The sequence below is a fragment of the Tahibacter sp. genome (assembly GCF_032229445.1).
In the GTDB taxonomy this organism is placed as follows: Bacteria; Pseudomonadota; Gammaproteobacteria; order Xanthomonadales; family Rhodanobacteraceae; genus Tahibacter.
In genome coordinates, this window is record NZ_JAVTWC010000028.1 from 1 (window position 1) to 55,462 (window position 55,462).

Below are 55,462 nucleotides of genomic sequence, written 5' to 3' on the forward strand. Positions count from 1 at the left end.
GCCCAATGGCGGCGGCGAACCCGGCGGCAAGCTCGGCGACGCGATCAACGAGGCGTTCGGTTCTTTCGCTGCATTCAAGGAACAGTTCACCAGTACCGCGCTGACCACGTTTGGCTCGGGCTGGGCCTGGCTGGTACAGCGTCCGGACGGTTCGCTGGCCCTGGTCAGCACGTCCAATGCAGCCACGCCGCTGACCGGTCCGGACAAGGCGCTGCTGACCTGCGACGTCTGGGAGCACGCCTACTACATCGACTACCGCAATGCGCGTGCGAAGTACGTCGAGGGATTCTGGAACCTGGTCAACTGGGATTTCGTTGCCGAACAGATGGCCTGACGCCGCTGCAAGCCAGACCAAAAAGCCGCCTTCGGGCGGCTTTTTGTTTCGTCAGCCGGCCAGCGCTCTGAGCACCGGTTCGGCCTGTCCTTCCCGTCCCAGTGCCCAGGCCACCCGCGCGAGTCGGTCGCGCATTTCCTCGGCGGTGAATGCGCATACGGTGGCATGACCGACCTTGCGCCCGGGACGCGGCTCCTTGCCGTAGTCGTGCCAGTGCGCACGCGGTTCGGCCAGCACCGGTGCGGATTCGGGCAACTCGCCGATCCAGTTGAACATGACATTGACGCCGAGCGAACTGGTATCGCCCAGCGGCAGGCCGAGCACCGCGCGGACGTGGTTCTCGAACTGGCTGCAGGGGGCGCCCTCGATCGTCCAATGACCGGAGTTGTGCACGCGCGGCGCCATTTCATTGCCGAGCAGCCGCCCCTCGTGCACGAACAGCTCCAGCGCGAAAGTCCCGACATAGTCGAGCGTTTCGGCAACGCGCCGTGCCAGTGCAGTGGCCTGTTCGGCGAGTTCGGCCGAATCCGGGGCCGGCGCAAGGCTCATCGACAGGATTCCGTCCGCATGCCAGTTCTGCGTCAGCGGGTAGCTGCGGAACTCACCCTCGCGCGAACGCACGGCGACGACCGACAGCTCGCGTTCGAAAGGTACGAAGGCTTCAAGGATCAGCGGCGCCGGACCCAGCGCGGCCCAGGCCGCCTCGACATCGGCAGGGCTCTTGAGGCGGAACTGGCCCTTGCCGTCATAACCGAGGCGACGCGTCTTGAGCACGGCCGGACAGCCGATGTCGGCGAGCGCGAGTTCGAGATCGGCCTTGCTGTCGACAGGCGCGAACGCAGGAGTCGCCAAGCCTATCTCGCGAAACAGGTTCTTCTCCGCCAGGCGGTCCTGCGCCAACGCCAGCGCGCGCGGGTTCGGGTAGACCGCTGTGTGCTCGGTCAACCATTGTGCGGTTTCTGCCGGCACGTTCTCGAAGTCAAACGTCGCGACATCGATGCGAGCGGCAAATCCTTCCAGCGCGGCAAAATCGCGCCAGTCCGCCTGCAGCAGCGGCGCGACCTGACTGGCGCAGGCATCGGCAAGACTGTCGACGATGAGAAAGCGCACGCCGAGCGGAGCCCCGGCGAGCGCAAGCATGCGGGCAAGCTGGCCGCCGCCCAGAACGCCTACGGTCGTCATGGCAGTCGCGGATCCGCGTTAGCGAGGACGGTCCGGGTCTGGTCGGCGCGGTAATCGGCCAGCGCCTGGCCTATCGCGGGGTGAGTAGCCTGCAACAGCGCGGCGGCGAACAGAGCGGTATTGGTAGCACCGGCCTTGCCGATCGCGAACGTGGCCACGGGAATGCCGGCTGGCATCTGCACGATGGAGAGCAACGAGTCCATGCCATTGAGCGCGTGCGACTGCACCGGAACGCCGAGCACGGGAACACTGGTCTTCGCGGCCAGCATACCGGGCAGATGCGCGGCACCGCCGGCGCCAGCGATGATCGCGCGCAAGCCGCGCGCGGCCGCCTGTTCGGCGTACTGGAACAACAGATCAGGCGTACGGTGCGCCGAGACGACACGCACCTCATGCGGCACACCCAGGCGGGTCAAGGTTTCGGCGGCGTGCTGCATCGTCTCCCAATCCGAACGCGAACCCATCACCACGCCTATCAGAGGCTCGCTGCCGCTCGCCATGCTCATTGGTCCGCCTTGGGCAAAAACGGTATTGTAGGGGCAAATCCTCACAGGGACGCGCGCCATGGACAAGCGCCTGCTCGACATCCTTTGCTGCCCGGTCAGCAAATCCCCGGTACGCCTGCTAAGCCGTGCACAACTCGACGCGATCAACGCTGCGATACGCGGCGGCGCCGTCGAGACAGTCGCCGGCGCTGCCGTCGGCACGGCTCTTGCTGCCGGTTTGGTGACCGAGGATGGTAAGGTCATCTACCGGATAGAAGACGACATACCAGTAATGCTCGCCGACGAAGCCATAGGCACGACGCAACTGGCCACGTTTCCTGACTGATCGTAAACCGCGACATTGTTCACAGCTGTCTTGTGATGCATTCCTGATTTTCGCCGAATCGCCGAGCCTGTATTTCCATGCGGCCTATGAGCGCTAACGACAACAACCCGAAAGTAGTCGATCTGAACCAGCGCAGCGCAGCCGCGACCTTAGGCGAGAAGCCCGCGGAAGCCTTGTCGCAGATGCGCGCGCATGCGCTCAAGCGGCTGACGGCGCTCGCCACGACGTTGTTCGAGAACGCCGATGACGCCCTGTTCGATCTGGCGAGCAAGGCCGACAACAACGCGGTGCAGGCGCAGTATTTCGACGGCATGCGCGAAGTTCGCAAGAAGCGTCAGCAGATCGAGGCGCGTTTCCAGGAACAGCTCGCACGTCAGTTCGTGGACTTCCTCGCCGGACGCGGTATCGCAGCCAAGCCGGAAAACAGCAATGGCGAAATGTCATTGTCCCTGGTCGAAAATACCGAACTCGAAGAATCGCTGGCCGTAGCCAGCATGGTGGCGAAGACCGAGAACCGGCTACAGCGCGTGCTGTTCGCGATCAACCAGCGCGTGTCGCACATCAGTAACCAGCGTGTGGAGGACACCAACAGTCCGGTCGGTCCCGCCGCGGTCGGCCAGGCTTTTCGCCTCGCCAGTAGCGAACTCGAAGTCGAGTTGCCGGTGCGGCTCATCATCTACAAATTGTTCGACCGCTATGTAATGGGCGGGCTCGACCAGTTCTATGACGAACTCAATGCCCTGCTCGTTCATGCGGGCGTCTTGCCGCAGATGCGCGCCACCGTCGCGCGTCGTCCCGGCAGCCCAATGCCTGCTGCGCCCCTGCGTCCGGGCGAAACGGCACCCGCGAACATCCCGGGGCTGGAACAGACCGAGACCGCCGCCGGCTATCTTCCCGTGGACGCGGCGGCGGCCGAGCTGCAGGCGAACCTGTACAGCTCGCTGCGCGCGTTGCTGTCGACGCGACGCGGCGATGGCAGCGACGGCGGCGGCGCCGGCAACTACGCACCGGCCACCTACAACCCGAACGTGGTGCCGCTCAACGCAGGCGAACTCCTGTCAGCACTGTCCATCCTCCAGAACCAGTCGCTGAGCGTGCAGAGCGCTGCGGAGTCGGCCCAGGTCGCGCTGCGGATCAAGGAGGAACTGCTCGGACAGGCCGGAAAGCTGCGTGGCGAAAACGGCGCGAACGTGTCCGGAGCCGACGAAGACACCATCGATCTCGTCGGCATGCTGTTCGAATACATCCTGCAGGATCGCAACCTGCCGGCGCAGATGCAGGCCATGCTGGGCCGTCTGCAGATTCCGTTCCTCAAGGTGGCCCTGCTCGACAAGCACCTGTTCGCGCGCCGAACGCATCCGGCCCGCGTTCTGCTGGACAGTCTCGCCCAGGCCTGTGTGGGCTGGTCCGAGGACTCGGATCGCGACCACCGCCTCTACGGCAAGGTCAAGGAAATCGTCGAGTCACTGCTCAAGGACTTCGAGGATGATCTGGGCATATTCGATCGCCTGAGAGTGGATTTCGAAGCCTTCGCCGACACCAACAAGCGCCGTGCCGATCTGGCCGAGCAGCGGGCGGGCGAAGCGACGCGCGGCCGCGAAAAGCTGCTTGATGCGCGCCGCACGGCGGCGCGCGAGATCATGCTGCGGATCGAGAGCCGGACCATGCCGGAGATGATCCGCAACCTGCTCTCTCGCCCCTGGGCCAACTACCTCGTGCTGGTGCTGCTGCGCCAGGGTGACAGCTCCGACGAATGGCGCCATGCGCTGCGCTTCGCCGACGAACTGGTCTGGAGCGTGCAGCCCAAGCAGAACGGTGCCGAACGCGAGCGCCTGGCCGCGGTACTGCCGCAGCTCGAGAAAACGTTGCGCCACGGCCTTGCCACGGTCGCCTTCGACGAAACCGACGTGCGCCGGCTGATGCAGCAGCTCAATGTGCTGTACCAGTCGCTGCTGCAGCCAGCTGCGCCGACTGCGGTGACCGAAGCGCCCGAGCTGGAACTCACCGACCCCCTGCCTGCTGCCAGCCAGGAAGTCGGCGATTCGGTCATGAGTGTGATCGCCGAGGAAGAGCCGGCAGCTGCGCCACTGGATTCGGTGGAGGAACGTTGGATCGCCGCGGTACGTGAACTCAAGGTTGGCACCTGGATCGAGTTCCTCGATGAACAGGGGGCGAAAGAGCGTGCCAAACTTTCGTGGATCAGCCCGATCAGTTCCAAATACCTGTTCGTGAATCGCAAAGGGCTCAAAGTTGCCGATCGCACGCTGGTGCAGCTCGCCAGCGATCTCGCCGAAGCACGCGTCACGGTGCTCGAAGAGGTTCCGCTGTTCGACCGCGCGCTCGACGCGATCGTCGAGCGGCTCAAGAGCACGCACGCGGCGAAGATGGCGCCCGCCGCTGCTGCAGCGAATGCCATCGTCGCAACACCTCATTGACCGCGGGATACCGCAGGACGCGCACATGCGATTCGACCCGCCGGATGCGGCGCTGATTCTGGCCGACGTGCGTCGTGCCTTGGCCGAAGACCTGGGTCCGGGCGATGCAACCGCTGATCTGCTGCCGGCCGAATCGATGGCACAGGCTTACGTGATCACGCGCGAAGCCGCCGTGCTTTGCGGTCAGGGTTGGTTCGAGGCCTGCTTTCGCGAGCTCGATCCCGACATGGTCATCACCTGGCACGCAGCAGATGGCGACCGTCTCGATCCCGGCCAGATCTTCGTGGAAATGCGCGGCAATGCGCGCGCATTGGTTTCGGCCGAACGCTGCGCGCTGAACTTCGTGCAGACGCTATCGGCCACGGCGACGGTCACCGCGGCGCATGTCGCCGCCGTCAGGGCTACGCGCACCCGCATCCTCGATACACGCAAGACGCTGCCGGGCTTGCGCATCGCGCAGAAGTACGCCGTGCGCTGCGGCGGCGGCAGCAATCATCGAATCGGCCTGTTCGACGCGATGCTGATCAAGGAAAACCATATCGCCGCGGCCGGCTCACTGTCCGCGGCAGTGCGCACGGCACGTGCCTACCACCCGCAACTGCTGCTCGAAGTGGAAGTCGAGAATTTCGCCGAGCTGGACGAAGCGCTGATCGCCGGCGTGGACCGCGTCATGCTCGACGAATTCTCCGACGCCGATCTCGGCCGCGCCGTGGCGCATGTGGATGGGCGTGCGGAAATCGAGGTGTCTGGCGGCGTGGACCTGTCGCGCCTCAAGACCATTGCCGCCAGCGGTGTCGATTTCATCTCGGTCGGCGCGCTGACCAAGCACGTTCGCGCGATCGATCTGTCGATGCGAGTGAAGCTGAAAACGTCGTGACGTTTCGGTGCGGTCGTGGCCACGAAGCCCACGCATCGAGCGGACGACACCGGCGCTACGATTAACACAACGGTGTTGGCGGAACGGCCGGCGGCGGCAGCGCGGCACGAGCCTGCGCCGCCGCGTCCGATCAGAACAGACCGGCCAGCTTCGCCGCCCCGGCCGCGATGACAATGACGACCACCGCGATTGCGATCCAGACTCCCGCTCCGGGACCGCTCCTGGCCGGCGCCGCGGCTGGCGCTGGCGTTGCCGCGGGCTTGCTCGTATCCATGCCGGGCGACATCAGCAGAAAACGCACCGTGTCCAGGCGCAATTCCTCGCCGGGCTTGAGCACGCCGCTGTGCACGCGCTTGTCATTGATGAAGGTGCCGTTGGCCGAGCCCATGTCCTCGACCATGACGCCGTCGGGCAGCACCTGCACGCGCGCGTGGTGGCGCGAGATTTCATCACCGGGCAGGCTGATGTCGCAGTCCTGCTGGCGGCCGATGGTCATCGTGCCGACCAGCGCGTAGGTCTTGCCGAAGGTCGAACCGGATACCCCACGCAGCATGAACTTCGGCAGCGCCTGGCGGATGCGTGTGCGGCCGTCGTTCTCGTCGCTCACCGCGGGCTTGGCGGCAGGAGGCGGCGCAGCTTTTTCCGGCGCAGCCATGACCTGACAGCCGATCTTGGCAAAGAGCAGCAGGTCGCCGGGCTTCAGCGCGGTATCGGACGTGACCTGGCGTCCATTCAGCACGACGACGTTGCGCGGATCCGGTACGCGTACCAGCGCCTGCCCGTTGCGCAGGTGCACTTCCGCGTGCCGCAGCGCGATGCCCGGCGCCGCCAGGACGACCGGACATTCCGCCGCCGTACCAATGGCGGTGATGCCTTCGCCCAGGGTAACCGGCTCATGCTCGCCGTTCGGAAAAATCAGCTTCATTCGATCCTGCCCCTTGATCGTAGTGAGTACCCGCCCTGCTCCCCAGGGCGCGCTATCGCCGACAGCTTAGGCGGCGCCCGTGACCCCGCGCAAGCGATGCAACAAATCCCGAAATTACCGAAAAAACCGCCTTCGCGGTCGAAAGGGACAAGCCCGCTTCCAGCGGCCGTCGCCCCGACGCGCCTTGCGACACGGCCGGTGTGAAAACGCCGCCTCACTTCGGATCGACTTCGCGCACGACACGAAGGCCGAGACTGTTCAGCGATACGTCTGCGCCGACACTTTCGGTAGCATCCACGCCTTCCTTGTCCGTCGGCGAGAGCCAGGCGCGGCCGCGGCCGCGGCGCTCGGCCACCCATTCGCGTACGTTGCCGTCGATGTCGTAGACACCGGATGCGCTGGCGCCGAAGCGACCGACCGGCGCTGTGCCGGCAAAACCGTCGTCGCAAGACGCGCCGGCGCGCGAATCGAACGCCTTGTTGAATGCCTGGTCAGCGAGATTGGCCGACGAGCAGCCGCCGCCGTTGGCCTCGCGCGCGAGACTGTCGAACTCGGCCGACGTCATCAGGCGGTAGGTCTTCCCGCTGCGTTGCGACAGCCAGCGTACGTAACCCTGGGCCTGGTCGAAGCTGACACAGACCGCCGGATGCGCATCATCCTGCTCGATGTCCGGGTTCTGCCAGCCGCGCTTCCTGGAACTGCGAAACACCGATTCGCGATCACGACAGGACACTTCCTTCGCGCCTTTGGCGCCGCCGGCGCTCCAGTAGCGGCGGAATTCGGCGCGCGTGACCTCATAGCGGCCGACCGCAACGCGGTTGCCCGGCAGCACGATCAGCTCCGGGCCCTGGCCGCCGTCGTCGAGCTTGTCGCGGAACACGAACCCGGCGCTACCTATCGACGGCAGCTTACGCAGGCCTTCCTGCGCGACGGCATTGTTCGGGTCGATCAGCAGAGCCTTGTCGTAGGCCGCCTTGGCGGCCACCTTGTCCCATTCAGCGGCGGCCTTGCGCGCATCCTCGAGCAGCGGGCCGGCAAGGCTGCTGCGGCGCTGGCGGACTTCGTCCACTACCGGCCTGCCTTCGGCCGGCACGAGCGCTGCGAGTTCGAGCGCCTTGTCGAAATTGGTCTTCATGCCGGCAAGATCGCCGAGCGACTGCGCCTTGTTGCCGAGCGTGATGTAGGCCTTGGCAGTGTCGACCAGGCCCTGCTTCGCCCCCTTGTCGCGCGCATCGATGCGCAGCGCGAGCTTGAAGCGATCCACCGCGTTCTGGTTCGGTGGCGTCGAATAGCGCTGCGCGGCAAGGTCCCCGCGGCCGAGACGCACGAGTTTCAATACCGGATCCTCGACCGTCGGCACTTGGGCGAGGTTGCCCGGCGTGCCGTCGTCCATGAGCAGCGGCGTCGGGCCGGTCTGCGCCTCCAGATCACCCGGTACGGCGAGATCGTCAGCGCCCGGCAGCGTTTCCGGCGGGACCGACGCGAGCGCGTCGATTGCGGTATCCGCACCGCTGGCAACTGCCGGCGTTTCGCTGCTCGCCACGGGCGCAGGCGTTTCCACCACCAGCGGCGGCACAGACGTCGGCGGCGGCACGGCCGGCGGCGGCGGCGGCGTAGTTGCCGGCGTGCTGACTGCCACGTTGGCCGGCACGACAGGTGACGGCGACTTCGAGGTAAACCAGACATAGCCGCCGAGCGCGGCAGCACCGACCACGCCGACGGCGGCTATGCCCAGCCATAGCCCACCACCGCTGCGCCCGGCCGGGCCGGCCGCTGTCGCAGCGGGTGGCTTCGCCGCGGGTGGCTTGGGCGGCGCGGGCTTCGCAGCCGGTGCCGGTTTCGTCGGTGCGATCCTGACCCCGTCCGGGCGCGTCAGCGCGACCGTGGCCGCCGCCGGCTTCGACGCCACCGGTTCAGCCGGCCGCACAGCGCTGTCACCGTTTCTGGCGCGTGCGGCCACCGGCACAGCGTCGATTGCTGCAAGGGCTCCGCTCGCGTCGGCATAGCGGTCCTTCGGATCCTTGGCCAGGCAGTGGTCAATGAAATCCTGCCAGTGCGCCTGCTCGGCCGGCAGGCGCGGGATCGGCTCGAACACGTGCGCGTAGGCCACGGCAAACCCGTCATTGCCGTCGAATGGCGGCTTTCCGGCCAAGCCGTACCAGCACAGCACGCCGAGGCTGTAGAGATCCGAGCGCGCGTCGATTTCGCCGCCGCGCGCCTGTTCCGGACTCATGTAGTGACTGGTGCCGACCGAAAAGCCGGTACTGGTGATGCGCGCAGACTGGCTTGCCGCCAGCGCGATGCCGAAATCGGTCAGGACCGGATTGTCGGCAGAATCGAACAGGATGTTGCCGGGCGCGACATCGCGATGCACGTAACCTCGCTCGTGCGCATAGGTCAGAGCCTTCGCCACCCCGACCAGCACGCGCTTGAGCTCGGCCTCATCCAGCCCACGCTGCACGCGGGCGACGAAATCACCGCCGGGCAGGTACTGCATCGAGAAATAATGCAGCTGATTCGGCGTCACTCCGACATCGAACACCTGCACGATATTGGCGTGCGCGAGCGAGGCCAACGTGCGCGCTTCCTGCAGGAAGCGGCGCGTGAACGTGGGATCGGTGGCCAGCGCGGACGACATCACCTTGAGTGCGACCTGGCGCTCCAACGAGGTCTGCACCGCCAGGTGGACGCTGGCCATACCACCCTGGCCGATCTCTCGTTTAATCTGATATCCGGGTATTTCGATCACGGCCTTCGCACTCCCCTGTACTTGGCGAATCCAGCTGCGCCGACATTGTAAGGACTGTGGCCCCGGCGTGGACGTGTCCTGCTACGCACGCCGACCGCGATGAGCTCGGCACACCGGGGGATGTTGAGATTCCCCGGCGGCGGCACCACACTGGCGCGATGATCGAAGCCATGCTGTTACTTGTCATCGTCGGCACCTGCGCGCTGCTGTGGCAGGCGGCCCTGCGCGCCCGCGACCGTGCCGTAAGCGCCAGCCGCGAACTGTGCGCCCGCGCCGGTGTTCAGTTCCTGGATCAGTCCGTCAATTTGCGCCGTCTGGCTCTGGTGCGCCTGCGTTCCGGCGGCCTGGGGCTACGCCGGCACTATAGTTTCGAGGTCAGCACGGACGGCACGAACCGGCATCCCGGTAGCCTGCAGTTCGACGGCGAACGGCTGGAAAATTTCAGCCTGCCGCTGCGCCGCGAAGATGTCGCCCTTGCCGGGGTCGAGCGCCTGCATTGAGGCGTTGTTCAATGCTTCATCATTGGCCGGTGTCACGCCACGCACGCCTATTTGATGACGCGCAGATGGCCGCCCTTCTTGGTCGGCGCCTCGGATTCGCTGTTGGCCGGTGGTGGCGCGCTGGGCGTGTCCTCGGCGGGGAACATCATTCCCTGGCCGTTTTCCTGCGCGTAGATCGCCAACACCGCACCGAGCGGAACTTCCACGCGATAGCTGACGCCGCCGAAGCGCGCGTTGAAGCTGATCCAGTCCTTGCCGATATCGAGTCCGGCTACCGCACGCGGCGCGATGTTCAACACGACGCGACCATCCTTGGCCGCTTGCGGCGGGACGATCACGCCAGGCCAGGCCGCGTCGACGAGCAGGTAAGGCGTAAGGCTGTTGTCGCCGATCCACTCGTGGATCGCGCGCACCAGATATGGGCGGTTCGAAGTCATGCCGGCCGTGCCGGCGTCGTTATCAGTCACGCAACAATTTCTCGTCTGGGGTCAGGCTGCGGGTAAAGCCCGGATTGCGGAAAATGCGATCGCCGTAGTCATGAATCGCCTGCGCTTCTCGCGGGAGACTCACGCCCAGGCTCTGCAAACGCCAGATCAGCGGCGCCAGCGCACAATCAGCCAAGCTCATTTCCGGATTGAGGAAGAATTTCGCTGCCTTGAACAGCGGCAGCGAACCCATGAGTGCTTCGCGCAACCGTTTGCGCGCAGCCTCGGAGTTCTTGCCGCTCCCTGCGCATTGTTCGGCCAGCGGCAACCAGTCGCGCTCCATCCGCACAATCGCCAGACGCAGGCGGGCGCGTGACAGCGGGTCGATCGGCATCAGCGGTGGATGCGGATAACGTTCGTCCAGGTACTCGGCGACCACCGACGTTTCGTAGAGCACCAGGTCGCGGTCGACCAGGGTCGGCAGGCTCTGCGTCGGATTCAGGTCAATCAGATCTTCCGGCGGCTTGGCCGGATCGACCAGGACCAGATCGTAGCTGACGCCTTTGGCTGCCAGGATCAGGCGGATGCGATGGCAATGAACGCTATCGCGGGCCGAATACAAGGTTAGGATCGTGCGCGAACGGGTGCTCAAGGCCATGCCTCTCCCCTGACACGGTGCGGCGACCGCCCCTGGCCGCCTGCCCCGAATCTACTACGCGCCCGGGAATTCGCCTAGCTGCCAGAGAACCGCCGGCACCGCGGGCAGGCCCGCCGTGCCGCGATACTCAATGCACGTCCTTCCAGTACTCTTTCTTCAGCAGCCAGGCCAGGAAGGTGAAGAAGGCCAGATACAACACGACCCAGGCGCCGAGTTTCTGACGCTGGAGCGCGGCCGGCTCAGCTGCGTACTGCAGGAACACGGTCAGGTCGCGCACGGTCTCGTCGAATTGCTGCGCGTTCTGCGTGCCCGGCGTGGCGACTTCGAGATGCACCAGACACTTGCCGTCGATCTCGGTCGTTCCCGCCTTGCAATGCTCGACCACATGAACGCCGTTCTTGCAGCCGCCGGTATCGCCGCTGCAGCTTTCCTGCTTCTTTTCCTTGGGCTCGAAGGTCGCGTGCGAAAGACCTTGCATTTCCCACAGCACATTCGGCATCGACGCGCCCGGGAACAGGGTGTTGTTCCAGCCCAGCGGACGCGAATGATCGACGTAGAACGACTTCAGATAGTTGTAGATCCAGTCCGGGCCCTTGGAGCGGCCTTCCAGCGACAGGTCCGGCGGCGCCTTGCCGAACCAGGCCTGCGCATCGGCGGCCGGCATCGACGAGACCACCGTGTCACCGATCTTGCCCCCGGTGAAGGAGGCGAGGTTCTGCACGACCTGATCTTCGGTCAGCCCCAGATCTTCAGAAAGACGCGAATAGCGCACGAACTGCAGCGAATGGCAGCCTACGCAGTAGTTGAAGAACAGCTTTGCGCCGCGCTGCACGGACGCAATGTTGTCCACACGGGTACCCGCTGGCGGCAGCTTGTCGCCGCCGCTGCTGGCTACGGCTGCTGGCGCGATCGAGGTCAACGCAACGGCCAGCGACAGACCCAGCTTGGTCATGGCGTTCTTAATCATGCGCGGGCACCCGCTCCGGTACAGGCTTGGTGGAATCGATCTTCGACCATATCGGCATGGTGATGAAGAACGCGAAGTAGATGAAGGTCAGCACGCGGCCGACATAGGTTTCGATCTGGTCCGTGCCGGGGCCGGCGCCGATCTTGCCGAGCCACACGAACGACAGCGCGAACAGGCCGAGCGCAATCTTCGAGATCCAGCCGCGGTAGCGGTAGGACCTGACCCGGCTGCGATCCAGCCACGGCACGAAGAACAGCACGATGATCGCGCCGAACATCACGAGCACGCCGAGCAGCTTGTCCGGCACCACGCGCAACATGGCGTAGTACGGCGTGTAGTACCACACGGGTTTGATGTGCGCGGGCGTGACCAGCTTGTCGGCCGCGATGAAGTTGTCGTGTTCGAGGAACCAGCCGCCGAAGGTCGGCTCGAAGAACAGCACGAATGCGCAGATGGTCAGGAAGAAGCCGGCGCCGAACAGGTCCTTCACGGTGTAGTACGGATGGAAGGCGATGCCGTCGAGCGGCTTGCCGCTGGCATCCTTGTGCTTCTTGATGTCGATCCCTTCGGGATTGTTGGAACCGACTTCATGCAGCGCAGCCAGGTGCAGCACCACGAGCAGCAGCAACACCAGCGGAAGTGCGATGACGTGCAGCGCGAAGAATCGATTGAGCGTGGCATCGGCCGGCAGGTAGTCACCCATGATCCACTCGACCAGCGAGTCGCCGATCATGGGAATCGCACCGAACAGCGAGATGATGACCTTGGCGCCCCAGAACGACATCTGGCCCCAGGGCAGCACGTAGCCCATGAAGGCTTCCGCCATCAGAACGAGGTAGATCAGCATGCCGAGCAGCCACACGAGTTCGCGCGGCTTCTGCGCCGAACCGTAGAGCAGGCCGCGGAACATGTGCAGGTAAACCACGATGAAGAACGCCGACGCACCAGTGGAGTGCATGTAGCGGATCAGCCAGCCCCACTCGACGTCGCGCATGATGGTCAGTTCGACCGACGCGAACGCCTGCGAGATGCCCGGTGCGAATTCCGCGGCGCTGGGCTTGAAGTGCATGGTCAGGAAGATGCCGGTCAGGATCTGGTTGACCAGCACGAGCAGCGCGAGAGAGCCGAAGTAGTACCAGATGTTGAAGTTCTTCGGCGCCCAGTATTCCGACATGTGCTTGCGGTACATCGGACCGAAAGCCGCGGCGCGGTAGTTGAACCATTCCTGGACGCCTGTCACGGCGCGATTGATGCGGTCGGGCAACATTACGCGGCTCCTTCCGGCTTGATGCCGATGACCAGCGTTTTGTCGTCAGCGAAGTGGTAGTCGGGCACCTTGAGGTTGGTCGGCGCCGGCACACCTTCGAACACGCGCCCGGCCATATCGAAACGCGACTTGTGGCAGGGGCAGAAGAAGCCGCCCTTCCAGTCCGCGTCGAACGGTTCTGGCTTGATCTCGCCATGGAATTTCGGCGAGCAACCCAGGTGGGTGCAGACGCCGATCATGACCAGCCACTCCTCCTTGATGGAGCGGTACGCGTTCTGCGCGTACTTGGGCTGCTGGTCCTCGTTCTTGGAATCCGGATCGCGCAAACGCGCGTTCAGCGAAGCCAGCGCGCCAACCTGCTCCGGCGAGCGTCGCACTATCCACACCGGCTGGCCGCGCCACTCGGTGATGACCATCTGGCCGACTTCGATCTTGCTGATGTCCTGCTGCACCGGCGCGCCGGCGGACTTCGCCTTCGCACTGGGCAGCCAGCTCTTGATGAATGGCACTGCCGCTGCGAGGGCACCTGCACCGCCGACGACTACAGTCGTGGCCGTGAGGAACCGTCGGCGGCCATGATTGACGCCTTCGTTCGCCATCCGGGTCTCCGGTTTCAATACTGAGAATACGTTCGGGGCCGTCGCGGCCGGCTGCAGGGGTTGCCGCAATGCCGTGACGGCCGCGGACTGCTGTCCGCGCCGACCGTCGCTGCGTGTCCCGCTGAAGACAAAGCCCGCTGCCGGATCACCGGCTTGCGTGACGGCTGACCCCAAAAATCGTGTTAGTTTAGCGACTGAACCGGCAGCGCACAATCAAACCTGCCGCCCGCTTCAGCACGTTGCAACATGGCCGTGCCCCCCTTGGACAACCCATGAAACCCGCGTTCCGCACGCTCGCCTTCGTGCTGCAATTCGCTACCCTCGGCCTGGCCATCGCCTTTATCGTCACACGACTGTGGCCCGACGCAGCGACCCGCCTGCGCGGCGAGAGCGCGACGCCGGCCACCATCGCGACCTCCGCCCCCTCCCACCTGCCTCCCGTGGTTAGCGACAGCGGTCTCGGTACCGGGCCGGTTTCCTACGCCGACGCGGTCGCGCGTGCGGCTCCCGCGGTCGTCAACATCTACGCAAACAAAGTGGTCGCGGCGCAGCGCCGCCTGGTCTCGGTCGATCCGGTGACCCAGCGCATGTTCGGCGGCATCAGCGTCGGACCGCCGGCCTACCGGCGCGAACAGAGTCTCGGCTCGGGCGTGATCGTCAGCGCCGATGGGTACGTGCTGACCAACAACCACGTCATCGCGCGCTCCAACGACATCCAGGTGCTGCTCTACGATGGCCGCATCGCGACCGCGCGCCTGGTCGGCGGCGACGAGGACACCGACCTGGCCGTGCTCAAGATCGACGCTGGCGACCTGCCGACCATGAAGCTGGACGAGGCGCCGCCGGTGAACGTCGGCGACGTGGTGCTCGCGATCGGCAATCCCATCGGCCTCGGCAAGACGGTAACGATGGGAATCGCCAGCGCGATAGGCCGCCAGCTCGACCAATGGGCATACGAGGAGTTCATCCAGACCGACGCAGCCATCAATTCGGGCAACTCGGGCGGTGCGCTGGTCAACGCGCGCGGCGAACTCGTCGGCATCAACACGGCGAACGTGCCGCAGCGCCAGCTCGCCGAAGGCATTGGCTTCGCAATCCCCGTCGCCACCGCCAAGGGCGTGCTCGACGAGATCGTGGCCAAGGGCGTGGTCGTGCGCGGTTGGCTTGGCGTGGAATACGGGCGCATGCCGATCACGGCCAATGCCAACCTGGCCAGCGTCGCACGCGGCGCCCAGGTGCTCGCGGTCTATCCGCAAAGCCCGGCCATGCAAGCCGGGTTGCAGGTCGGCGACGTGCTGCTCAGTTTCGACGGTGAGGAAATCGACGATCCGCTCGAACTGCGCAAGCGCGAGGCGGCGCTCGCGCCGGGCAGCAAGGTCCATGTTTCGGGCCTGCGCGCCGGCATCGCCTTCGAGGCCGATGCCGAACTCGTGCAGCGGCCGGTGCTGAACCGGATCCAGATTCCGAACGGCTGATCGCGACGTCGATCGCGCGCGTCGTGCAGACGCAACGCGCAATCGCAGGTCATCCGCGATCAGTTCGACGTGCGATAGCGATCGCGCAGCGTCGACACACGCGTGACATAGACCTGGGTCTCGTCGAACGGCGGTACGCCGCCGTATTTGGTGACGTTGCCCGGGCCTGCGTTGTACGCGGCCATCGCCAGCTTCTCGTCGCCCTGGAAGCTCTTCAACTGCTGCGCCAGGTACTGGGCGCCGCCGCGAATGTTCTGCGTCGCATCGAACGGGTTGTCGACGCCGAGATCGTCGGCGGTGCCGGGCATCAGCTGCATCAGGCCCTGCGCGCCCTTGTTCGACAGCGCGTTCGGATTGAATGCCGACTCGGCGTGCACGACCGCGCGCAGCAGCGCCTCGTCAACGCCGAACTCCAGCGCAGCGGCGGCGATCTCGGCGCGGAACGCATCGCGATTGAGTTTGGTCGACGCGAAATTGACCGTCGAACGCACGTCGCAGGCAAAGCAGGTCGAGATGTATGTGAACAGCACCTGGTAGCGCTTGCCGGCCGGACGGATATTCGTATATTCGGTGATTCCGTTGCTTTTGCTGATCTTGTACACCGCGCCGCGCAGCACCTTGGGCGTTTCCGTCTTCACCGCGGGCGCCGCGGCGGCAACGTTGCCTTCGCTGTATTGCCATTGTCCCGACGCCGGCGTGGCGGTGACCGGCGTGGCCGCGGCGGCAGTCGCTGCCACCGGCTGTTGCGGACGGGCCGCCTCGACGGAAAACGTGGGCTTGGAGATATCCGGCGCCGTCGCCGCCGTGACCGGCTTGGCCTTGCTTTCAACATAGCTCGCGACCTGCACGCAGTTCGCGTAACCGGACGGCTTGTTGGTATAGGCAAGCTCGCCCTTGTTGCCGCTGCAGCGGTACAGACCGCCCGCAAAGGCGGGCGTCCCCAGGCCCGCGAGGACCAGGGCGACCAGCCAGCGAATGTGGCGGTGGCGCGAAGGTGACTTCATGAACTCCCCAACTCTTGGGCCCAAGTTTCTGACAGGAAACGCGAAATTCCAAGACCACAGCGATCGGCGGCGGTTCCCTACCCGCTGGCGAGCGCCGGTCAACCTGCGTAAACTGCCGAGTCCATTCGCTTTTTTGGTTTCGCCCCATGCCCGGCAAGCTGTTCATAAAGACCCACGGTTGCCAGATGAACGAGTACGACTCGTCCAAAATGGCCGATGTGCTGGGCGCTGCCCACGGCCTGGAGCTGACCCAGGACGAGTCCGAGGCCGATGTCATCCTCATCAATACCTGCTCCATCCGCGAGAAGGCGCAGGAGAAAGTGTTCTCTCAACTCGGCCGCTGGCGTGAGCTGAAGAAAGCCAACGGCAATGTCGTCATCGGCGTCGGCGGCTGCGTCGCCTCGCAGGAAGGCGAAGCCATCGTCAAGCGCGCGCCATTCGTCGACCTCGTGTTCGGCCCACAGACCCTGCACCGCCTGCCCGAGATGATCGAAGCCCGGCGCCGCACCGGCAAGCCGCAGGTCGACATCTCCTTTCCTGAAATCGAAAAGTTCGACAAGTTGCCCGAACCCCGCGCCGAGGGTCCCAGCGCCTTCGTGTCGATCATGGAAGGCTGCTCGAAGTACTGCACGTTCTGTGTCGTGCCGTATACCCGCGGCGACGAAGTCAGCCGCCCGTTCGACGATGTCATCGCGGAAGTCTCGGCACTCGCCGACCAGGGCGTGCGCGAGGTCAATCTGCTCGGCCAGAACGTCAACGCCTATCGTGGCCCGCTCTACGACGGCGGCGTCGCCGACCTGGCCTTGCTGATCCATGCGATCGCCCAGCTCGACGGCATCGGGCGCATCCGCTTCACGACCTCGCACCCGCTTGAATTCTCCGACTCGCTGGTCGAGGCCTACGCCAGCGTGCCCAAGCTCGCCAATTACCTGCACCTGCCGGTGCAGGCCGGTTCGGATCGCGTGCTCGCGGCGATGAAGCGCGGTTATACGGCGCTGGAGTTCAAACAGAAGATCCGCAAGCTGCGCGCGGTGCGTCCGGACATTTCGATCTCCTCGGATTTCATCGTCGGTTTCCCGGGCGAGACGGATGCGGATTTCGACAAGACCATGAAACTGATCGACGACGTCGGTTTCGACCAGAGCTTCAGCTTTGTGTATTCCAAGCGTCCGGGCACGCCGGCGGCGAATCTCGAGGACGACACCAGCGCCGAAATCAAGCACGGGCGCCTGCAGCGCCTGCAGGCGGCGGTCACCGCGAACGCTAACCGCATCAGCCAGGCGATGGTCGGTACGCGCCAGATCGTGCTCGTCGAAGGGGTCAGCCGCAAGAGTGCGAACGAGATGACCGGCCGAACCGAGAACATGCGCTACGTGAACTTCCCGGGCGACGCGCGCATGGTCGGCCAGTTCGTCGACGTGCTGATCACCGACGCAATGACGAACTCGCTGCGCGGACGCGTCGCGCTAGACACTTGAGACCCGGCGTCCTGCACGCTGGCATGACGGTCGAGGCGATTTTTCGAACGGCTTCGATTCACTGAACCGAGCGGCACCACCCGCGCATTCACTTCGCCGGGCAGGCCGCCGCGATCCGGCGTGCCGCCGCATCGGCCAGCGCATGATCGCGCGGCAGCGGTGGCTCCAACGCCGCGAGCACGTCCATCGCCGCAGCCATGCCCGCGTCCGCCGCCGCGCAATCGCCGCGCTTCGCAGCGATGTCGGCGAGCAGCCAGTGGCGCGTCAGCAGGTCCTTGCCAGCAGGCTGCGAACGATCGAGCACCTGCACTGCCATCGCTGCGGCCGCCTGCGCTGCCGCGGTATCCCCCTGGAGCAGCAGCAGGCGGGCTTTCAGAAGATCGAACACGGCACGCTCGAGGTGGTCAGCCGGGTATTCTGCGTAATAGGTCGTCTGCGCCGCCGCCAGATGCGTCTGCGCGGCCGCGGCATCGGACTGCGCCAACAGCGTTTCGGCCAGCAGTCTTTCCGCTTCGGCGCGGCGCATTGGCGAAAACGCCTGTGGCGCCGCGTCGATCTGCGCGAGTCCCTGCGTGAACGACATGCGCGCCCGGTCGAGTTCGAACGCGCGCAACGCGGTCCAGCCACGCTGGCGCCAATAGTTCTCGACCGCGCCGGGACGCATGCTTCCGGCTTGCGGCAGCAACGCGTCACCGCGGTCGAACAGCCGCGCAGCCCGTTCGAATTCACCGAGCTTGCCGAGCGAACCGGCGACGCCGCCAATTGCATCGAGCGCGACAGCCGCGTCCACCTCGGCGGCCAGCGCCTCGATACGATCGGCCGTCGCGCGCAGGCCGTCGCGGTAGCGCGGCTCGTCCTGCACCGCCGCCAGCAGCTTGTAGGTGCCGAGCTTTCCGGCCGCAGTCGCGCTCGTGTCGCGCTCGAGTTGCACGGCGGCAGCCCGCAGCACGACCTCGGCTTCGTGCGGCTTGCTCAGATTGATCAGGCCGTGGCCGATCTCGCTGAGCGCACGCTGCAGCAGCGCGGGATCGTCGGCACGCTCGCGCTGCAGCGTGTCCGCGGCGGTGCGCAGGAACTCACTCGCGTGCGGATCGCGTCCGGCGTAGTAGTGCGGATTGGCCGCGCCGAGCACGCCGAGCATGGCCTCCAGGTGGGCCCGCGCGACACGCGCCTGCTCCGCCGCGACGCGTGCCTGGCGCAAGGCAACGATCGCGCCTGCACCGAGCGCGAGCATCGTCGCCGCCGCGACGATCAGCGGCCAGCGGTAGCGCGCGAGCAGCTGCCGTGTCTGTTCGCGGGCGCCGCCGATGCCGCTGCGCAGCGCTCGCTGCGCCAGCCAGTCGTCGAGATCGTCGGCCAGTGCAGCCGCGCCCGCGTAGCGCTGCGCCGGCGCCTTCGCGAGCGCTTTCTGCACAATGCGCTCCAGCCCGCCGCCCATCCGCCGGCGCTCGCGAGTGGCGTAGTCGACGATGCAGGCTTGCGCCAGCGTGCGTGGCGGCTCACGAAGGATGGCCGAGGCCCAGTCGCTGGCGCCAGCTTCGGCCAACGCGTATGGCGAACGGCCACTGGTCAATTCGAACAGCAGCACGCCCAGCGCATGGACATCGGTAGCGGTGGTCGTGCGTTCGCCGGCGATCTGTTCCGGCGCCGCGTAGCGTGTCGTCATCGCTCGCAGCGCCGTGCGTGTCTGGTCGTCGGTACTGTCGTCGAGCAGCTTGGCGATACCGAAGTCGAGCAGCTTGGGTTCACCATCGGCGCCGACGAGGACGTTCGCCGGCTTGATGTCGCGGTGTACGACGAGGTTGCGCTGCGCATAGGCGACGGCTGTCGCGACGCGCGCGACCAGCGCGACTCGCGCATCGAGTCCAAGCTTCTGCTGGCTCGCATAGGCCGCGATGGTTTCGCCAGCGACGTATTCCATTGCAAGCCACGGCTGTCCCGTCGCCGTGAAGCCGCCATCGAGCAGGCGCGCGATGTTCGGATGCTCCAGCCGCGCGAGAATCTGCCGCTCGCGCAGGAAGCGTCGCGTCAGCTGGCGCGAAAGACTGCCGCGGCGTACCAGCTTCAGCGCGACACGCTGTTCGAAACCGCCGTCGACGCGCTCGGCCAGGTAGACCTCGCCCATGCCGCCGCTACCGAGCATCTGCTGCAGCCGGTAAGGCCCGACCTGTACGGGCGCCGCATCCGCATCGGGTGGAGGCGCCTGCAGATCGGTCTCGGCCAGATTGACCAGCAGGCCGCGTACGGCCTCGTGCAACGCGGGGTCGTGTGTGGCGAGATGGGCGAGGCGCATCTCGCGCGCGTCTGGCGCGAGATCGATCACAGCATGGAAAGCCTCGCGCAACGTACGGAAGTCGGCGGCGTTCATGGCGGCAAGGGCGTCGGCTGGCTGACCCGGATGCTTACGCCGGAACCGCCGCCAGACTGACAGCGGCGCGGCATCAGTCGCCGAGCCGCTGGCGCAACCACGCACGCGCCATGGCCCAATCACGATAGACGGTGCGTTCGTCCACGCCGAGCAGCACCGCAACCTCGCTGACTTCGAGGCCGACGAAATAGCGCAGCTCGACGATCTGCGCCATTCGCGCGTCGAGCCCGGCCAGCGCATCGAGCGCCTGATCCAGCGCTGGCAGGTCGGTGCTCTGCTCGATGGGCAGCGCCATCGCTTCGATGAAATCCGCGCGCTGCCACTGCCCGCCGCCGCGCTTGTCGCGCAACTGCGCACGCGCGCGGTCGATGAGGACCTGGCGCATGAGCTTGGCGGCAGTCGTATACAGGTGTTTGCGATTGCTGATATCGAGGCTGCCCGCGCCGAGCAGGCGCACGAAGACGTCGTTGATCAGCGCGGTGGGCTGCAGGGTCTCGTGGCCGCGGTTGCTACGCAATTCGTGCGCCGCTATGCGGCGCAGTTCGTCATAGACCAGCGGCAGCAGCGAATCCAGCGAGGCGGCATCGCCCCCCTGCCACTGCTGCAATAGCTGCGTCACCTCGGCCTCGCGTTCGGCCACCGCCGCCCCCTGGGAATCCGTCTTCGGCCCGAAGTCTAGCAGCCCGGCTCTCGCCGACCGGTTCGGCAGTCGGCGGGGGCACTGTGCGTGAATCGACGGTTCGGGGCGCCGTGTCAGTCCGGCGCGGCGACGGCGTAAGCCCTCGCAGATCGGCCTCATTGATGGCCGCCTCTCATGCCACCAGGAGCACGTCCCATGTCATCGATCCGACGCCATGCCGCCCTCTGCGCGCTAGCCTGCGCCGCCAGCGGCGCGCACGCCGCCGAGTGGTTTGTCTCCACGACCGGCAACGACAATACCGGCACCGGTTCGATCGCGCAGCCGTTCCGCACCGTCACCCACGTGGTCGACCCGACCAACGGCATCGTCGGGCCCGGCGACACCGTCACCTTGCGCGGCCCCGCAGGAAACAATGTATACAACGAGATCGAGGTGCGCCTGCGCCTGCCGCTGACCTTGCGCAGCCATCCCGGTGAATGGGCGCATATCGCCTGTCCGATCAACGTCGAGGACACGGTCTACATCCAGATTGATCCGGATGCCTCGGGCAGCCGTCTGTCGCGCCTGGAAATCAGCGGCGGCTACTACTACGCGGTGTTCCTGCAGACCGATTGGGAGCGCCCCGGCAATCCCAGCGGCACGGGCGCGTCGAACGTGATCATCGAGGATTCCAAACTGCACGGCAGCGGCCGCGACGTCATCAAGATCACGCCCAAGAGCAACAACGCGACGATCCGCCGCAACGAGATCTACAACTCCGGCGCCGGCTATCCACCCGGCACGCCGCCCGAGGAAATGAACGCCGAAGGCATCGACAACGTCAATGCGGCGAACATGCTGGTGGAGGACAACTACATTCACGACACCGCCACGACCGGCGTCTATTTCAAGGGTGGCGCGACGGACGCGATCGTGCAGCGCAACCGTATCGAGAACGCGGGCGAGGCCGGCATCCTCGTCGGCTTCGACACGAGCCCCGAGTATTTCGACATCGCGGTCAACCCGAACTACTACGAAGCGATCCGCGGCATCGTGCGCAACAACATCGTTCGCAACACCAACTACGCAGGCATCGGCCTGTACGCCTCGCAGAATGCCGTGGTCGCGAACAACACCATCATCAACGCGGCGCTGTCGGGCCACGCAGCGCTGTACTACGGCGTCACGCTGCAGGACTTCGATCCCGACGCGGGCCGCCCGGCCAACGTCGGCGCGCTCGTGCGCAACAACCTCGTGATCCAGAGCGGGCGCGACTGCGTCGGCATCCGCTATTCCCAGGATCTCGGCGGACTCAATGGCCTCAGCGGCAATCCGGGCACCGACTACAACGCGTTCTTCGACACCGCCGGCGCCTGCACATTCGTCGACCGCCGTCCCGGCAGTCCCATCGACAACGGCGGCACGCTGGCGCAATGGCGCGCCGCGCTGAATGCCGACAGCCACAGTTTCGAGACCGCGCTGAGCCTGAGCGCCGACGGCCATCTGCCGGCCGGCAGCCCGGCGATCGATGCGGGCCAGACGCTGGTCCAGGTGACCGATGACATCGACCGGCAGCCGCGCAGCGCGCCTTATGACATAGGCGCCGACGAGCGCCGCGCGGATGCGATCTTCGCGAACGGGTTCCAGTAGGTGGACCGGGAAGCCCACTGCCGGTCGCGGCGGTGCGATCGATCACCGCACGCAGACGTTGCGCACCCTGCGAAGCGTGCACGCAGAAAGCCTCCGCAAACGCGTCACACGACAGGGCCGGCCGCATGAATACCGGCCCAACGATTCAGACTTCGTGCCCCGTCCGGTTCAGCCCGTTTCTCCGATAGTCGCGCAGCCTCAAGCGGGAGCACACCCCGCCGAGGTTGAATTTCCCTGACTGGAAAAATAGGAAACGCGATGAACAAGATGATCATGACTGCGTTGGCCGTGGCCGTCGCCGCGCTGGCCGGCGCTCCTTCCGCGGCACGCGCCGATGGTTTCTTCGTCGACGGCCGCTACGGCCGTTCCGACTTCGACGGCTCCGGCAAGGACGTCGCCCTCGGCATCAACGGCGGCTATCGCTGGGGCGCCTTCGGACTGGAGGGCGGCTATACCGACCTGGGTTCGCTCGACCACGGCTATGCCTATATCGGCACGCCCGGAGGCGGCAGCAGCGGGCTGCATTCGGGCATCGACCTTTCCGGCTGGACGGTCGGCGCCAACGGCCATTTCAACCTCAACCCGAACTGGTATCTGTCGGCCCGCGCCGGCCTGTTTCACTGGAAGGCCGACATGGACCTTGTCGGTGTCGCGCAGAACGCCGAATTCAGCGGCAGCGACTGGTATGCCGGCGTCGGCGTCGGCTACGACGTCAGCGAACGCTTCGGCGTAGGCCTGAACTACGATCACTATCGTGCCGGCAAGAGCGGCCTGGACTTCGATGCGGACGCGCTCAGCGTCAATACCGAGTTCCGCTTCTGATCTGCAGCGTCACGCGCCGCCGTGACGCCCGACGTCCGGCGGCGCTCCTCGCGCGGCAAATCTCACCCGTCGAACCCATCGGCGAACAACCGCAGCGGCGCACCACCGCCGCTGTCGGTAAGGCAGCGATGCTGCGCGTCGTATTCGAGCGCTCCGATGTCCGGCAGACCGTCGTTGCGCCGGTTGGCGCAATAGTCGTCCGTGGTCTGCGCCGCGGTGACGCCGAGATTCACGACACTCGTGCCGTCGCGCAGACGAAAGTCCGCCGCCGCCGGCGCCTGGAACCACGCGGTGAAGCTGGCCAGGCTCACGTTGAGCAGGTTGCCCGCGTTGCTGCTGGTGCCGCCGTTGCGCAGGTTGATGCCGCTGCTCAGCAGGTTGTTGCGGATCTCGGCCGTGGATTCCGCATAGCGCACGTCGATGCCGCTGGTCGCGTACAGCGTGTTGTGCTGGATGCGCGTGTTCGCCGCGCGGTTGAGATAGATGCCGACGTCGTTGCACGACAGCACGAGGTTATTGCGCAGCAGACCGTTCTGGTGTTCCGGCGTGCAGGTGCCGTCCTCGCAGATCGAATCCGGCCCGGTGCCCCCACCGCCCAGCGACAGGCCGAGCCGTGTCCCGCCGCTGAACAGCTGGCTGCACCGCACGAGGTTGCGTTCGAACACGCCGTCGCGCGAATTGCCCTTGAGGAAGGCGGCGTAGCTGACGCCGTCGCCGCCGAGCTTCTGGTAATCGCGAATCGTGTTGCCGCGCACGGTCCAGCGCCGGCCGCCGACCACGTCGATCTTGGTCACGGGATTGGCGGTATTGCGCGCCCGCCTGTCGTAGAACAGGTTGTATTCGATGACTACGTCGTCGGGGTAGACGTAGCTGCCGCTGACCGACACGCCATTGCTCTTGATCTGCGCGTTGAAGTCGCGCAGCACGTTGTCGCGCAGCAGCAGGAACTCCGCGTTGCCGAAGACGTGGAAGGCATGCTCGCAATTGGAATCGGTCGCGCAGGCGCCTTCGACATCGAGTCCTTCGAACTGCCAGTGCGCTGCGCTGACCTTGAATCCTTCGACGAGTCCGCTGCCGAAGCGTAGCAGCACGCTGCGTGGCGTCGCGGCGCGTACGCGGATCGGTGCCGCCGCCGTGCCGACGACGCTGCAGTCGAGATTCGAGTCGACGGCGTAGGTGCCGGCCGCCAGCACGATGTCATCGCCGGGCATCGCGTTCTGCAGTGCCGCCCGCAGGCCCGCCACGTCGCTGACGGGCACGTAGCGAGACAGCGCCGTACCGCAGACCGACAGCAGCAACACGCCGATCACCACCCTTCCACGCCATCGCATCGCAGTCTCTCCCTATTTCACGCCGCCGACGGTAACGCGGCGGGCCTCTCCAGGAACCAGACGCAGCCGGCGCTTTCGGCCTCTCGCGATCCCGGCCATGTCGGCGCGGGGTGTCAGGTTTCGCAGGGGCGCGGCGTATGCCGGGATGGGTCGTCGCAAGGGGCACGACCGCTCTTCTGTTCATTCTTTTCGGAATCACCATGCCATCAACGTCATTGCTGCTCGCACTCCTCGCTCTGGTCAGCGCGGGCAACGCCCTCGCCGCGACCTTCGTCGTCGACACCGGCATCGACACCGCGCTGGCCGCCTGCCTGCCGGACATTGCCGACGACTGTTCCCTGCGTGGCGCCCTGGAGCGCGCGAACCAGACCTCGGTCGAGGACCGCATCGAGTTCGCGATTCCGACCAGCGACCCGAGCTACCAGGCGCCGACCGGACATTGGCGCATCGCGGTCGGCGCAACCGCGCTTCCCTCGATCGAGAATCCGGTCGTGATCGACGGCTACACCCAGCCCGGCGCGCTGGAGAACACGCAGACGCCAGACCAGGGCGGACTGGATGCGCTGCTGGCGATCGAACTCGTGCCCGGCACGGCATCCGGCCCGCAGCAGAACGGGCTCGAGATTTCGCTGAATTTCCCCGCCCAGGCGGCGAGCACGTTTCGCGGCCTGGCGATCAGCCGCTTTGCCCGACAGATTCAGCTCGGCGGCTCGGCGGGCCATCGCATCGAGGGTTGCTTTCTCGGCACCGACATCCGCGGCAGCGTCGCCGCCGTGTCAGGCAGTGCGGGACGTGGCTACGGCATCGTTACCTTCGGCGACGGACCCTATGTGATCGGCGGCACGACACCCGCCGCGCGCAACCTCATCAGCGGCCTGTTCGGAGGCATCGTGCTGCAGCGGCCGATCGACGGACTCGTGGTCCAGGGCAACCTGATCGGCACCGATTTCAGCGGCACGCTGGCGATCCCGCATACGAGCTTCGCGGCGATCCAGTCCTCGGCATTCGTCACCAACGCGCGCATCGGCGGCGACGTTCCCGCCGCGCGCAATGTGATTTCCGGCAACCCGCTGGGTGCCATCAACTTGGACGGCGGCGCGAACGGCGCATTCGATGGCACGCGCATCGAGGGCAACTATATCGGTACGGATGCGTCGGGCACGCGGCCGCTGGGCAACAGCGGCGGCGGTCCGCTGCAAGCAGCCGTACGCATTTTCGGCAGCGGCAACTGCGCCCTCACGATCGGCGGCGATACGCCGGCCGCGGCGAACCGGATCGCGTTCAACGCCGGTGCCGGCATCGGCGTCGTGCACTGTCGTCGCGTCGACGCCGGAGGCAATCGTTTCATCGGCAATCGCGGACTGCCCATCGATCTGGCCGGCAATGGAGGTTCGGTTCTCGACGGCCCCACGCCCAATGATGCTGGCGACGCGGACGAAGGCAGCAACCGGCTGCAAAACGTGCCTGTCATCGAGAACGTCGCCTACAGCAACGGCGGCAGCACGATCACGCTGACCTATCGTGTCGACACCGCCGCGGCGAACGCGGCCTGGCCGCTGCGCATCAGCGTCGGCCGCGGCACGGGCGGCGGCAGCCTGCAGATCGACAGCTATACGCAGGCGCAGGCGCAGAGCAGCGCGACGGCCAGCTTTCCGGCGAGCACGCTGCAGGGCGCGCCATTCATGCTGCTGGCCACCGACGCTGACGGCAACAGCAGCGAGTTCGCCTCCGACACGATCTTCGCCGACATGCTCGGCGGCTGAACGCTGGCAAGGCGGCAGGGCAAGCGCTACCCTGCCGCCCCTATGCCTACGACCCATCGCGAATTCGCGCTCGAACCCGACGACACCGAACGCCTCGCCAACCTGGCCGGACCGTTCGACGAACACCTGCGCCAGATCGAGCTGCGCCTCGGTGTCAGCATCGCCAACCGCGGCAACGTGTTCCGCATCGACGGCGAAGAGCGCGCAGTCGATATCGCTGTGCGATTGCTGCAGCAATTGCACGCGGCGAGCGAGACCGAAGTGCTCGACGCACACCGCATCAACCTGTACCTGCAGGAATCCAGCGTCACCGCCCTCGCCGATTCCACGGCAACGGCGCAGGACGTCGTCATCCGCGTAAAGCGCGGCACGATCAAGGGCCGCGGCCCGAATCAGGCGCGCTACCTGCACGCCATTGCGGTTCACGACATCAACTTCGGCATCGGCCCGGCCGGCACCGGCAAGACCTATCTCGCGGTCGCCAGCGCCGTCGACTCACTCGAGGACAATCGCGTGCAGCGCATCATCCTCGTGCGCCCCGCGGTCGAAGCCGGCGAGAAGCTCGGCTTCCTGCCCGGTGACCTGACCCAGAAGGTCGATCCCTACCTGCGCCCACTCTATGACGCCTTGTATGAAATGCTGGGTTTTGAAAAAGTCGCGAAACTCATCGAACGCAACGTGATCGAGATCGCACCGCTGGCCTACATGCGCGGCCGCACGCTCAACGATTCGTTCGTGATCCTCGACGAAGCGCAGAACACCACGGTCGAGCAGATGAAGATGTTCCTGACCCGCATCGGCTTCGGCTCGGTCGCCGTGATCACCGGCGACGTGACCCAGGTCGACCTGCCCAAGCAGGTGCGCTCGGGCCTGCGCGACGCGATCGAAGTGCTGCGCGACGTGTCCGGCATCAGCTTCACCTTCTTCACTGCGCACGACGTCGTGCGCCATCCGCTGGTGCAGAAGATCGTGCGGGCCTACGAATCCTTCGAAGCGGGCAGAAACCCCGGGGGCAACGCATGAAAACCATCCTGACCGGCCTGCTGCTTGCCTGCGCTGCGTCATCGCTGCAGGCGCAGGTGCTCAACAGCCCCGAGAGCGTCGAGTTCCATCCGCGCTCCGGACGCCTGCTGGTCAGCAACACCGCGGGCGGCAATGTGCTGTGGCGCGCGCCGGACGGTACGCTCAGCGTGTTCACGGCAGCGCCGAATTCCCCCTATGGCATCGAGTTCCTGCGCGGCGTGGTCTACGTGCTCGACTCCGGCTTCCTGCGCGGCTACGACGTCGATACCGCCGCACCGGTACTGAACCTCGCGATCACGAATGCGAGCTTTCTCAACGGCATAACGTCCGACGGCAACAGCACGCTCTACATCACCGACTTCAGCGCCAAGCGCCTGCTCAAGGTCGACGTCAGCGATCTCGCCAATCCGGTGCAGACGCCGCTGCAGACGCTGACGCCGACACCCAACGGCGTCATCTACGACAAGGCCAACAACCGCCTGCTGATCGCGACCTGGGGCACGGCGCGCGTGCTCAGCTACGACATCGCCGCAAACACCGCGCCGACCACGCTGATCAACGTGACCGGCTACAGCAACATCGACGGCATCGCGCTCGACTGCAACGGCTTCATCCACATCGCCGCGTGGAGCTGTCCCGGCGGCGGTGGCTGCCTGCGCCGCTTCGAACCGCCGTTCAGCCTGACCTCGACACCGATTACCGAAGGCCCGGCGTTGTCGAATCCGGCCGACATCGATTTCGGCGACCGCAGCGGCGAGATCGCCATTCCCGAAGTCAGTGCCAACCGCGTCAGCTTCGTGCCGGCCTGCGCCGCCGTACTGTTCGCCGACGATTTCGAGCGCTGATGCGGCTCGACGTACACCTGAGCCGCGCGCGCGGGCTCTCCGCCGCCGGAATCCCCCGGGCGGACAGCTTCCGGCAGTGGGCCGCCGCGGCACTCGCCATTGCGAGGCGCCGTCGCGCGAGCGAGCTGTCGATCCATCTCGTCGACGCAGCCGAAGGCCGCGAACTCAACCGGCACTATCGCGAACGCGACTATGCGACGAACGTGCTGTCGTTTCCTGCGGACCTGCCGCCCGGCGTGCGCCTGCCGCTGCTCGGCGACCTGATCATCTGCGCACCGGTGATCGCGCGCGAAGCGGCCGAACAAGGCAAACCGCTGCGCCACCACTATGCGCACATGACCGTACACGGCGTATTGCACCTGCTCGGCCACGACCATCTGATCGATGCGGATGCCGAACGCATGGAGGCGCTGGAGCGCAGAGCACTGGCTGGACTGGGCATTGCCGATCCGTACGCCCACGCGTAACGGCAACCGCCGGCACACGGACCTGATGTAATGCTCGTCTTACGAATTCGCCTCGGGCAGCGGCGCGACGCTGCGCGACAGGCCGGTATGACGCACGTCCTGGCCACGCACCATATAGATCACCTGCTCGCAGATGTTCTTGCAGCGGTCGCCGATGCGTTCCAGCGCGCGCGCGCACCAGAGCATTTCCAGCGCCTCGGGCACGCGGTCCGACTCGCGCTGCATGAGGTCGATCAGCAGGCGCGTGAGTTCCTTGTACAGCACGTCGACCTCGCGGTCGCGACGCAGGCGTTCCAATGCCCGCGTCTCGTCCAGGCGCGCGAAGGTGTCGAGCGTGCCGCGCAACTGGTCGCGCACGAGGCTGCCCATCTGCGCGAGCTTGAGACCGTAGTGCTCGGCGAGTTCGACGCTGCCGAGCTTCTCGGCGATACGCGCGATGCGCTCGGCCTCGTCGCCGATGCGTTCCAGGTTTGCCACCATGCGCACCACCGCCAGCACCAGGCGCAGGTCCGAGGCCGCCGGCTGGCGCCGCGCGAGGATCTGGGTGCAGCGCGCGTCGATCTCCAGCTCCGCCGCGTTGACCTCGTCCTCGCGCGCCACGACGTGGGCGACCTGGCGCAGGTCGCGCGCGGCCAGTGCCTCGAGCGCGGTGGCGAGCTGCGCCTCGACCAGCCCGCCCATGGCCAGCACCTGCCGCGTGAGCGCCGCCAGCTCGCTGTTGAACTGCTGGGAAATGTGCTGACCTAGGTGCAAACGATCCATTTGTATAGTCGTATCAGTGTGAGCGGTGGCGTATCTGGACAGGAAAACATGACGGGGTAGTGACGCGGGAGCACGCCAACGCGCTTTTGGCAACGACAGGCGGACTGTACAGGCTACTGTCCTCCACTCTCGCGCATCCTGCCAGTAATGTAGTCCTCGGTGCCGCGCAGGCGGGGGTTGGTGAAGATACGGTCGGTGGTGTCGAATTCGAGCAGCCGGCCGGCCTGCATGAAGGCGGTGTAGTCGGCCACGCGCGCGGCCTGCTGCATATTGTGGGTGACCAGCAGCACGCTGTAGCGCTCGCGCAGCGCGACGACGAGTTCCTCGAAGCGCAGGGTCGAGATCGGATCCAGCATCGAGGCAGGTTCGTCCATCAACAGTACCTCAGGCTCCACGGCCAGCGCGCGCGCAATCACCAGGCGCTGCTGCTGGCCCGCCGACAGGGCCAGCGCGTTGTCGCCGAGGCGGTCGCGCACCTCGTCCCACAGCGAGGCAGCACGCAATGCCGCCTCGACGCGGTCGTCCAGTTCAAGGCGTGAGCGAATACCGGCCAGACGCAAGCCGAATGCGACGTTCTCTGCGACGGACTGCGGAAACGGATTGGGCTTCTGGAACACCATGCCGACGCGGCGACGCAGGTCCGGCAGCGACGTCGTGTCGGCATAGGCGTCGAGACCGAGCACACGGACAGTGCCGCGTACACGACAGCCGGCGATCTCGTCGTTGAGCCGGTTGAAGCAGCGCAGCAGGCTCGACTTGCCGCAGCCCGACGAACCGATCAGCGCAGTGACGCGCTGGCGCGGCACCTGCAGGTGCACCGCGTCGAGCGCACGGCGCTGGGCGTACTCGAGACTCAGGCCCTGCGCCTCGAGCGCAAGATCGAGCCCGTCGAGCAGCCCCGGCGGCATCGCCGGCACACCGTCGACGACGCTCATACCGCCAGCTCCCGCGCCCGCTCGCGCAGATGGTTGCGCACCACGATGGCCGCCGCATTGAGACCGACCACGACGACCAGCAACAGCAGCGCGGCTGCGTGGGCCTGGGCAGGATCACGCACCACATCGCTGCCGGCCAGGGCGAGATCGTAGACGCTCTGGCCCAGATGCATGAACTGCCGCGACACATGCAGGTAGGGAAACTCGCCGTCCAGCGGCAACACCGGCGCGTATCTGACTGCGCCGACGAGCATCAGCGGCGCGACTTCACCCGCGGCACGCGCGACGGCGAGGATCAACGCCGTCAGCAGCGCCGGCCGCGCGACGGGCAGCACGACACGCCAGAGCATTTCTGCCCGCGTCGCGCCGAGCGCGAGCGCCGCCTGGCGCAGCGACGCGGGCACGCGCGCGAGCCCTTCCTCGGTCGCGATCACGACCACGGGCAAGGTCAGCAGGGCCAGCGTCAGCGACGACCAGAGCAGCCCGCCACTGCCCCAGCGCGGCACATCCGACTGCAGCAACCCATCGAGGCCGCCGCCGACGCCGTTGACGAACAGCACGAGCCCGAACAGGCCGTAGATCACCGCCGGCACGCCGGCGAGATTGGCCATCGCCGCTCGCAGCAGGCGCGCAATCCGGCCGCTGCCGGCGTATTCGTGCAGCCACAGCGCGAGCAGCACGCCGAGCGGCATCACGAGGACGCTCATCAACAGCACCAGCAGGACAGTGCCGACCAGCGCCGGGTACACGCCGCCGCCCGACGCACCGGCGACGAAACGCCAGCCGCGCTGCAGTACGAGACCGATCGTCTGCGCGGGCGTGAGCCGGTTGGCTGCGACAACGTCGTCGATGTCCGCGGGCGCAAGCGCGTACCCCGGCAGGCTTTGCGGCAACGCTGGCAGAGGCGTGATCCGCCATGTGGCAGCGTCGCCGCGCAGATGGAGCTCGCGGCCGTCGCGCAGGTGCAGCGTGACGGCATCGGCCGGCCAGTCCAGTTGAGACAGGTCGGCACGCGCGATGCGCCGGTACTCCGTGCCGCGCCGCAGCCATTCGCTGCCGCGCACGATGAGCGCACGCGCATCCTGCTCGACGACAGCGGCGATGAGCGTGTGCTCGGTCCCACCTCTGTTCCAACGCAGTTCGGCCACAGGCGCCGGCGCGAAAGCGCGCAGCGTCTGCTGCAGCAGCACGGCCAGCAGGGCGACGAGCGCGAGCAGGCTCAGTCCCACCGCGCCAGCCGCGAGCCAGAGACCCATGTCACCGCGCCGCGGGACACCGCGCGGGAGCGATGCGAAAGCGGCCATGGCTAGAGTCCCACCAGCCGGCGACGCAAACGTCCGCGCACGGTTTCCGCCATCGCGTTCAACAGCAGGCACAGGCCGAACAGCAGCAGTGCGGAGAGCAGCAGCAGGCCGTAGTGCGCACTGCCGGGCGCGGCTTCCGGGGCCTCGAGCGCCAGGTTCGCCGCGATCGAGCGCAGGCCAGTCAACGGCGAGGCATCGAGCAGCGGCGTATTGCCGCTGGCCATGAGCACGATCATGGTTTCGCCCAGCGCCCGACTGAATCCGAGCAGCAGCGCCGCGACGATGCCGGGAGCTGCTACCGGCAGCAGCAGCCGCCGTAGCGCCTGCCAGCGCGTCGCCCCGAGCGCCTGCGCGCCGAGGGCCAGATCGGCCGGCACGGCGAACAGCGCGTCCTCGGACAGGCTGAAGACCGTCGGCATCACCGCGAGCCCCAGCATCAGCCCGATCACCAGGCCGTTCCACGGCGTCTGCGGCTGCAGCAACGCGGCGAGGCCAGCGTCCGCGAACTGATCGCCCGCCCACAGCGCGAATGCGCACGTCAGCAGCAGCGGTGGCAGCATCAGCCACACCTCGCGTCCCGCCCAGCGCCGCTGCCAGCGCAGCGGCGCGACGCGCTGCCAGGTCAATCCGGCAATGGCGAGCATCGGCGCGAGCACGCTGAGGAAGATCGCGAACGCGAGTACATGCCGCGCCAGCCACGGCGCCAGCAACAATGCCGCGATCAGGCCCAGCACGACGGCGGGTACGGCCTCGAACAGTTCGAACAGCGGCTTGAGCAAGGCGCGCCAGGCCGGCGGCGCGAAGCGCGCGCACCATATCGCCGCGCCGAGTCCCAGCGGCAGCGCCACGAGCACGGCATAGACAGCCGCCTTGAAGCTGCCGGCCAGCAGCGGCAGCACGATGTCCTGCCAACCCGGCGTCAATCGCGCCGACGCGAGCAGAAAGGCCGGCATCGCGACGGCGAGCAGGGCCAGCAACGCCGCCGCGATTCCGAGGCTCACGCGCAGTCCTCGCTCACGACGCGCACGCACGCCGGCGCGCTGCGCAAAGCGAGCGGCGAGCGGAGTCACGGACGACGCAGGGGCCGGAACGGGCATTCACGCACGCTAGGAGCTGAATATGACAGTCATGTTACAGGCCCGGCACTGTCATGGCCGCGTCACGCCGCGGCAATGGGCACGCCATCGCCGGCCCGCAGCATGCGCCAAACCACAGGGCGGTGACGCCGTGCCCGATCGCGAGGGGCCGATGCGCACCCGGAGTCCGGCGCCATGCGCATCGCGATCGTTACCGAAACCTATCCTCCCGAGATCAACGGCGTCGCCCTGACTGTCCAGGCGCTGGCGCAGGGGCTGCGCGGCCGCGGCCACGCCGTGCAGCTGATCCGCCCGCGCCAGCCCGAGGCCGCGATCGACGCTCACCTTGCCGACCCGCTGCTGGCCGATGCCGACCTCGCCGAGGAGGTCCAGGTCCGCGGTGCCGCCATTCCGCGCTATCCGGGCCTGCGCTTCGGCTGGCCGGCGCGACGCCGGCTCGAGCGCCTGTGGCGCCGGCAGCGTCCCGATGCGATCTACGTTGCGACCGAAGGCCCGCTCGGCCATTCCGCGCTGCGCGCGGCGCGACGCCTGGGCATCGCCGCGAGCACGGGCTTCCATACGCGTTTCGATGATTTCGTGCGTTTCTACGGTCTGGGCTGGCTCACGCCGCTGGTGTTCGCCTGGCTGCGCCATTTCCACGCCCACTCCGCAGCCACGCTGGTGCCGACGCAGGAGCTGGCCGATTTCCTGCGCGATCGCGGCTTCGGCGCCGTGCGCCTGTTGCGTCGCGCCGTCGACACCCAGTTGTTCGATCCGGCGCGGCGGTGCGACGCACTGCGCCTGCGCTGGGGCCTGACTGCGGACGAACTCGTCGTGGTCTATGTCGGCCGCATCGCGCCGGAAAAGAACCTCGATCTGAACGTGCGCGCCTTCCGCGCCCTGCAACGGGTCCAACCCAATGCGCGCTATGTCTGGATCGGCGACGGACCGGCGCGCGCAGAGCTGGCGCGTGCACACCCGGACTTCATCTTCTGCGGCAGCCTGCGCGGCGAGGAACTGGCCGCGCACTTCGCGAGCAGCGACCTGTTCGTGTTTGGTTCCCTGAGCGAAACCTTCGGCAACGTGACGCTCGAAGCCATGGCCAGCGGCGTGGCGACCGTCGCATTCGACTACGGCGCCGCACGCGAACACATGACCGATCGTGTCGACGGCCGGCGCATCGCCTGCGGCGACGACGACGCCTTCGTCGCCGCCGCCGTCGAACTCGCCGGCGACGCGGAACTGCGCCGGCGATACGCCCAGGCCGGCCGCCAGGCCGTGCTGAGCCTCAGCCCGCAGTCCGTCACCGACCACTTCGCCGAACTGCTCGCCTCACTAGGGGGTGACTCGGGAGTTCGTTGAACAAGGAACTCGGATGGATTTCGCGCCGAACCACGGCGCGGCGAGGAGAGGTACCGCATTCACGCGACTGGGCGCGACGACGGATCGGCGCGAAAGACGCCGAATTCGTTCGATGAACTACTGAATCACCACACCGGGGAGCGCCGCATGAACGCAATCGAACGCTGGAATCGCCTCGAAGTCCGCAGTGGCGAATGGCGCCTGTGCCTGGCCGCCAACCGCTGGGGCGCGCGCCGCGCCATCGTGACCTTCTTCCGTCTGGTCAGCCGCGCCGGCGACGGCGTGTTCTGGTATTCGCTGATGGCTGCGCTGGCCGTGCTCGGCGGCAGCCGCGGCGCGCAGGCCGCGCTGCACATGGCCGTCGTCGGCACGATCGCGCTGCTGCTGTACCGCAGCCTCAAGAAGCACACGCGCCGCCCGCGCCCCTACCGCGCACACCGGGGCATCGTGGCGCATATCCCACCTTTGGACGAATTCAGTTTTCCGTCCGGCCATACCTTGCATGCGGTGAGCTTCAGCCTCGTCGCGATCGCCTACTTCCCGACGCTCGCGCTGATACTCGTGCCCTTCACGCTGCTCGTCGCCGCGTCACGCGTGGTGCTGGGCCTGCATTTCCCGAGCGACGTGCTGGCCGCGGGCGTGATCGGCAGCGCGCTCGCGGGCGTGTCGCTGTGGCTGGTGCCCGGTGTCAGCCTGCTGCCTCCGATCTAGTCACTGTTCACAAGGCTTGCGGCGATGAAACCGCCCATCGGTGCGAAGCCGCATAACTTAGCCCTCCGCCATACGGCGGTCGGCTTCGCTTTCGATATGCCAGCGTATCGACTCGCGCACGAACTCGCTGAACGACGCGAACACCTGTTCCGGCGGCCCGCATCCCTCGCTGTAGAAATAAACGGGCGGATCGTCCCCGTCCGACGCGCGGAAATAGTGAAACTGATAGCCCTGGTGCATCGAGAATACGAAGGCATCCGCAGGTAGCGCGAACGTCTCTTCGTTTTCCCGCAGCAGCGCCGCAGCAGCCTCATTCAGTTCGGCGATCTGCGTGCCGAAGATGCGCGTTCCATCGAAGTAGCCGCGCGCCCGCTTGCCGACGGCAAGCAGAAATTCCCGGTAGGCTGCCGGAAAGTGAACACCCGCAGCGCGTTCCAGCGCATCCACCTCCGCATCGCTGAAAGCAAGAACCTGTTCGGGAATCGATACTCCGCCCGCTATGAGCTCGCGCGATATTTCCTCACTTCTCATGCTGGTTTTCCCCCACGCTTACCACCCACCTGGCATGGATCGGATAGCGATCGTTGCGCCGCAGAATGCTCGCGACTTCGTCGCACGCGACAAAGAAACCATGCCAGGAAGCGACATTCACACGACAACCAGGACGCATCCACTCACGGACCGCCATCACAGAAAGGCCGATGAGTGATTATCAGCTCGACGCCCGGATAGGTGGTACGGAATTGCGCGCAGGAGTGCCGACAGTGCCGCAATGACGAGTTCGACACGCGTCGGTATCCAAGCCGCGACACTTCTGTAGCCACCGTCAGGGCAGCGGCTTCGGAAAATTCCAAGAGCCGCCGCTGTCTTCGTCCACGAAGTGGCCGAGCCGCAAACCCACGGCTCGGCGATCGTCCTCTGGCTCGCCCCCAGGACCGCGTAAAGAGCACATCACGGTTAGCTTTGGCCACCCAACCTGCGTGCTGCCATCCTCTGGTGCCATTCGATCGCATCCAACAGAAATGCGCTGAAGCAGGGCATCGTCTGCACAGGCGCTCCTCTCGCCTCGTGGTAGTAGTACACCGGCGGATCATCCCCTTCGCCCGCCCGAAAGTAGTTGAACTGATACCCCTGATGCATCAGAAACACGAACGCATCGTCAGGTAGCGCGAAACCTTCGTTGTTCTCGGCAAGCAATTCGGCAGCGTCGTCATTGAGCCCGAGGATCTGCGGAACGAAGAAATCGGTCCCGACGTAGAACTCGCCAGCCCCCTTTCCGGCGAGCAGCAGGAACTCGCGGTAGCGCGCCGGCAGAACGAGTCCGACAGACGCTTCAAGATCGGCGACTTCCTGTACTGAGCAGCCTCTAATCTCTTCCCGCCGGCACAGGTTTGCGCTGACCAATACATCCAGCAATTCATCGATATTCACTGGCGTTCCTTATCGGGTGGGGCCGTGAGTGCGGACCATATGGATACCGGGATAGGAATTTTTTCGGCGTGAGGTTGAGCTGGCCGGTGTAGGGTTTCTGGCCCTGCGCGTTACCGGTACGCGCGCGGAAGTCGCTTTCCCGGGTCTGTCCGAACGCATCGAACGAACGGCGCGTATCGAGAAACGTGCCGTTGTCCGCGCGCTGACGGAAATACTGTTCGCGATCCATCATGCCCAGGGGCGAGCCCAGGCGGTCGGTGGCCTGGTACGACACGTTGACGTTCCTGCCCAGACCGCCGCCGCCGCCGGCGTTGGTGACATGCTGGTAGGTGACGGTGACGTCGCCGAGTTCATGCCGCACCAGCGCATTGCCCCAGTGAGTGTTGTTCCCCTGGTTCCGCAACATGATGGATTCCAATCGGCACGCCTTCGGCGCGCCGGGAGGGTGCGTGGCATGGACCAGGAAAGGGAGTTCCGAGCGCGCAAGGTGTTATCCGCCTTGCAAGAGACTCTTTCGTAAAACCGCGACGAACGTGATTACGCCGTGGGGCGGCTTCCGCGGTAGCAACCGATCGGCTTCAGTATGCCCGCACGTTGAGCAGGTGCGGACGCAGTTGCGCGTCCCAGTCGGCGGCGTTGGCAACCTGTCCCTCCTGGCGGACCGCATCGAGCGCGGCCGCGTGGATATCGGCGATGCACCAGGTTTCGCCGGCCAGGGTCTGCGCGACGATGCCGTCGTCGGGCAGGCCACGATCGCTCGGCGCAAACACCGCGGCGACACCGGTATTCGTGTCCAGCGCCGGACTCCAGGCTGCCTCGCCCGCGGTGACCGACTGCACGACGTGGATCTGGTTTTCGAGGGCGCGCGCGCGGCAGCCGACGCGTACGCGTGTCGCGCCGGCCGGCGTATCGGTGCAGCTCGGCACGAGCAGCAGGCGCGCACCGGCTTCGTACTGGCGCCGCGCGAACAGCGGGAACTCGCTGTCGTAGCAGACGTTGACGCCGATGCGGCCGAGTGCAGTGTCGAATACCTGCAGCTGGTCGCCAGGCTCGATGACCGGGAAGCCGCGTTCGAAACCGGTCAGGACCAGCTTGTCCTGGAACCAGCGCCGGCCATCGGGTGCATACAGTTCGGCGCGATTGCGGTAGCGCCCGTTGGGTTGGCGCAGCAGGAAGGTGCCGGCGAGCACGTGCAGACCGGTCTCGCGTGCCAGGTTCGCAAACGACGCCTGCCAGTCCGCGTACAGCCCCTGCAGCGCATCGAGCGAGGCGAGGAAATCCGTATGGATCGCAGGTGCGAACAGGCCCGCAAGTTCGAGCGCGAGGTATTCCGGCAGCAGCACGAGTTCGGCGCCCTGCGCAGCGGCAGCGGCCAGCTCGTCGCGCACGCGATCACGCCACGCGGCAAAGCTGGATGGACGCTCTATGCGCCATTGCGCCGTGGCGATACGCATCAGACCCGTTCCGGCTCGCGCAGCCAGAATCGCAGCGCATGCGCCTGAGGCCGCGGCGCGTCGATTTCCTGCCATTCCAGCCTGCAGACCATGTCGTCCTGGCGCACATAGCCGCGCTTGCGCCAGAACGCATCGTTGTCGCGATGGCCGGCTGGCCGGCGCGGATCGTGCGCATCGCGCTCGACCGCGCAGAATGCGGTCGTGTCGAAGCCGAGTTCGCGCGCCCGCGCCTCGCGCGCATCGAAGAAAGTGTGACCCAGCCCCTGGCCGCGCCAGGCCGGCAGCAACACCGATTCGCCGAAGTAGAACACGCGGCCGAGTGCAAGGCCGCGGCCGAGAAAGGGCTGCTGGAAGGCCGCCACTTCGTCGGCGAGCGGGACGGCGGTGGAGGCACCGACGATGTTCCCGCCATCGAACGCCAGCACGAACAGGCTGCGCGGCGAGCGCGCATACGTCGCGAGATAGTCCGCTTCGTAGGTCGCGCTGCCTTCGTACAGATAGGGCCAGTCGCGAAACACCGCGATGCGCAGCGCGGCGACGGCGTCGAGGTGCGGCGTCACCGCCGCACCGTGCAGCCGTTCGATGCGCAGCGCGTCGCTCACGCGCCCTTGGTCTTGGCGATCCACTCGTCGACGGTGCGCTCCAGCAGCACCATCGGCAATGCACCGGTCTTGAGCACCACGTTGTGGAACTGGCGGATATCGAACTTGTCGCCGAGCTCCTTCTTCGCCTTTTCGCGCAGCTCCAGGATCTTGATCATGCCGACCTTGTAGCCCAGCGCCTGGCCCGGCGCGACGAAGTAGCGCTCGATCTCGGCGACGACGTCGGTTTCGACCATGCCCGTGTTGTCGAGCATGTACTGCACGGCCTGCTCGCGCGTCCACTTCTTCGAGTGGATGCCGGTGTCCACGACCAGGCGCACCGCGCGCATCATCTCGTCGCGCAGGCGGCCGAGGTTGTCCAGCGGCGCGTTCTGGAAGCCGAGTTCCCAGGCCAGGCGTTCCGTATACAGCGCCCAGCCTTCCGAGAACGCGGTGAACGGCAGTATGCGGCGGAAGAACGGCACGCCCTTGAGTTCCTGCTGGATCGCGATCTGGAAGTGATGGCCCGGAATCGCTTCGTGGTAGGCCAGCGTCCGCATCGTGAACTTCGGCAGCTCCGCCACGTTGCGCAGGTTGGCGTAGAACACGCCCGGCCGCGAACCGTCGAACGCGCCTGGCTGGTAATACGCGCCCGGCGCGGTGGCCTGGGCGAATTCCGGCACGGCCTCGACTTTCACGCCGAGCTTGGGACGGATGTCGAAGGCCGGACCGAGCTTGCCGTCGATGTCGTCGATGATGGCCTGGAAATGCGCCAGCAGCTCCTTCTTGCCTTCCGGCGTGTCCGCGAACAACTGGTCCGGACGTGCCGTCACCTGACGCACGCGGTCACCGATGGTGCCGTCGACCAGGCCCTGGTCGCGCAGGATCGCGTCCATGTCGGTGCTGATGCGCGCGACTTCCGCCAGGCCTATCGTATGGATCTGGTCGGCGGTCATTTCGGTCGTGGTGTGGTTGCGCACGCACCAGGCGTAGTAGGCATCGCCGTTGGGCAGATGCCAGGCGCCGTAGTTGCCGTCGGCCTTGCCGCGCAGGCCTTCCTCGTAGGCGATCAGCTTCTGGTAGGACGGATATACGCTGTCCTTGACTGCCGCCTCGACGCGGGCGAGCAGGTCGTCGCGCGTGGCCTGGTCCATGTCGCCCGCGGGGATCTTGTCGAGCTTTTCCTTGAACGTCGTGTACAACGTGTTTTCGCGCGGCGGCATGGCCATGAAGCCCTGCATCTGCGTGATGACCTTGTCCACTGTGAACCGCGGCGGCCAGATGCCCTTGCTTTCGTACAGGCGCAGGTATTCCAGGGTCTGGTCGAACTTGAGCGGGAACTTGCCGAGGCGCTTGATGTAGTCCTCGGCCTCACCCTTGCTCGCAACCGGGTGCTGCTGGGCCATGAAGTCCGGCAGCGCACTCTGGATGCCGAACATCTGGTTGACCGGATAGCCGTAGCCGCGGAACTTGTCGCCCTCGACCTGGATGCGCAGGAAGTACTCGAGCACGTCGTAGGAAAGCTTGCCGTCGACATCGAGCGCGCTGCGGTCGTAGCTCAGCAGCATGTCGTGGCTTTCCTTGAGAATCTGGACCTGGCGCTCCTCCTCGGCCGGCGACGCATCGGCGAAATCGTCGCTGTAGAAATCCATCCACTGCGGCAGGATGCGCATGCTGGACAGCATTTCCGGATTGCTGACCGCGAACTTGGCGAAGACGCGGGTATAGAACCAGTCCAGTTTGGCCGGCTTGAAATACCAGACATGGACGAACAGCAGGCCAATGCCCACGACCAGGATCAACAACAGGCTAATCAGCCATTTCAACAGGCGCTTCATGGAATTCCCCGACAACGGTAACGAACGACAGGCACGAACTGTCGCATGTTGCCGTACGCGCGTAGGTGCCGGAAGTCATGTCGGGCGGCACCAACGGCGTCCGCTGCAACACCGGCGGCCCTTATACTGCCGCGGCAGCGGCGCCAAGGAGAGCCCATGAACTACCGGCATGCGTATCACGCAGGCAATTTCGCCGACGTGCTCAAACACAGCGTGCTGGTCGGCCTCATCGAAGCGCTCAAGCAGAAGCAGACGCCATTCTGCTACGTCGATACGCACGCGGGCCGCGGCCGCTACGACCTGCACGGCGAGGAAGCCCGCAAGACCCGGGAATTCGCCGACGGTGTGCTGCGGCTGCTCGACGCGCCGCGACTGCCGGCCGCGCTGCATGTCTACCTGAATCTCGTACGCGCACTCAACGGCAGCCGCCCCAGCCACGATATCGCGGTCTACCCGGGTTCGCCGCTACTGGCCAGCCTGCTGCTGCGCGACGAGGACCGGGCCCAGCTCTGCGAGCTGCAGCCCGACGAAGCCGCTGCACTGCGCGCATTATTCCGTTCCGACGCGCGCGTCGCGGTGCACGAGCGCGACGGCTACGAAGCGCTCAAGGCCCTGCTTCCGCCGAAGGAAAAGCGCGGCCTGGTCCTGATCGATCCGCCGTTCGAAGCGCAGGACGGCGAGTTCCGCATCATCGAGACCACGCTGAGACAGGCGCAGGCGCGCTGGCCCAACGGCATCTACGCGGTCTGGTATCCGATCAAGCTGCGCCAGCAGCTGGCCAGCTTCCACCGCTGGCTCAAGGGCAGCGGCTTTCCGAAAGTCGTGATCGCCGAGCTGCTGGTCCATCCGGACAACTCGGCGCTGCGCCTCAACGGCAGCGGCATGGCCATCATCAATCCGCCGTGGAAATTCGACCGCCAGCTCGAGGAGCTGCTGCCGGTACTGGCGCAGCACCTCTCGCAGGGACGCTTCGGCCAGCATCGCGTGGAGTGGCTGGTGCAGGAATAGCCGCGTCAGGCGTCCGGACCTGTCCTCCCCCGGTGCGCCTGAACCCGGGCGCGCGCACGTGCGGCCGAGGCCGGCGCAGCCGACTCGCGCCACGCCTATAATCGCGGCCCCCAGCCGAGGTTTGCCCCATGTCCAAGATGATGAAAGCCCTGGTCAAGCGCGAAGCGGCCAAGGGCATCTGGATGGAAGAAGTGCCGATGCCCGAGATCGGCCCGAACGACGTCCTGGTCAAACTCGAGAAGACCGCGATCTGCGGCACCGACCTGCATATCTACAAGTGGGACGAGTGGTCGCAGCGCACGATCAAGCCGGGCCTGGTCATCGGCCACGAATTCGTCGGGCGCATCGTCGACATGGGCGCCGGCGTACGCGGCTACAACGTCGGGCAGCGCGTCTCGGCCGAAGGCCATATCGTCTGCGGCCACTGCCGCAACTGCCGCGCCGGACGCCAGCACCTCTGCCCCAATACCATCGGTATCGGCGTGACGCGCAACGGCGCATTTGCCGAGTACATTTCCATGCCAGCGGCAAACCTCTGGCCGATTCCCGACCAGATTCCGTCCGAACTGGCCGCGTTCTTCGATCCCTACGGCAATGCCGCGCACTGCGCGCTGGAATTCGACGTGATCGGCGAGGACGTGCTGATCACCGGTGCCGGCCCCATCGGCATCATCGCCGCCGGCATCTGCAAGCATGTCGGCGCGCGCAATGTCGTCGTCACCGACGTCAACGACTACCGCCTAAAGCTCGCCGCGGAAATGGGCGCGACGCGCGTCGTCAACGTCTCCAAGCAGTCGCTCAACGACGTGGTCAAGGAACTCCACATCGAGGGCTTCGACGTCGGCCTGGAAATGAGCGGCAACCAGCGCGCATTCAACGACATGCTCGACTGCATGTACCACGGCGGCAAGATCGCCCTGCTCGGCATCCTGCCCAAGGGCGCGGGCATCGACTGGGACAAGGTCATCTTCAAGGGCCTCACGCTGCAGGGCATCTACGGCCGGCGCATGTACGAGACCTGGTACAAGATGACCCAGATGGTGCTGACCGGCTTTCCGCTGGCCAAGGTGCTGACCCACCAGATTCACATCGACGACTTCCAGCGCGGCTTCGACCTCATGGAAGTAGGCAACTGCGGCAAGGTCGTGTGCAGCTGGAACTAAGGAAGACCTGAACAAGTATCTACAGCGCGGCTCCTACGCCCAGCTGCTTATCCCCACAACCCCGCCAAACGCTTGCTGCGCAAGCATTTGGCCGCCCCCTTTACTCAAGGGGGCTCCAAAATCCAAAGCCAGATTCCGCCTTTTTCCAGAGGTTCTCTAATGCCTGCGAAAAAGCCGGCGAACCGTTGCGCGGGCGCCGGCGACCCTTCCCTGCCGCCTGCCTGCGCCGCCGCATGAAACCGCAATGCCTTCTACAGCGTATCGCCGCGACCATGTTTGCGCTGGCCGCGGTGTCGTTGCACGCGGAAGAGTCGTTCGAGACCGAACCCACCCTCGACGCTGCCGCGATCGTGCAGCCGTCGCTGCTGTCGGCACCCAACGCGACCGTCGCGCCGCAGGCGACCGTGCACGGCTACATGGCACGCTTCGCGCTGGATACGCCGTTCGGGCCGCTTGCGGCGGAGAGCGTGGAACTGCTCGCGATCCGTCAGGCGGAAATCCCCGCGATCGAAACCCTGGAGCGCGCCAGCCGCGGCGCGGCGTTCGCCCATGCGTTCGGCGAGAAATTCAGGAAGACCGGCAAATCGATCTGGCAGGTCGTGTCGCATCCGATCGGCACCGTGACCGGACTGCCCGCCGGGGTCGCGCGGTATTTCCGTAAGCAGGTCGAGCGCTGGAGCGGCCGCGCGCAATCCGTCGGCGATCGGGCTGCGCGCGAGTTCGGTGCCGACGGCGATCCGTTCCGCACGCCGCAGGCGCCGATGAGTGCCACGCGCGCGCCGCTGCCCGGCATCACGGCGCCCAAGCCCGACAAACCGTGGTACGGCAGCGTCGGCAAGGAGATCGGCCGCGAGGCGAAGCGCCAGCTCGACTACGGCAAGATGCGCCGCGAGATGGCGCGGCACCTCGGCGTCGATCCGAGTTCGAGCAACCCGCTGCTGCGCGAGCGTCTCGACACGCTGGCCTGGGCCGCGGTCGTCGGCAACTTCAGCGGCGGTGCCGCGCTCGACGCGGTCGGCGGCACCGCGGCCGAAGTGATGTCCGTCGGCGGCCAGCTCAACGCGCTGGTCTGGGAGCTCGACGAGGACAACCTGCGCGAGCGCAACCGGCAGCGCCTGGCGCGCTGGTGCAGCGACGAATTCGCGCTGCGCCAGTTCCTGCGTCGCGGTGGTTTCAACGACAGCCTGCGCACGGCGCTGGCCGACGAACTCGACGCGCTCAAGCCGGCGCGCGGCTGCAATGATCTGATCGAGATCGGCGCCGGCACGCGCTCGGAACTCGAAGCGCGCTATCTCGTCAATGCGCTGCGCCTGATGCGCCGCGGCGCGGCGCAAGGCAGCGAGATACGCCGCGGCGCGGCCGACGGCGGCGGGCAGCGCCACGAGTCGGCTCATCGCGGCGAACTGTTCGTGGTCGGCGCGGCGCTGGCCTGGCGCGGCGACGACGGCCACCTGCTGCTGCCGCTACCGTTGGACTGGCTGAGCTGGACCGCCGACATGGGTGAGTTCTTCGCCGCGCCGCAGTTCCGCGTGGAAGACAAGACCGTGCTGGTCGGCGGCGAGGCCTCGACCGCCGCGCAGCGCGCCCTCGCCGCGCGCGGCTGGCATCTGCATCTGCGCTCGCCCTATGCCGGCGCCCCGGACTATGCCGACGACCTGTCGCAGGGCCTGCCGCAGGCGGCTCCGTCACCGGCGCAGCCGCTGTGCATCGGCGACGTCGCCGAGACCGCCGCCTGCCTGTAGGAAACGCAGCTGCCCTGCGCAGCACTGCGCATATCACGACGCGGCCGGCACCAAATGCATCAAAAGCAACAAATTCACCGGCGCGCGCGAAAGCCGACGTGCCGTGAGCCGCTCACATCGGCGCCGTGGTGTCGGGCCCAGCCGCCGGATCAGCGTGCAACCGCCTCCGGCGTTCGCGCGGCGGCCTCCGCCGCGGCTCGCGCCGTGTCGCAAATGGGCGAGTCCGGCAGGATCTGCCAGCTGCGCCGGATGGTCCGATCGCCGTACTTGCCCTCGCCGTGCCACAGCGTCTGCAGCGGAATCAGCAGGCCCTGCCAGCGCAGCGGCTCGATGTGGTTCGCGGCGTTGCCCGGCGTGACGGAAAGATCGCGACCCAGTCGCGGCAACCCCAGCGACTCACCGAAAGGCTCGTTGCCCAGGCGCCAGAGCGCATACGCGTACTCGTTCTCTTCGCCGGGTTCATAGCGCAGGCGAATGCACCAGTGGATGTACTCCTGCCAGGCGGCGCCCGAACTGCCGCCGAACAGGTTCCAGCCGGGACCGTACTCGCGCACGGCGTGGAGCCTGCGCGCCAGCACATCGCCCTGGCGCACGAAGCGGCGCATCTGCGCATGCGTCGCCTCGCCGTCGCTCATGCCCAGGGCACCGGAATCCGCGAGGATGCCGGCCTGCAGTTGGCGATAGAACTCGTCGCCCGGCTGCAGCGGCGGCCGGTGCGGCGCGCGTGGAACATTCGGCGCGACGATTACCAGTCCCTCGCGCAGCTGCTTGCGCGCATTCTCAAACGTCGCTGGCGCGACCGGCGGCGGCGGCGGCGACGCGACGCCTTCGCGCGCGAACCATCGCGATGCACCGCTGTCCGCGACATACGTATAGACGGCGAGCACACCGACGACCGCGACGGGTATGCCGATGACGAGCGCCAACAGCGCGAGCACACGCTTCGCACTGACTGCGCGGGAAAGCCGGCTATCGGGACTGGAGTCGGGCATGGCGGTGAACTTCCCCTGTCGTTCGTTACGCAAGCGCGTCTGCGCGGCGCGCCGCACGCTAGCGCATTTCCGGTACGCCGCGCGCATCGGCCGACAAAAATTTCGCGTGTAAGGTTTTTCGCCGCGGCCGGACTACAGACATAACGACCATGCCGAGGCGACCTGATGCGCATATGGATTTTTCGGATTGGCCTGGCCGCCTTGCTCGGGATGCCTCTCGGCCTGGCGGCCGCACCAGCGTGGCAAACCTGTCACCTGCCCGGCGAGCGCGACGCCCTGCACTGCGCCGCGATTGCCGTGCCGCGTGACTACGCCGACGCCAGCCGCGGCAGCTTCGACATCCATGTCGCCGTTGCCCGCTCGATCCGCACGCGCGCCGAGGCGGATCCGCTGTTCGTGCTCGCCGGCGGTCCCGGCCAGGCCGGCAGCGATATCGTGTTTCTGCTCGACACCGCACTGGCCAAGGTGCGCGCGAGTCGCGACATCGTGTTCATCGACCAGCGCGGCACCGGACGCTCGGGCCGGCTCGGCTGCGCCGACGACGCCGATGCACTCACCCTCCGCGACAGCGAGCTGCAGGCGTCCACGCTGGCCTGCCTGAAAGGCTTCGGCCCGGATCTGCTGCTGCATACCACCGCAGCCGCGGTCGAGGACCTGGAGCGCGTGCGCCTATCGCTCGGCTACGCACGGATCAACCTCTGGGGCGCCTCGTACGGTTCGCGCCTGGCCCAGGCCTATGCGCAGCGTTATCCGACGACCGTGCGCAGCCTGATACTGGACGGTGTCGTGGATGCCGATCTGATCATCGGTGCCGAGAGCTACCAGTTCCAGGCCGCGCTCGACGCTGTGTTGCAGCGCTGTACGGACGATGCCGATTGTGGGCGCGCGTTTCCGGCATTGCGCACGCAACTGCGTGACGTGCTGCAGCGACTCGATGCCGACGCCGCAGCGACCACGCTCGCGCACCCACGCAGCGGCCAGCCCGCCCACGTGCGGATTTCGCGCCAGCGCCTGCTGCAGACGATCCGCCATCTGCTGTATTCGACGCGCGGTGCCGCACAGCTGCCGTACCTGATCGCCCGCGCCGACGCCGGAGACTGGCGCCCGCTGCTGGCGATCCAGGCGAGCAGCATCGACCTGGCCGCAGCGCAGCCGGCGGCTGGCGTATTGCTGGCGATTGCCTGCCGCGAGGACTGGCCGCGCCTGACCGCAGCTCAGCGCGCCCGCGAAGCCCAGGCCGGCGTGTTCGGCGCGGCCGGGCTGGCGTCGCTCGACGAGCTTTGCGGCGCACTGGCGCTGCCGCCATTGCCACCGTCATCGGTACAGACACTCACGCCGCCCGCACTGCTGCTGTCCGGCGCACTGGACCCGGTCACGCCGCCGGTACGAGCGGACCGCGCGCTGCGCACTTTGCCGCAGGGCCAGCACGTCGTCGCGGCGCACGCCGGACATGTGATATCCGGCCTGGGCTGCGCGCCCGCGCTGCTGCGGCGCTTCCTCGATGCACCGCTGCGGACTATCGATGCCACCTGCCTCGGCGAGATCGTCTTGCCGGCATTCCAGACCAGCGCGGCGGGAGCGTCGCCATGAGGCGCCGTCGCACCGCCGCCCGGCCGATCTGCGCAACGCCGGCCGGAAGGTCTGCAGGGTCATGCCACACGCCTTGCCGCAGCCCGCGACGGGTAGCGCTCGGCGGCTTCGCCTCACGAATGCGTGCCTGTCGCCCGGCAGCGCGGCGCACCAGGAATCGCCCATGCTGACCTTTGACAACGTATACAAATCGTTCGGCGCGGTAAAGGCACTGGACGGCCTGGAGTTCGTCGCGCATGACGGCCGCATCACGGGATTGCTCGGGCCCAACGGCGCCGGCAAGACAACCGCGCTGCGGATCCTGTTCGGCCTGCTCAACGCCGACCGCGGACGGGCCCTGATCGACGCGACCGATCCCGCCCGCGAACCGCTCGCGGCGCGGCGACGCCTGGGAATCGTCACCGACCGGGTCGGGCTATACCCGCGTCTGACCACCCGCGAACACCTGGCCTATTTCGGCCGCCTGCATGGCATGGACACGACCGCCATCGCGGATGCGACGCAGGAAATCGCCGCGCTGATCGGGCTGGACGACATCATCGACCGGCGGACCGCCGGCTTTTCTCAGGGCCAGCGCATGAAGGTCGCGCTGGCGCGCGCGCTGCTGCACCGGCCAGGCAACCTGCTGCTGGACGAACCCGGCCGCGGCCTGGACGTGACCAGCACTCGCGCGTTGCGCACGGCACTGCTGCGCCTGCGCGACGAGGGCTGCTGCATCGTGCTAGCCAGTCACGTCATGCAGGAAGTCGACCTGATCTGCGACGACGTGGTCGTCGTCGCGCGGGGCCGCAGCGTGGCCTGCGGCAGCAGCGCCGAACTCTGCGCCCGCACCGGCACCCATCAACTGGAAGACGCTTTCGTGGCGCTGACCGGCATCGAAGAAGGAATCGCCGCATGAATCGCCATTGGTGGATCGTCCTGCACAAGGAGCTGCGCGACGCGCTGCGCGACCGGCGCTCGCTGCGAACGCTGGCGCTCATGACCCTGCTCTATCCGCTGCTGATGTGGGCCGCGCTGAACAACACCATCGAGCGCAAGGCGCGCAGCGAGAACGAGCAAATCCGCATCGCCGTCAGCGGCGCGGCGCAGGCGCCGCAGCTTCTCGCGCGTCTGGAACAGGCCGGCGTCACGGTGGACACCGTCGACGCCAGCGACGAGGCGGCACTGCAGCAGGCCGTCTCCGCCGGCCGTCACGCGGCGATCGTCCGCCTGCCCGCGGATTTCGCCGCGCGCTATGCGGCACAGGAGCCGGCTCGCCTGGAACTCTGGCACGACAGCGTCAGCGCCAGGCCGGCGCAACTGGAAACCGTCAACGCTGTGCTGCACGCCTATGGCCGCGAGACGAGCGCGGCGCGCCTGACCAGCCATGGGCTGTCGCTGGTGCACTTGAGCCCCGTCCTCGTCGAGCGTTTCGATATCGCCACGCCGGCGACCCGCGCCGGCCGCCATATCGCCGTGCTGTTCGGCATCTTCTTGCTCGCCGTCTTCTACTTCGGCATGGACATCGCGATCGACAGCAGCGCTGGCGAGCGCGAACGCCGTTCGCTGGAAATCCTGCTCGCCCAGCCGATACGCGGCGTGGATCTGATCGTCGGCAAATGGCTTGCCGCCGCCGTATTCTGTGCCGCGGGCCTCGCGCTGGAATTCATCGCCGGGCATTTCATGCTGCAGACGCTGCCGCTGGAGAACATCGGACTGGCTTGGCAGGTGGATGCGCTGGATCTCACGCTGCTGTATTTCATCGCCCTGCCGCTATGCCTGCTGGCGCCGGCGCTGCAAATCGCCATCGCGCTGAATTCGCGCTCGTTCAAGGAAGCACAGTCGTCGATGATGCTGGTGCTGGTCGTCGCATTGGTCCCCGCGTTCGTGCCGGCCCTGGAGCTGGAGCCGCAGGCCTGGTGGTACCGCGTTCCGCTACTCGCGGAGCAGACCCTGCTGCTCGACATGGCCCGCGACGGTGCAGTCGGTACGGCCAACGCGGCGACTGCCATGGGTGTCGCGCTCGCGCTCGCAGCGGCGTGCATCGCGTTTGCCGCGCACCGCCTGACGAGCGAACGCTACGTGATCAATGTATGAAACCTGGCCACACTCCGCGGGCGCGGCTGCCATGACGCTGCCGCGACTGAGCCTCGATGCCATCGTCGCCGAGCACGGCGCCGCCATCGCGCGCATCACCGCCGCGTTCGAGGCCAACGCCGCGCGCCGCGATGAGCTGGGTCAGGAAATCCTGCTCGCGATCTGGCAGAGCCTGCCGCGCTTCCGCGGCGATGCCACCCTGAAGACCTTCGTCCTGCGCATTGCCCACAGCCGCGCCGTCGATCACGCGCTTCAGGCTCGTCGCGACCTCGCCCGCGACGAGGTGCCGCCGGACCTGCCCGATCCCCAGCGTGGCCCCGAGCACCGTGCGAGCCTGCAGCAGCGCGGCGAGCGCCTTGCCCACGTCGTGCGCCGTCTGCCGCTGGCCCAGCGCCAACTCGTCACGCTCGCACTGGAAGGCCTCTCGCATGAGGAAATCGGCGGCATGCTGGGCATCTCGGCCGGCAACGTCGCCGTCCGCCTGACTCGCGCAAGAAAATACCTTTCGCAGCAAATGGGAGACACCCATGAATCCCGATGACGACTGGAGCGCGCTCGCGTCGGCCTGGCGCGCGCAGCCCATCGACCTGGAGTCGCTGCAGCGAGCGTCGCTGCGCCGGGCCCGCCGCATGCGGCTGATGATGGCGCTGGACGTCGCGCTGGCGCTGCTCGCCGTCGCGCTTGCGGCGCGCCTGTACCTGAGCGGCGCGGACTTCTGGCCACGCGTCGGCATCGGTATCGGCATCGCTGCACTGGCCGCATCGGTGCTGATCAACTACCGCCTGCGCCGCGGCCTGTGGCATGCGGCCAATGACTCCGTCGCCGCGCTGCTGAAGCTGCAGCGCGAGCGCCGGCGCAACGCGATCCGCATGGTGCTGTGGGGGCCACTGTTCCTGCCGCTGGGCCTGATCAGCGGCCTGCTGATCAGTCGCGGCCCGGCGCCGGTGGTCACGTCGCTGGGTTGGCCGCTGTGGCTACGCCTCGCGCTGGCGGCGGCACTCGTCGTCGCGCTATGCGTCGGATCGGTGCTGTACGTTCGTCGCCAGCGGCGCCTGATTGCCGCAATCGACGAGCATCTGGCGCTGATGGACAGGTCGGACTGACGGCCCACGACGGCGCTTCCGGCGAACAGGCCGTGCCTCCCGCGACCAGCCGTCGCACGCGGGCCGCCGGCACGCCGCGCGGAAGACTGTGACGCGATCGACGCTGCGACTGTGGCCGCGGCTATGCATTGCGGGCGCGCAAGACCGGATAATTCGCGTTGCCGGCGGCGTCGCCGGCGTTCCCGGTCCGGCCGCATGCTCGCTTCGTCCCCGCACCAGATCACCCAGCTTCTGCGCGCCTGGCAGTCCGGTGACGGGGGCGCGCGCGAATCGCTTCTCAACCTCGTCTATCACCAGGTGCGCGCGATTGCGGCCAACTCGCTGCGCGGCGCGCCCGGCGCGACCCTCACCCCGACCGAGATCGCGCACGAAGCGCTGCTGCGCATCCTCGGAGCGGATGCGGACTGGCAGGACCGACGCCATTTTTTCCATGTGATCGCGCAGGCGACGCGCCAGATCCTCGTCGATGCCGCGCGCCGCCGCTACACCGACAAGCGCGGCGGCGGTATCGAACGCGTCGACATCGACGATGCCGCCGACCAGATCGCGAACACCGAAGCCGACGCGCAACTGTTGCGCGTGGACGCCGCATTGGCCGAACTGGGCCGCACGGACGCCCGGCGCGCGCGCACGGTAGAACTTGTATATTTTGGCGGATTTTCGCGTGCCGAGATCGCGGCCACGCTGGCGGTGTCCGAAGGTACCGTGGACCGCGACCTGCGTCTGGCACGCGCCTGGCTCAAGCTCGCGATCGAAGCCTGACAGGATGCTCGGCCCGCCCGGGTCCTCGCGCCTATCCTCGGCTACGCCACGCGCGCGGGCCACCGCACATTCCACGAGTCCCTCGGCCAACGTGCCAACCGATGCTTGCCCACCTTTCTCACACCCCTTCTACTGCAGCCGCCGATACGCTCGCCCTGACGCGCGCTGCTCTCCCTCGTGCCTGCTCGACGTAGTGTCGACTACGCCTTCGCCGTCATTGAAGTCCGCGGCGCGCATCAGGACGGCGCCTCGACGGCCTCGCTACGAACGGGTGTGAGAAAGGCGGGTTGACCCGTGCGTTCGCTCATTCGGGTTTCCGGCACGTTTCCACGTAGCAGGTGGTAGTGCCCACCGCTGGAGATACCGATGCCGTACCGTACCCTTGCCGTCGCGCTGGCCGCGACGCTGCTGCTATGCACCGGGCCGGCGACGGCCGCGGCGCCCGCACCGAACACGGTGCTGTCCTGGTTCGACGGGGTTCCGAACTTCAACATCGGATCGAACGTCGAGTGCATCACGCAGAACATAGAGCCGACGGTTGCCGGCTATACCGGCTTCACATACCTGCCGCCCAACCGGACTCACGCCGTCGGCGAGGTGTTCTACACCCACCTCGTGCTCAGCCACCCGGGCAATCCCTGCGTCGGCAGCGCCGTCGGCATCGAGATCGCATTGCCGGCCGGCGTGCAGTTCGCGACGTCGACGGCCAACCCCGCATTCTGCTTCGCGCGCAGCTCGCAGGGACCGACGCTGTACAACCTCGGTACCGATCCCGCCTACGGCTGCCCGCAGAGCTTTCCGGTCAGCGCGAACGGCCGGCGCGTGGCACCGCCGAACAGCGGCAGCGGGGCCTGGCGCATGGCATTCGGCTTCTGGATCGAGATCCTGATTCCGTTGACTGCGACCTCGCCGCAAAGCGGTGCGAACCCTATCGTCTGGACCGTCAACCCGGCAATCGGCCAGTTCGGCCAGGTCAGCGTCGGGCCGCAGATCAACAACGACGTGATATTCCGCAGTGCCCACGAAGACCAGAATCTGACGCTGGCGCTGTGCACGGTGACGCCGATCGCCGCGGGTTGTTGAGGCCGCCTGCGCACCGATCGCTGGGCGAACGCCGCTATTTGGAACGACTCGCGATTCGCTGCGGCGCAGTGTCGAACGTTTGAATCAAAGTACGAAAACATTCGTTGACAAGCTCCGGCGATGAACCGTAGGCTGTCCCCCGCCGAGAACATTTCGGTGTTCAGGGGGACCCGCCATGTTTCATCTCCGCTTCGTGCTGCCGCTCATGCTTGCCCTGCTTGTGCCGGCACTGTCGTTCGCCAAGGATCAGAAACGTTCGATCGTCGATCCGGCCGACAAACAGCAGTTCGCCGACCAGGCCGCCGCGATACGCGATGCGATGAAACCCGGCGGCCGCTTCCAGTACCTGACCGTGGAGGAACGAAAAGCGGTCAACGAACATTTCGATGCGATCGCCGCGATGCTCGAACGGCGCGAGACGGAACGCTTCGGCAGCGACGAACAACTCGACCTGCTTCAGGCGCAGGAAAACGCCAACGCGATTTTGACCCGACGCGACGGCGACCGCCTGATCTGCGAAAGGCGCGCGCCGACGGGCTCGAACTTCAAGATCAAGAAATGCGTGACCTATACCGAGCACATGAAGTCGCGCGACGAGACTCAGCAAACCTTCTCTGACCAGATACGCCGGACGCCGGCCGATTTCTGCAACATTCCCGGGAAGTGCTGAAAACCCAATGCCGCGGCGATCGCCGCGGGACTGCATGACGTGGCCGCAAGGCCAACGCCTTTGGATACCCAAGTCCTGAAACCCCGTCCGGGATCCTGTTCCGGCCCGGCGGCCCGTGCGTGCCCAACGCCGTTCCTCCACGGAGACCATCGCCATGAAACTGCCACGAACCCTGTTGCTGCTGAGCCTGTCCCTGTTGCTGCCGTCGCTGGCAGCCGGCGCCAAAGACAACTCGGAACGCTTCGTCGATGTCGAAAAGCAGCAGAAATTCGACGACCAGGCCGCCGCCATACGACAGCAGATGAAGCCCGGCGGACGCTTCGAATTCACCACGCCGGAGGAACGCCGGCAGGTCGACGAACAACTCGCGACCATCACGGCGCTGCTGCAGAAACGCAGCGGCAGCAGCCTCGACGACGACGACCAGCTCGATATCTACGCGGCCCAGGAAACCGCCAACGCGATCCTGACCCAGCGTGACGGCCGACGCCTGATCTGCGAGTTCTCCGCGCCGACCGGCTCCAACCGCAAGGTCAAGCAGTGCGTCACCTACGCCGACCGCGTGAAGGCGCACAAGGAATCGCGTAATTACCTGCGCGAAACGATGGGCAAGAGTCCCAGCGCCGGCGAAAAGATCGACGGTCTGTAGCCGAATGCCGAGAAGCCGTCACCGGATCCGCCGACGACTCCGCGGGAATCGATTGCGCGGTGGATCGATTCCCGCAGGACACGCGCAGGCACTACCTGCACCGCTCGATCGGAAAGAGGCCTGACGCCTCTGCCGGCAACCCGCCAGGGGCCAAACGCACCGCGCACCGCGGGGTCCTTGCGCGCGGCCACGGAAGGCCGCGCATCTGGCGTGCCGTGAGGGTTCGATCGAGTCCGTAGCGCTGCTTCCAACACTACGCAGCAACGAGCCTACTGCTCCAGATCGTCGCGGAACAGCAGATCGGGAACATGCATGACAATGCAGTGGATCGCGCCGGCCGACCCGATGATCCCGCTGCAATCGACACCGACGACACTGCGTTCGGGCAGCGCCGACTGGAACGTCGCCAGCGCCGCCGCGTTCTGCGTGGGATAGCCATTGAACTGGCAGACCAGGGCGACCTTGTTCAGCAGCACGGCATTCGCATAGGTGTAATGCGCGCCGCCACTGCGCCAGGCCGGCGTACGGTAGACCGTGTAGCCGCGGCCCGCCATCTGCGCGGCCGTATCCTCGGTCACCGTGTAGGGCACGCCGTCGGTGCTGGCGTGCTGGCTGATCAGCACCTTGCCGTCGGCCAGCGGCAGCATCCACATGTCGATGTGCTGGGTCGAATCGTAGCTGGCCGGAAACGGGTCGGTCAGGGTCAGATCGAGTCCCTGGTAGTCGCGGTAGTAGTCCTTGATCTGCTGTTCGCTCAGACCCGGGTTTTCGTTGGCGATGAGCCGGGTCATGAATGCGTCGCGATTGCGGAACAAGTGGAAATTGCCGCCACCATGGGTCAGCGGGATGTCATATTTCGGCTCGCCGGAATAGGTCGCCCAGACCGATGGAAACGCATCGTCGACCGGGCGCGGCCGGTTATAGACGTGATCCACCGCGCCGCGCCGGCCGTTGCTCTCGATGAAACGCGGGCCGTAGTCACGCATCCAGACGCTGCAACCGCTGCTGCAGGCCTGGCTGACGAACCGCACCTGGTCCATGTCGGCGCCGGCGCCGGCCAACGTCGCGGCGGCGCTGTTCTGCTGGCTGGTGCCCGTAGTGACGATGTAGACCACCGCGTCGCTGTCGCCGGTCGTGATCGCCACGGTCATCTGCGTCAGCAGCGCATTCTGCGAGCCCCAGCGCACGAGAATGCCGCTGTTGTCCTCGTACTCGGCCTGGGCGCGTACGCGGCCGGGCGGCGGCGCATACGGCAGGCGGGACGTATCCGGCAGGCGCCAGTGATTGCGCTCCTCGGTACTGAGGCCACGCGGCAACGGATACGGGTCGTCATCCTGGATCAACGCAAGCACCTCGGGCGCCACGGTGCGCGGCTGCGCCGCGGCCGTGGTTGTGATCGCGGCCAGCAGTCCGGCCAATCCCAGCAGTAGACGCATCGTTTCCCCCCGACATCGCGCAAAGCGCGCAGCTTAGCAGAGGCCGGCGCCCGGGCCGGTTTGGGACCGGAGCCTCGATGCCGCACAATCAGCGTCTTTCCCTATCGCGAGACCGCCATGGACTACGCCGCCCGCGCCCGACTGAACACCGAACTCGATGCCATCCGCGAACAGGGCCTGTACAAGACCGAGCGCATCATCACCACGCCGCAGTCCTCGGCGATCGCGACCAGCGACGGCCGCGAAGTACTGAACTTCTGTGCCAACAACTATCTGGGCCTGGCCGACAACGCCGAGATCATCGCCGCCGCGAAGGCCGCGCTCGACAGCCATGGTTTCGGCCTCGCCTCGGTGCGCTTCATCTGTGGCACGCAGGACCTGCACAAGCAGCTCGAGGCCACGATCTCGCGCTTCTTCGGCACCGACGACACCATCCTCTACACGAGCTGCTTCGATGCCAACGGCGGCCTGTTCGAAACCATCCTCTCCGACGAGGACGCGGTCATCTCCGACGCGCTGAACCACGCATCGATCATCGACGGCATCCGTCTGTGCAAGGCCGAACGTCGGCGCTACGCGAACGGCGACATGGCCGAGCTGGAAAAACATCTGATCGAGACCCAGGGCAAGCGTACCCGCCTGATCGCGACCGATGGCGTGTTCTCGATGGACGGCTATATCGCCAAACTGGACGAGATCGTCACGCTGAAGGAAAAGCACGGCGCCATGCTCATGGTCGACGACTCGCACGCGACAGGTTTCGTCGGCGCCACCGGGCGCGGCTCGGCCGAGCTGCACGGCGTGATGGACAAAGTGGACGTGTATACCTCGACCCTGGGCAAGGCCCTCGGCGGCGGCTCCGGCGGATTCACGACGGGAAGGCGCGAGATCATCGACCTGCTGCGCCAGCGCTCGCGTCCCTATCTGTTCTCCAACACCTTGCCACCGCCGCTGGTCGCCGCGTCGCTGAAAGTTTTCGAGATCCTCGATCGTTCGACCGAATTGCGCGACCGCGTCGAAGCAAATGCCAACCGCTTCCGTGCCGGCATGAGCGCCGCCGGATTCGATCTGAGGCCCGGCAACCACGCCATCGTGCCGGTCATGCTCTACGACGCGAAGCTGGCTCAGGCCTTCGCCAGC

At 66.6% G+C, this 55,462-nt stretch carries 53 protein-coding genes (1 of these 53 cut by a window edge); 28 read left to right on the plus strand and 25 right to left on the minus strand.

Annotated elements, in window-relative coordinates; all coding sequences use genetic code 11:
* The coding region (locus RUU78_RS06265; protein WP_313914793.1) for a Fe-Mn family superoxide dismutase at nucleotides 1-334 on the plus strand (334 nt) is incomplete at its 5' end.
* A 51-nt stretch (nucleotides 335-385) separates the two neighbouring features.
* Here the strand turns inward: RUU78_RS06265 and RUU78_RS06270 are convergent.
* Nucleotides 386-1,516: a 5-(carboxyamino)imidazole ribonucleotide synthase gene (locus tag RUU78_RS06270; protein WP_313914795.1), complete on the minus strand. Its 1,131-nt coding sequence runs from the start codon at nucleotides 1,514-1,516 to the stop codon at nucleotides 386-388.
* On the minus strand, nucleotides 1,513-2,016 hold the full coding sequence (gene purE, locus RUU78_RS06275; protein WP_313914960.1) for a 5-(carboxyamino)imidazole ribonucleotide mutase: 504 nt from the start codon (nucleotides 2,014-2,016) through the stop codon (nucleotides 1,513-1,515). Before purE ends, RUU78_RS06270 begins: the two co-directional genes overlap by 4 nt.
* Before the next feature lie 64 nt (nucleotides 2,017-2,080).
* Between purE and RUU78_RS06280 the strand changes: the two genes are divergently transcribed.
* The 3 genes from RUU78_RS06280 (at nucleotide 2,081) to nadC (ending at nucleotide 5,659) form a co-directional block, all read left to right on the plus strand.
* Nucleotides 2,081-2,347: a Trm112 family protein gene (locus RUU78_RS06280; RefSeq protein WP_313914797.1), complete on the plus strand. Its 267-nt coding sequence runs from the start codon at nucleotides 2,081-2,083 to the stop codon at nucleotides 2,345-2,347.
* Nucleotides 2,348-2,433: 86 nt separating this feature from the next.
* A complete protein-coding gene (locus RUU78_RS06285; RefSeq protein ID WP_313914799.1) occupies nucleotides 2,434-4,782 on the plus strand; it encodes a DUF1631 domain-containing protein in 2,349 nt (782 codons plus the stop codon).
* Nucleotides 4,783-4,807: 25 nt separating this feature from the next.
* Nucleotides 4,808-5,659: a carboxylating nicotinate-nucleotide diphosphorylase gene (nadC, locus tag RUU78_RS06290; RefSeq protein ID WP_313914801.1), complete on the plus strand. Its 852-nt coding sequence runs from the start codon at nucleotides 4,808-4,810 to the stop codon at nucleotides 5,657-5,659.
* A gap of 130 nt (nucleotides 5,660-5,789) precedes the next feature.
* Here nadC and RUU78_RS06295 read toward each other — a convergent pair whose 3' ends face one another.
* Together RUU78_RS06295 and RUU78_RS06300 are read right to left on the minus strand one after the other, a co-directional pair.
* Entirely contained in the window at nucleotides 5,790-6,584 is a 795-nt protein-coding gene (locus RUU78_RS06295; RefSeq protein ID WP_313914804.1) for an FHA domain-containing protein, read from the minus strand.
* Nucleotides 6,585-6,798: 214 nt separating this feature from the next.
* Nucleotides 6,799-9,333, minus strand: a complete 2,535-nt coding sequence (locus RUU78_RS06300) for a bifunctional serine/threonine-protein kinase/formylglycine-generating enzyme family protein (RefSeq protein ID WP_313914806.1) — start codon at nucleotides 9,331-9,333, stop codon at nucleotides 6,799-6,801.
* Nucleotides 9,334-9,503: 170 nt separating this feature from the next.
* Here RUU78_RS06300 and RUU78_RS06305 point away from each other — a divergent pair, with 170 nt between their 5' ends.
* Nucleotides 9,504-9,833, plus strand: a complete 330-nt coding sequence (locus RUU78_RS06305) for a DUF3301 domain-containing protein (RefSeq protein ID WP_313914807.1) — start codon at nucleotides 9,504-9,506, stop codon at nucleotides 9,831-9,833.
* A 47-nt stretch (nucleotides 9,834-9,880) separates the two neighbouring features.
* On the opposite strand, the gene RUU78_RS06310 is transcribed toward RUU78_RS06305, so the two are convergent.
* The 5 genes from RUU78_RS06310 to petA all read right to left on the minus strand — a co-directional run bounded on the left by RUU78_RS06310 (nucleotide 9,881) and on the right by petA (nucleotide 13,749).
* Nucleotides 9,881-10,270, minus strand: a complete 390-nt coding sequence (locus RUU78_RS06310; protein WP_313914961.1) for a ClpXP protease specificity-enhancing factor — start codon at nucleotides 10,268-10,270, stop codon at nucleotides 9,881-9,883.
* A 22-nt stretch (nucleotides 10,271-10,292) separates the two neighbouring features.
* Nucleotides 10,293-10,916, minus strand: a complete 624-nt coding sequence (locus tag RUU78_RS06315) for a glutathione S-transferase N-terminal domain-containing protein (protein WP_313914809.1) — start codon at nucleotides 10,914-10,916, stop codon at nucleotides 10,293-10,295.
* Nucleotides 10,917-11,043: 127 nt separating this feature from the next.
* Entirely contained in the window at nucleotides 11,044-11,883 is an 840-nt protein-coding gene (locus tag RUU78_RS06320) for a cytochrome c1 (RefSeq protein ID WP_313914811.1), read from the minus strand.
* Nucleotides 11,876-13,072: a cytochrome bc complex cytochrome b subunit gene (locus tag RUU78_RS06325; protein WP_313914963.1), complete on the minus strand. Its 1,197-nt coding sequence runs from the start codon at nucleotides 13,070-13,072 to the stop codon at nucleotides 11,876-11,878. The genes RUU78_RS06320 and RUU78_RS06325 overlap by 8 nt, the downstream gene beginning before the upstream one ends.
* Nucleotides 13,073-13,149: 77 nt before the next feature.
* Nucleotides 13,150-13,749, minus strand: a complete 600-nt coding sequence (gene petA / locus RUU78_RS06330; protein WP_313914813.1) for a ubiquinol-cytochrome c reductase iron-sulfur subunit — start codon at nucleotides 13,747-13,749, stop codon at nucleotides 13,150-13,152.
* A 272-nt stretch (nucleotides 13,750-14,021) separates the two neighbouring features.
* Here petA and RUU78_RS06335 point away from each other — a divergent pair, with 272 nt between their 5' ends.
* Nucleotides 14,022-15,224, plus strand: a complete 1,203-nt coding sequence (locus RUU78_RS06335; RefSeq protein ID WP_313914814.1) for a trypsin-like peptidase domain-containing protein — start codon at nucleotides 14,022-14,024, stop codon at nucleotides 15,222-15,224.
* Between the two features lie 59 nt (nucleotides 15,225-15,283).
* On the opposite strand, the gene RUU78_RS06340 is transcribed toward RUU78_RS06335, so the two are convergent.
* On the minus strand, nucleotides 15,284-16,228 hold the full coding sequence (locus tag RUU78_RS06340; protein ID WP_313914817.1) for a lytic transglycosylase domain-containing protein: 945 nt from the start codon (nucleotides 16,226-16,228) through the stop codon (nucleotides 15,284-15,286).
* Nucleotides 16,229-16,374: 146 nt separating this feature from the next.
* On the opposite strand from RUU78_RS06340, the gene miaB reads away from it, so the two are divergent.
* Nucleotides 16,375-17,706, plus strand: a complete 1,332-nt coding sequence (gene miaB, locus RUU78_RS06345) for a tRNA (N6-isopentenyl adenosine(37)-C2)-methylthiotransferase MiaB (protein ID WP_313914819.1) — start codon at nucleotides 16,375-16,377, stop codon at nucleotides 17,704-17,706.
* An 88-nt stretch (nucleotides 17,707-17,794) separates the two neighbouring features.
* Here miaB and RUU78_RS06350 read toward each other — a convergent pair whose 3' ends face one another.
* Both RUU78_RS06350 and RUU78_RS06355 read right to left on the minus strand, forming a co-directional pair.
* Nucleotides 17,795-20,074, minus strand: coding sequence for a serine/threonine-protein kinase (locus tag RUU78_RS06350; protein WP_313914821.1), 2,280 nt, complete (start codon nucleotides 20,072-20,074; stop codon nucleotides 17,795-17,797).
* Between the two features lie 73 nt (nucleotides 20,075-20,147).
* Nucleotides 20,148-20,714 carry an ECF-type sigma factor gene (locus RUU78_RS06355; RefSeq protein ID WP_313914823.1) on the minus strand — a complete coding sequence of 189 codons (567 nt, stop codon included), beginning with the start codon at nucleotides 20,712-20,714 and terminating at the stop codon, nucleotides 20,148-20,150.
* Between the two features lie 195 nt (nucleotides 20,715-20,909).
* On the opposite strand from RUU78_RS06355, the gene RUU78_RS06360 reads away from it, so the two are divergent.
* Nucleotides 20,910-22,343: a right-handed parallel beta-helix repeat-containing protein gene (locus RUU78_RS06360; protein WP_313914825.1), complete on the plus strand. Its 1,434-nt coding sequence runs from the start codon at nucleotides 20,910-20,912 to the stop codon at nucleotides 22,341-22,343.
* Between the two features lie 258 nt (nucleotides 22,344-22,601).
* A complete protein-coding gene (locus tag RUU78_RS06365; protein WP_313914827.1) occupies nucleotides 22,602-23,165 on the plus strand; it encodes an outer membrane beta-barrel protein in 564 nt (187 codons plus the stop codon).
* Between the two features lie 62 nt (nucleotides 23,166-23,227).
* Here the strand turns inward: RUU78_RS06365 and RUU78_RS06370 are convergent, their stop codons facing one another.
* The gene (locus RUU78_RS06370; RefSeq protein ID WP_313914829.1) at nucleotides 23,228-24,475 is read right to left on the minus strand and encodes a right-handed parallel beta-helix repeat-containing protein; all 1,248 of its coding nucleotides are present in this window, start codon (nucleotides 24,473-24,475) and stop codon (nucleotides 23,228-23,230) included.
* Between the two features lie 221 nt (nucleotides 24,476-24,696).
* Between RUU78_RS06370 and RUU78_RS06375 the strand changes: the two genes are divergently transcribed.
* The 4 genes from RUU78_RS06375 to ybeY are packed head-to-tail and all read left to right on the plus strand — an operon-like array spanning nucleotide 24,697 to nucleotide 28,594.
* Nucleotides 24,697-26,259 (plus strand): hypothetical protein, encoded by a 1,563-nt coding sequence (locus RUU78_RS06375; protein WP_313914830.1) that lies wholly within the window; start codon nucleotides 24,697-24,699, stop codon nucleotides 26,257-26,259.
* 42 nt (nucleotides 26,260-26,301) lie between these two features.
* Nucleotides 26,302-27,282 (plus strand): PhoH family protein, encoded by a 981-nt coding sequence (locus RUU78_RS06380; RefSeq protein WP_313914832.1) that lies wholly within the window; start codon nucleotides 26,302-26,304, stop codon nucleotides 27,280-27,282.
* Entirely contained in the window at nucleotides 27,279-28,127 is an 849-nt protein-coding gene (locus RUU78_RS06385; protein WP_313914834.1) for a hypothetical protein, read from the plus strand. Before RUU78_RS06380 ends, RUU78_RS06385 begins: the two co-directional genes overlap by 4 nt.
* Nucleotides 28,127-28,594, plus strand: coding sequence for an rRNA maturation RNase YbeY (gene ybeY, locus RUU78_RS06390; RefSeq protein WP_313914836.1), 468 nt, complete (start codon nucleotides 28,127-28,129; stop codon nucleotides 28,592-28,594). The genes RUU78_RS06385 and ybeY overlap by 1 nt, the downstream gene beginning before the upstream one ends.
* A gap of 39 nt (nucleotides 28,595-28,633) precedes the next feature.
* On the opposite strand, the gene phoU is transcribed toward ybeY, so the two are convergent.
* The 4 genes from phoU to RUU78_RS06410 all read right to left on the minus strand — a co-directional run bounded on the left by phoU (nucleotide 28,634) and on the right by RUU78_RS06410 (nucleotide 32,596).
* On the minus strand, nucleotides 28,634-29,356 hold the full coding sequence (phoU, locus tag RUU78_RS06395) for a phosphate signaling complex protein PhoU (RefSeq protein WP_313914838.1): 723 nt from the start codon (nucleotides 29,354-29,356) through the stop codon (nucleotides 28,634-28,636).
* A gap of 113 nt (nucleotides 29,357-29,469) precedes the next feature.
* Nucleotides 29,470-30,291, minus strand: coding sequence for a phosphate ABC transporter ATP-binding protein (locus RUU78_RS06400; protein ID WP_313914840.1), 822 nt, complete (start codon nucleotides 30,289-30,291; stop codon nucleotides 29,470-29,472).
* A complete protein-coding gene (pstA, locus tag RUU78_RS06405; RefSeq protein ID WP_313914842.1) occupies nucleotides 30,288-31,547 on the minus strand; it encodes a phosphate ABC transporter permease PstA in 1,260 nt (419 codons plus the stop codon). Before pstA ends, RUU78_RS06400 begins: the two co-directional genes overlap by 4 nt.
* Nucleotides 31,548-31,597: 50 nt before the next feature.
* Nucleotides 31,598-32,596, minus strand: a complete 999-nt coding sequence (locus tag RUU78_RS06410; protein WP_313914843.1) for an ABC transporter permease subunit — start codon at nucleotides 32,594-32,596, stop codon at nucleotides 31,598-31,600.
* Nucleotides 32,597-32,866: 270 nt separating this feature from the next.
* Here RUU78_RS06410 and RUU78_RS06415 point away from each other — a divergent pair, with 270 nt between their 5' ends.
* Both RUU78_RS06415 and RUU78_RS06420 read left to right on the plus strand, forming a co-directional pair.
* Nucleotides 32,867-34,033, plus strand: coding sequence for a glycosyltransferase family 1 protein (locus RUU78_RS06415; RefSeq protein WP_313914845.1), 1,167 nt, complete (start codon nucleotides 32,867-32,869; stop codon nucleotides 34,031-34,033).
* A 147-nt stretch (nucleotides 34,034-34,180) separates the two neighbouring features.
* Nucleotides 34,181-34,744, plus strand: coding sequence for a phosphatase PAP2 family protein (locus RUU78_RS06420; protein ID WP_313914847.1), 564 nt, complete (start codon nucleotides 34,181-34,183; stop codon nucleotides 34,742-34,744).
* A 57-nt stretch (nucleotides 34,745-34,801) separates the two neighbouring features.
* Here the strand turns inward: RUU78_RS06420 and RUU78_RS06425 are convergent, their stop codons facing one another.
* From RUU78_RS06425 to RUU78_RS06450, 6 genes are all read right to left on the minus strand, one after another.
* The gene (locus tag RUU78_RS06425) at nucleotides 34,802-35,275 is read right to left on the minus strand and encodes an SMI1/KNR4 family protein (protein ID WP_313914849.1); all 474 of its coding nucleotides are present in this window, start codon (nucleotides 35,273-35,275) and stop codon (nucleotides 34,802-34,804) included.
* Between the two features lie 426 nt (nucleotides 35,276-35,701).
* Nucleotides 35,702-36,175, minus strand: a complete 474-nt coding sequence (locus RUU78_RS06430) for an SMI1/KNR4 family protein (protein WP_313914851.1) — start codon at nucleotides 36,173-36,175, stop codon at nucleotides 35,702-35,704.
* Nucleotides 36,162-36,581, minus strand: coding sequence for a hypothetical protein (locus RUU78_RS06435; RefSeq protein WP_313914853.1), 420 nt, complete (start codon nucleotides 36,579-36,581; stop codon nucleotides 36,162-36,164). Before RUU78_RS06435 ends, RUU78_RS06430 begins: the two co-directional genes overlap by 14 nt.
* A 172-nt stretch (nucleotides 36,582-36,753) precedes the next feature.
* The gene (locus tag RUU78_RS06440; protein WP_313914855.1) at nucleotides 36,754-37,629 is read right to left on the minus strand and encodes a carbon-nitrogen hydrolase family protein; all 876 of its coding nucleotides are present in this window, start codon (nucleotides 37,627-37,629) and stop codon (nucleotides 36,754-36,756) included.
* The gene (locus RUU78_RS06445) at nucleotides 37,629-38,231 is read right to left on the minus strand and encodes a GNAT family N-acetyltransferase (protein WP_313914856.1); all 603 of its coding nucleotides are present in this window, start codon (nucleotides 38,229-38,231) and stop codon (nucleotides 37,629-37,631) included. Before RUU78_RS06445 ends, RUU78_RS06440 begins: the two co-directional genes overlap by 1 nt.
* Nucleotides 38,228-40,048: a DUF885 domain-containing protein gene (locus RUU78_RS06450; protein ID WP_313914858.1), complete on the minus strand. Its 1,821-nt coding sequence runs from the start codon at nucleotides 40,046-40,048 to the stop codon at nucleotides 38,228-38,230. The genes RUU78_RS06445 and RUU78_RS06450 overlap by 4 nt, the downstream gene beginning before the upstream one ends.
* Nucleotides 40,049-40,204: 156 nt before the next feature.
* Between RUU78_RS06450 and rlmJ the strand changes: the two genes are divergently transcribed.
* The 3 genes from rlmJ (at nucleotide 40,205) to RUU78_RS06465 (ending at nucleotide 43,961) form a co-directional block, all read left to right on the plus strand.
* Nucleotides 40,205-41,056 carry a 23S rRNA (adenine(2030)-N(6))-methyltransferase RlmJ gene (rlmJ, locus tag RUU78_RS06455; RefSeq protein WP_313914860.1) on the plus strand — a complete coding sequence of 284 codons (852 nt, stop codon included), beginning with the start codon at nucleotides 40,205-40,207 and terminating at the stop codon, nucleotides 41,054-41,056.
* Nucleotides 41,057-41,196: 140 nt separating this feature from the next.
* Complete coding sequence (gene tdh / locus RUU78_RS06460; RefSeq protein WP_313914964.1) at nucleotides 41,197-42,219, plus strand: L-threonine 3-dehydrogenase; 1,023 nt, start codon at nucleotides 41,197-41,199, stop codon at nucleotides 42,217-42,219.
* 233 nt (nucleotides 42,220-42,452) lie between these two features.
* A complete protein-coding gene (locus RUU78_RS06465) occupies nucleotides 42,453-43,961 on the plus strand; it encodes a hypothetical protein (RefSeq protein ID WP_313914862.1) in 1,509 nt (502 codons plus the stop codon).
* A 149-nt stretch (nucleotides 43,962-44,110) separates the two neighbouring features.
* Here RUU78_RS06465 and RUU78_RS06470 read toward each other — a convergent pair whose 3' ends face one another.
* Nucleotides 44,111-44,953, minus strand: a complete 843-nt coding sequence (locus tag RUU78_RS06470; protein WP_313914864.1) for a hypothetical protein — start codon at nucleotides 44,951-44,953, stop codon at nucleotides 44,111-44,113.
* 165 nt (nucleotides 44,954-45,118) lie between these two features.
* Between RUU78_RS06470 and RUU78_RS06475 the strand changes: the two genes are divergently transcribed.
* From RUU78_RS06475 to RUU78_RS06515, 9 genes are all read left to right on the plus strand, one after another.
* A complete protein-coding gene (locus RUU78_RS06475) occupies nucleotides 45,119-46,543 on the plus strand; it encodes an alpha/beta fold hydrolase (protein ID WP_313914866.1) in 1,425 nt (474 codons plus the stop codon).
* Between the two features lie 163 nt (nucleotides 46,544-46,706).
* Nucleotides 46,707-47,441 carry an ATP-binding cassette domain-containing protein gene (locus tag RUU78_RS06480; RefSeq protein WP_313914868.1) on the plus strand — a complete coding sequence of 245 codons (735 nt, stop codon included), beginning with the start codon at nucleotides 46,707-46,709 and terminating at the stop codon, nucleotides 47,439-47,441.
* Nucleotides 47,438-48,619: an ABC transporter permease subunit gene (locus RUU78_RS06485; protein WP_313914870.1), complete on the plus strand. Its 1,182-nt coding sequence runs from the start codon at nucleotides 47,438-47,440 to the stop codon at nucleotides 48,617-48,619. Before RUU78_RS06480 ends, RUU78_RS06485 begins: the two co-directional genes overlap by 4 nt.
* A 31-nt stretch (nucleotides 48,620-48,650) precedes the next feature.
* Nucleotides 48,651-49,160 (plus strand): sigma-70 family RNA polymerase sigma factor, encoded by a 510-nt coding sequence (locus RUU78_RS06490; RefSeq protein ID WP_313914872.1) that lies wholly within the window; start codon nucleotides 48,651-48,653, stop codon nucleotides 49,158-49,160.
* Entirely contained in the window at nucleotides 49,147-49,722 is a 576-nt protein-coding gene (locus RUU78_RS06495; RefSeq protein WP_313914874.1) for a hypothetical protein, read from the plus strand. Before RUU78_RS06490 ends, RUU78_RS06495 begins: the two co-directional genes overlap by 14 nt.
* A 195-nt stretch (nucleotides 49,723-49,917) precedes the next feature.
* Nucleotides 49,918-50,484 (plus strand): ECF-type sigma factor, encoded by a 567-nt coding sequence (locus RUU78_RS06500; RefSeq protein WP_313914876.1) that lies wholly within the window; start codon nucleotides 49,918-49,920, stop codon nucleotides 50,482-50,484.
* A gap of 366 nt (nucleotides 50,485-50,850) precedes the next feature.
* Nucleotides 50,851-51,567 (plus strand): hypothetical protein, encoded by a 717-nt coding sequence (locus RUU78_RS06505; protein ID WP_313914878.1) that lies wholly within the window; start codon nucleotides 50,851-50,853, stop codon nucleotides 51,565-51,567.
* Between the two features lie 175 nt (nucleotides 51,568-51,742).
* Entirely contained in the window at nucleotides 51,743-52,237 is a 495-nt protein-coding gene (locus RUU78_RS06510) for a hypothetical protein (protein ID WP_313914879.1), read from the plus strand.
* Between the two features lie 154 nt (nucleotides 52,238-52,391).
* Nucleotides 52,392-52,886, plus strand: coding sequence for a hypothetical protein (locus RUU78_RS06515; RefSeq protein WP_313914881.1), 495 nt, complete (start codon nucleotides 52,392-52,394; stop codon nucleotides 52,884-52,886).
* 269 nt (nucleotides 52,887-53,155) lie between these two features.
* On the opposite strand, the gene RUU78_RS06520 is transcribed toward RUU78_RS06515, so the two are convergent.
* On the minus strand, nucleotides 53,156-54,322 hold the full coding sequence (locus tag RUU78_RS06520; protein ID WP_313914883.1) for an agmatine deiminase family protein: 1,167 nt from the start codon (nucleotides 54,320-54,322) through the stop codon (nucleotides 53,156-53,158).
* A 117-nt stretch (nucleotides 54,323-54,439) separates the two neighbouring features.
* Here RUU78_RS06520 and kbl point away from each other — a divergent pair, with 117 nt between their 5' ends.
* Nucleotides 54,440-55,462: the 5' portion of a glycine C-acetyltransferase gene (gene kbl, locus RUU78_RS06525; RefSeq protein WP_313914885.1), read on the plus strand. It continues 171 nt past the right edge of the window; 1,023 of the gene's 1,194 nt are visible here — the first part of the coding sequence; the start codon lies at nucleotides 54,440-54,442; the stop codon falls past the right edge of the window.

Bases quoted from the DNA above. Each gene is read 5' to 3' on its own strand.
- pstA (WP_313914842.1), bottom strand. From the start codon at position 31,547: ATGGGTCTCTGGCTCGCGGCTGGCGCGGTGGGACTGAGCCTGCTCGCG.
- RUU78_RS06510 (WP_313914879.1), top strand. From the start codon at position 51,743: ATGTTTCATCTCCGCTTCGTGCTGCCGCTCATGCTTGCCCTGCTTGTG.
- RUU78_RS06490 (WP_313914872.1), top strand. From the start codon at position 48,651: ATGACGCTGCCGCGACTGAGCCTCGATGCCATCGTCGCCGAGCACGGC.
- RUU78_RS06380 (WP_313914832.1), top strand. From the start codon at position 26,302: ATGCCTACGACCCATCGCGAATTCGCGCTCGAACCCGACGACACCGAA.
- RUU78_RS06440 (WP_313914855.1), bottom strand. From the start codon at position 37,629: ATGCGTATCGCCACGGCGCAATGGCGCATAGAGCGTCCATCCAGCTTT.
- RUU78_RS06360 (WP_313914825.1), top strand. From the start codon at position 20,910: ATGTCATCGATCCGACGCCATGCCGCCCTCTGCGCGCTAGCCTGCGCC.
- rlmJ (WP_313914860.1), top strand. From the start codon at position 40,205: ATGAACTACCGGCATGCGTATCACGCAGGCAATTTCGCCGACGTGCTC.
- RUU78_RS06315 (WP_313914809.1), bottom strand. From the start codon at position 10,916: ATGGCCTTGAGCACCCGTTCGCGCACGATCCTAACCTTGTATTCGGCC.
- RUU78_RS06375 (WP_313914830.1), top strand. From the start codon at position 24,697: ATGCCATCAACGTCATTGCTGCTCGCACTCCTCGCTCTGGTCAGCGCG.
- RUU78_RS06340 (WP_313914817.1), bottom strand. From the start codon at position 16,228: ATGAAGTCACCTTCGCGCCACCGCCACATTCGCTGGCTGGTCGCCCTG.
- tdh (WP_313914964.1), top strand. From the start codon at position 41,197: ATGAAAGCCCTGGTCAAGCGCGAAGCGGCCAAGGGCATCTGGATGGAA.
- phoU (WP_313914838.1), bottom strand. From the start codon at position 29,356: ATGGATCGTTTGCACCTAGGTCAGCACATTTCCCAGCAGTTCAACAGC.
- RUU78_RS06280 (WP_313914797.1), top strand. From the start codon at position 2,081: ATGGACAAGCGCCTGCTCGACATCCTTTGCTGCCCGGTCAGCAAATCC.
- RUU78_RS06500 (WP_313914876.1), top strand. From the start codon at position 49,918: ATGCTCGCTTCGTCCCCGCACCAGATCACCCAGCTTCTGCGCGCCTGG.
- RUU78_RS06465 (WP_313914862.1), top strand. From the start codon at position 42,453: ATGAAACCGCAATGCCTTCTACAGCGTATCGCCGCGACCATGTTTGCG.
- RUU78_RS06335 (WP_313914814.1), top strand. From the start codon at position 14,022: ATGAAACCCGCGTTCCGCACGCTCGCCTTCGTGCTGCAATTCGCTACC.
- RUU78_RS06400 (WP_313914840.1), bottom strand. From the start codon at position 30,291: ATGAGCGTCGTCGACGGTGTGCCGGCGATGCCGCCGGGGCTGCTCGAC.
- ybeY (WP_313914836.1), top strand. From the start codon at position 28,127: ATGCGGCTCGACGTACACCTGAGCCGCGCGCGCGGGCTCTCCGCCGCC.
- nadC (WP_313914801.1), top strand. From the start codon at position 4,808: ATGCGATTCGACCCGCCGGATGCGGCGCTGATTCTGGCCGACGTGCGT.
- RUU78_RS06450 (WP_313914858.1), bottom strand. From the start codon at position 40,048: ATGAAGCGCCTGTTGAAATGGCTGATTAGCCTGTTGTTGATCCTGGTC.
- RUU78_RS06295 (WP_313914804.1), bottom strand. From the start codon at position 6,584: ATGAAGCTGATTTTTCCGAACGGCGAGCATGAGCCGGTTACCCTGGGC.
- RUU78_RS06485 (WP_313914870.1), top strand. From the start codon at position 47,438: ATGAATCGCCATTGGTGGATCGTCCTGCACAAGGAGCTGCGCGACGCG.
- miaB (WP_313914819.1), top strand. From the start codon at position 16,375: ATGCCCGGCAAGCTGTTCATAAAGACCCACGGTTGCCAGATGAACGAG.
- RUU78_RS06515 (WP_313914881.1), top strand. From the start codon at position 52,392: ATGAAACTGCCACGAACCCTGTTGCTGCTGAGCCTGTCCCTGTTGCTG.
- RUU78_RS06495 (WP_313914874.1), top strand. From the start codon at position 49,147: ATGAATCCCGATGACGACTGGAGCGCGCTCGCGTCGGCCTGGCGCGCG.
- purE (WP_313914960.1), bottom strand. From the start codon at position 2,016: ATGGCGAGCGGCAGCGAGCCTCTGATAGGCGTGGTGATGGGTTCGCGT.
- RUU78_RS06325 (WP_313914963.1), bottom strand. From the start codon at position 13,072: ATGTACCGCAAGCACATGTCGGAATACTGGGCGCCGAAGAACTTCAAC.
- RUU78_RS06505 (WP_313914878.1), top strand. From the start codon at position 50,851: ATGCCGTACCGTACCCTTGCCGTCGCGCTGGCCGCGACGCTGCTGCTA.
- RUU78_RS06470 (WP_313914864.1), bottom strand. From the start codon at position 44,953: ATGCCCGACTCCAGTCCCGATAGCCGGCTTTCCCGCGCAGTCAGTGCG.
- RUU78_RS06385 (WP_313914834.1), top strand. From the start codon at position 27,279: ATGAAAACCATCCTGACCGGCCTGCTGCTTGCCTGCGCTGCGTCATCG.
- RUU78_RS06480 (WP_313914868.1), top strand. From the start codon at position 46,707: ATGCTGACCTTTGACAACGTATACAAATCGTTCGGCGCGGTAAAGGCA.
- RUU78_RS06285 (WP_313914799.1), top strand. From the start codon at position 2,434: ATGAGCGCTAACGACAACAACCCGAAAGTAGTCGATCTGAACCAGCGC.
- RUU78_RS06520 (WP_313914883.1), bottom strand. From the start codon at position 54,322: ATGCGTCTACTGCTGGGATTGGCCGGACTGCTGGCCGCGATCACAACC.
- RUU78_RS06475 (WP_313914866.1), top strand. From the start codon at position 45,119: ATGCGCATATGGATTTTTCGGATTGGCCTGGCCGCCTTGCTCGGGATG.
- RUU78_RS06365 (WP_313914827.1), top strand. From the start codon at position 22,602: ATGAACAAGATGATCATGACTGCGTTGGCCGTGGCCGTCGCCGCGCTG.
- petA (WP_313914813.1), bottom strand. From the start codon at position 13,749: ATGGCGAACGAAGGCGTCAATCATGGCCGCCGACGGTTCCTCACGGCC.
- RUU78_RS06320 (WP_313914811.1), bottom strand. From the start codon at position 11,883: ATGATTAAGAACGCCATGACCAAGCTGGGTCTGTCGCTGGCCGTTGCG.
- RUU78_RS06425 (WP_313914849.1), bottom strand. From the start codon at position 35,275: ATGAGAAGTGAGGAAATATCGCGCGAGCTCATAGCGGGCGGAGTATCG.
- RUU78_RS06415 (WP_313914845.1), top strand. From the start codon at position 32,867: ATGCGCATCGCGATCGTTACCGAAACCTATCCTCCCGAGATCAACGGC.
- RUU78_RS06350 (WP_313914821.1), bottom strand. From the start codon at position 20,074: ATGAACGCCGCCGACTTCCGTACGTTGCGCGAGGCTTTCCATGCTGTG.
- RUU78_RS06310 (WP_313914961.1), bottom strand. From the start codon at position 10,270: ATGACTTCGAACCGCCCATATCTGGTGCGCGCGATCCACGAGTGGATC.
- RUU78_RS06420 (WP_313914847.1), top strand. From the start codon at position 34,181: ATGAACGCAATCGAACGCTGGAATCGCCTCGAAGTCCGCAGTGGCGAA.
- RUU78_RS06435 (WP_313914853.1), bottom strand. From the start codon at position 36,581: ATGTTGCGGAACCAGGGGAACAACACTCACTGGGGCAATGCGCTGGTG.
- RUU78_RS06270 (WP_313914795.1), bottom strand. From the start codon at position 1,516: ATGACGACCGTAGGCGTTCTGGGCGGCGGCCAGCTTGCCCGCATGCTT.
- RUU78_RS06305 (WP_313914807.1), top strand. From the start codon at position 9,504: ATGCTGTTACTTGTCATCGTCGGCACCTGCGCGCTGCTGTGGCAGGCG.